We start from the raw sequence: 57,671 nt of genomic DNA on the forward strand, positions 1-57,671 counted from the left end.
CTGGTTGTACATAGCGAAAACTCCTATCGTGATTTGTCTCGTCAACGATTACGATACCAGAGTTTTCGCTTTTTTCATATCCATATATGGAAAAATATTCGTTTTTTACATAAGCAACCCCAAGTTATGGTGATGAGCCATTTTACTACTCTTTTTCTTTAATTTTCCTCGTTATTTTGATTAATTTGTTAATAGTCACTGTCAATAGATCAATTTTTTTCGAATCTCATTAATAAATAAAACGCTACTAAAACTGGAAATTCAACATTACCAATAGTGTAATCCATCACTTTATTCCCTCTAAAATCTCCGAAATTCCATATTCCTACAGATCTTACATGGCCATGTCCTCTATAGTGGCAATATTAAACAAGTCGTTCGATTGTTTCGTTATTTTCGACACCGTTTTTTTAGGCTACTGAACGATTGGGTACCTTTTTGTTCGTCAATTTCATTAAATTGTGCTGGCCTAATTCCATCGCGTGTAATAACCCCTTGTGATTCCTGTGTCACACGATTTCATTTTGTATCATTGTCAAATAACGCAATGTTTTTGCGAGCTCTTCCTAATACCAAACTTGCATTTAACCCAGCTGGGCCTCCACAGAAGTAAGCATCTTATCTCCTTTTTTGAAAAAATTATTGACTTTTTGGATTATATAGTTCTTTGTTTAAATAGGTATTCCAATATCTTACTGGGGGGAATGTAAATGTATATTTTAATATGCTCCTTTGCAGCGCTAATCATTTTTTTATTTGCTTGTATGATCTGGAAAAAGAAAATGCTACTTTTACTCATTGGTTTTAACGAAAAGTCATTTTGGGTGATAAAGAGAAGCTTGCCAAAAGAATCGACGTCTTCCGAAATAGAACCAACCGTTTCTAGGTAAAAACTACTATTCCACAGTTTTCCTTTAAATAGTTTTTGTTTAATCTCTGGGAATTTTAAGAACAGTTTTCTTCCTGAGATTCCTTTCAGCATTTTAATGATATACGAACGAGAAATCTTTGGATGAGCCGAGGCAAATACGTGAATATGGTCTTCTTCCCCCACCTCCATTATGGTAACCTCAAACCCTTTTTCTTCTGCAATTTCTTGAAATATAACTTTTAAATATTCTTCCATTTCATGCGTTAAGATTTTCCTTCAGTATTTCACTGACCAAACAATATGATAATTAACGTTATAAACACATGTTCTAGCATGTTTGCTAGCATGTTTGATAGTTTCTTTTTTCTTCTTCATACATATAGTATACCAATTTCATATCATTAATCCTATTATTAAAGTCTTTTCAAATATGTATATAGTCTTATTAAAAATAAAAAGCGTGATTCATCTCCCCAATAAAATAGGGAGGATTCTCGCGTATCATCCTAAAACATTACCCTTTAAAAAATTCTGATAGGGTGTACATTTGTTTTTGCTGAACTAATTCTGAACATTTGTCCAGTTCAAAATTCTTCCCGAAGCATACTCTATGTTAAGAAGAGCTTTGTATGACATGATCTTGACTAGAGGAGGAGTGAAAATGTCCGGAGGTTATTATCATTTATGCTGCAAATATCGAGGGAGACCTGTTGAAATACGAGATAGATTTGGTAAGACACATAGAGGAATAATAGATCGAGTTTCACCATCTCATGTATATATACGACCTGTTCAACCATCTGGCCCAAGGGGACCAAGAGGGTTTGGTTATCCTAGGTATGGAGGAGGCTTTTTTGGTCGCCCATTTGGATTTGGGTTCGGTGTAGCCGCCGCAGTTGCTATTGCTGCGATTGTAGCCATTGCTGTCATTCCATTCGCGTTTTTCTGGTAAATGAGTTGGTAGTGTGAAGGCACTACCTTTTTACATACATACAATGGCATAAAATCAATATATACGGATCAAATCATTACACACGGCTGACCCGGATATCATTATTTGAATGAGTATCTTATTAAGAAAACACAGAAGTATTTTCTTAATTGGAGTACTTCTGTGTTTATGTTTGTTATTAGCCTAAAGGAAAAAGATGGCTGATAACAGAATGAGCGAAACAATAGCGATAAATGGAATAAAAAATCCCCTTGGTTCATTTAGTGCTTGAAGGTATACGCCATGTGGAGTTGCGTATTTGATTCTTCCCCGATAAACTCTTCCTTTTCTATCTCTAATTTGTACGGCTTGCCCCCTGTACTTTTGAGCTAAATAATAATAATTTGCAGACATCATTCCCCCTCCCTTCATCTTCATTCATACTATTTTATGAATGATAGATGAATTGGACTGGGGTAAAAGTCTTTTTTCTCGTAAATGATGAAACCGCCATCATCTATTTGATAGTCGTACTATTGGTCTTCATTTACTTCTTGCTCTTCTTGAGAACCTGCTTGATCCATTACCTCATCTCTTGATCTCCCCCAAAAGAACCCCCATGGATCTCTCTTAGGAAACACATTTTCTTTTTGTTCATTGATAATTTCAACATCCTTGGCATGGATGATGAGCTTATCGACATGAATTACTTTTTCTTTTTTATTTTCAGACATCTTTTCCTCTCCTTCACTCCTTTAATCGTTTATATGGTATTCATCTTCTGTTATTTGCGTATAGGCAGATGCATACATGACTAAAAACGGATAAACCTACAGGGACCAAACAGATGAGACTTTGTCTAACAGTTCTTTTTTTGTTACTACGCTTCTTTTCAAATCCCTTTACCTCCTCACATTTTTCTTCCAGAATCCGTGAGAATAATCAATATTTACAACCGACAATCTTGATATAATAGGATTAGGGGTGATTGAATTCGGAATTTTCAATTAATAATTACATCGGTTTAGCTTTGACAGGTGTGTTAATACTGAATATTAATCTTGAAGAGTAATAAACAAGGAGGCTTTAAATAAGCTATGCTAGGACCATCTTTACACAAATTGGATGCGCACAGATCCATCCATGATGGAGCTGTAACGGAAGGAAAAGAATTAATGGAAGTATTAGAAAAAGTTTATAAAGAGAGGCATGAAAAACATTCTTTAATTGCCGCAAAGGTTCTCATAGAACATTGGGAAACGCGTACACTTGCCCATGCTGAAACAGAAGAAGAAGGTCTATACAAAAGAAAAATGGAAGAAGATCCAGAATTAACGACTACCATTACGAACCTTATTCGTGATCATGATATACTTCGGATACTTGTCAAAGATATTAAACGGTTGTTGCAGGAAAATGGTGTGAATGATGACGTCATTGATCGTTTTAAAGCATTTTCTGTTCTTGTTCAAATTCATAATCGTGAAGAAGAAAAATACTTATTCGATGAACATTCATGACAAACCGTGTCATGTATTCGATCTTGAACCACTTTGGAATATTCCAAAGTGGTTCTTTTAATGGTTAAGCATACTTTCTTTTTATATGGGCAGGAAATCGGCTATTTCACTGATTTCGATAAATTCTGACCTCTGAACAAAGTCGCATTAGCGATTTTGTTCATCGATAGATTTTACGGCTTTCTTTGGATTCATTTTTCGATAAACAATATATTTTCTTGATAAATATTCTAATGGTAGACTCCAGACATGAACGAGTCTCGTGTAAGGCCAAACGGCAAATAAGGCAAAAGCCGCTAAAATGTGAAGCTGAAATCCAATTGGTGCATTCATGACTAACTCCGGAGAAGGCTGAAAACTCAATATCCCCCTAAACCAAGGACCGATTGTTGCTCGGTAATCAAATTCTCCACCTGAAGCCGTATAGCCGACCGTGTTTGAGAATCCAATCACCGTAACGACACCAATTAAAAGCAACACATAAAGATCTTTTCTTGAACTGTTTCTTTTTACCCTTTTACTGTTTAGTCGGCGAATTGTTAACAAGGCACCTCCGATCACCATCATGACTCCTGCAGCTCCACCGAACCATATAGCGCCAAAATGATACATGTGCTCCGTTATTCCGATCACATCATAAAACCCTTTAGGAATAAGGACTCCCGCTACATGTCCGAAAAATACAAAAATGACACCATAATGAAAAAGAATGCTTCCCCACTTTAATAACGGATCTTTTTCGATAAATTCACTTGACTGGGCAGACCAGCCAAATTGATCCGTATTATAGCGATGGATATGCCCGATAACAAAGGTGGTTAACGATATATAGGGGATAATCACCCATAAGAAATAATCAAATTCTGTCATGATTACGATCCCTCCGAATTGGCTTAACCCGCATGATGATTCAGGTCATTTTCACGAGCAGACAAATAGGCTGACATTGCGATGACACAAGCTTTTAATATAAAACCATAAGGATTGTCTTGTTTTTCTAAATTTGATAGTAATTGATCGATTGCTTTTTTATTAATGAAAAACACTTTTTGCACAAAGTGTTCATCCGCAACGGATGCAAACTCTAAGATGAGCGGTAAATAGTCTGGCAGTTCATCATTTTTGATATAAAAGCCTGCTTTTGCAAACTCCATTTTTAATTTGACAAAAGCTAATCCTCGTTCTCTGTTCTCGCCAAACAATCCATGGGTTAAGTAAAGGGTGTTTTGCTCACTAAAGTCAAACCATCTCACGTAGTTTTCACTTAGTTCTTTATATGGCGTTTCTTTCACATATTTATTGAACTGGCGAAAACAATGATTGATCCCCTTGTTTTCGATGGATTGAATGAGTTGATTCACTTCATCTGATTCTGTCCATTCTTTATCGGGATATCTTAAAAATAACGAACAAAGTTTGAAAACGAGTCTAGATTCTTCCGTCCATAGCTTTTCCATTTAGATCACTCCAATATTCTTCAGTGAACGCATATAAATCATCATACTTTTCAGTACCTAAACTACACCCTGAACACCCTTCCATAAAATCGTACCCTGCTGATCCTTGGCCAGCATACATATTCCCTGCTTCTTCGCGGTGGGATTTTGGTATGACGTATCGATCGTTATATTTTGCGATTGCTGATAATTCATACAAATCGACAACCGATTCTTCCGTTAAACCCGCTTCTTTTAAAATGGTTTTATCAAACGGTTTATTTAGATTCACACTTCTCATATAGCTCCTCATTGTTACCATTTTCTTTAATACTCGTTCAATCACTTTTGTATCGCCAGCTGTCATTAAATTCGCGAGGTATTGGATTGGGATTCTAAATTGCTTAATCGTTGGGAAAATCACATTCGGGTCTAATGTATCAATTTGTCCAGCAAACGTATTCGTTATCGGACTTAAAGGTGGAATATACCATACCATTGGTAATGTTCGGTACTCAGGGTGCAAAGGTAAGGCCACCTTATGCTCTACGGCAAGCTTGTAGACCGGTGATTGTTGTGCCGCTTCGATCCAATCTTCTGGTATGCCATCTTTTTTTGCTTGTTGAATAATCTCCGGATCATTTGGATCTAAAATAATGCCGAGATGTGATTCATATAAATCTTTTGGGTCACTAGCGGAGGCCGCCTCTTGCACTTTGTCCGCATCATACAAAACAATGCCGATATAGCGCAGACGCCCTACGCATGTTTCAGAACAGACCGTTGGCTGACCATTTTCAATTCGCGGAAAACAAAACGTACATTTTTCTGCTTTATTCGTCTTCCAGTTGAAATATACTTTTTTATACGGACAACCTGACATACAAAAACGCCAGCTTCGGCATGAATCTTGATCAACTAATACGATCCCATCCTCATCTCGTTTATAGATCGCTCCAGATGGACAAGAAGAAAGGCACGATGGGTTAATGCAATGCTCACAAATTCGCGGTAAATACATCATAAACGCCTGTTCATACTCAGAAATAACTTTTTCATCGACCTGATTCATGTTTGGATCTTTTTTCCCGGTGTTATAAACACCTGCTAAATCATCTTCCCAGTTCGGCCCCCACTGTAAATCCATATACTCTCCCGTCAGTTGAGATTTTGGCCGGGCGACAGGTTGATGTTTTTTCTCTGGACTTTTAATTAAGGTTTCATAATCATAGGTCCATGGTTCATAAAAATCATCGATTTTCGTTAAATCCGGATTGTAAAAAATATTGAGTAACTTTTTCGCACGTCCTCCAGCTTTTAACTCTAATTTTCCATTTTTAACTTCCCATCCTCCTTTATGGGTATCTTGATTTTCCCATTCTTTCGGATAACCGACGCCAGGCTTTGTTTCAACATTGTTCCACCACATATACTCTGCACCTGAACGATTCGTCCATGTGTTGTTACATGTAACACTGCATGTATGACAACCGATACATTTATCAAGGTTCATAACCATTCCAAACTGTGCTTTAATCTTCAAGCCAATCCACCTCATTTCGGTCTAATTTGCGAATGATGACTTGTTCATCTCGTTGGTTTCCCGTTGGACCATAGTAATTAAATCCATAGCTAAGCTGAGCGTATCCACCAATCATTTGTGTCGGCTTTATGTGAATTTTTGTTGGACTATTAAACGTACCTCCCCGGTCTTTTGTAATCTTGGAACCTGGAACATTAATTGTCCGGTCTTGAACATGGTACATAAAAGCGACCCCTCTCGGTAATCGATGACTTACAACCGCCCGAGCCACTACGACTCCATTTCGGTTGTACATTTCAAGCCAGTCATTATCTTGAATCCCCACCGCCAGAGCATCTTCATTGTTTAACCATACGTGTGGCCCACCTCTAAACAACGTAAGCATCGGTAATGTGTCTCCATATGTACTATGGTAAGACCATTTAAAATGGGGGGTTAAATAGCGTAGTTTTATTTCATTTGTTGTCGATGCTGGTTGATTGTCCTTGTTATAAAAAGCCGCCTTCTTTAAAGGTGCTTTAAAAGTTGGTAAATCTTCGCCAAACTCTAACATTAATTCATGATCTAAGAAAAAATGCTGTCGACCTGTTAACGTCCGAAACGGTATAAGCCGCTCAATATTTGTCGTAAATGGTGAGTAACGGCGATTTCCCGTTTCTGATCCACTAAATACTGGAGAGGATAGAACTTTTTTAGGTTGAGCAGTAATCTCATCAAAGGAAATATGCTCTTCCGCTCGTTCAATCACTAAATCCTTTAATTGTTGACCTGTTTTCTTTTCCAATGCATCCCAAGCTTTCATTGCTAAAGAACCATTTGTTGTACTGGATAAGGTTAAAATGGCTTCCGCTACATTTCGATCTACCGAGATATCCGGACAGTCTTGATACTCTTTTGTCTTTTTCGCTGTACCGACGATATCTTTTAATTTGTTATATTCCTCTTCAGCATTCCAAGATAGCCCTTTTGCTCCGATTTTCCCGCGAGCATTTGGTCCAAGTGCGATAAATTTGTCGTATACTTTTGTGTACTCTCTTTCGACAATATGAATATGCGGGAAATTCTCTCCAGGAATCGGTTCCATTCCGTTCTTTTTCCAATCCGGAATAAATCCTAACGATTGCGATACTTCATCAGGTGTATCATGTAGAAGTGGTGTAGCGACAATATCCTTTACCGGGTCTGGTAGGTGCTTCTCAGCAAGCGTTTGGAATTTTTCAGCTAATTTTTTAAATGTGTCCCAGTCCGATTTACTTTCCCACGGTGGTGTGATTGCTGGGTTAAAAGGATGAATAAATGGATGCATATCCGTCGAACTAATATCATATTTTTCATACCATGTTGCTGCTGGTAAAACGATATCTGCGTATAAGCCAGTTCCTGACATCCTAAAATCCATATTAATTAATAAATCGAGTTTTCCATCTTGTACTTCGGCTTTTGAATCGACTTCTTCTGTATTTAAAGATGGTTCTGGCTCACCTAAAATCCCTGAATGGGTACCGAGTAAATGTTTAAGAAAATATTCATGACCTTTTGCAGAGCTTCCTAGTAAATTGGCCCGCCATACAAACAACGTTTTAGGAAAATTCACAGGGTTACTAGGCTCTTCTATGGCAAACTTTATTTGACCATTTTTTACTTGATCGACAACATACTTGATCACTTCTTCATTATTTGTCGCTTTTGATTCTTCATATAATGAAATCGAGTTCTTATTAAATTGCGGATAAGAAGGGAGCCAACCTAACCTTGCAGCAAGTACATTGTAATCGCCTAGATGTTTATACATTGGCTCATCAACTAAAGGAGAAATTAAATCAGAAGTATGCTGATCCTCATATCTCCATTGTTCTGTCACAAAATAAAAGAACGATGTACCATTTTGTAAACGTGGTGGTCCTCCCCAATCACGGGCCATTGCGACCGTTTGCCATCCTTCAAGTGGGCGCACTTTTTCTTGGCCCACGTAATGTGCCCATCCCCCACCGTTTACACCTTGTGAACCTGTTAATAATACGAGGTTTAAAATCGCTCGATAAATGGTGTCTGAATGATACCAATGATTAATACCTGAACCCATAATAATCATCGAACGCCCTTTACTATCAACGGCGTTTTGGGCAAACTCTCGGGCAATTTGGGCGACAAGTTTGCGGTCAACACCCGTCATTTCTTCTTGCCATGCAGGTGTGTATGGTTTTGGATCATCATAATCTTTCGGATAGTCCCCAGGTAGCCCGCGATCAACACCCGCTTGAGCTAGCATTAAATCGAATACCGTTGTTACATAAAGGGTTTCACCATTTTGATTCATTTCCTTAACAGGTACGCCCCGTTCAATAATTTGCCTTTGTTCCTGGCCGAAGTATGGAAACTGGACTAATACGGTATGATCTTCTATTCCGAGAAGAGAAAGTGCCGGTTCAATATCCCCGAGTTGATTTTCCGTATCCTTTAAGTGTAAATTCCACTCTCCCCCCTCTGACCAACGATGGCCAATCGTACCATTAGGAGCAGCATATTGATTCGATTTTTGATCAAAAAGAATCGTTTTCCATTCTGCTTTATTTACCTTCATGCCAAGGTCACTTGCCCGTAAAAATCGATTCGTTTTATAACTATTCCCTTGCTTTTTCAATGTAACTAAAAAGGGTAAATCCGTATATTTTTTTACGTAATCTTCAAAATAGGGAGTTTGTTGATCCACATAAAATTCTTTAAGAATGACATGTGTCATGCCCATCGCAAGTGCAGCATCCATCCCGGGATGAACGTTCAGCCAATTATCGGCAAACTTGACAAACTCCGCATAGTCCGGACTAACCGAAACGACTTTCGTCCCGTTATACCGTGCTTCTACGTAAAAATGGGCATCTGGTGTACGTGTTTGTGGTAAATTAGATCCCCAGACGATTAAATAACTCGAGTTATACCAATCAGAGCTTTCCGGTACGTCTGTTTGTTCACCCCATATTTGCGGTGATGCTGGCGGAAGATCGGCATACCAATCATAAAAGCTCAGTAATGGTGCTCCAATTAAATTTAAAAATCTTCCTCCTCCAGCATAACTAACCATAGACATAGCTGGGATTGGCGAAAATCCGATAATTCGATCAGGTCCATATTGTTTAATCGTATGGATTAATTGGGATGCAATCATTGTTGTTACTTCGTCCCAGTTTACTCGTACAAACCCGCCTTTTCCGCGCGCAGATTTGTATACTTTCTGCATATCTGAATTTTCTGATATGACTTTCCATGCTTCTACCGGGTCGTTTGTTTGTTGTAAAGCTTCTTTCCAAACCTTTAATAACGCGCTTCTTACATATGGATAACGAACACGTAAAGGGCTATATGTATACCATGAAAAACTAGCCCCTCTAGGACATCCTCTCGGTTCGTATTCTGGCATGTTTGGCCCTGTTGTTGGATAGTCCGTCTGTTGCGTTTCCCATGTAATAATTCCATCTTTCACATGCACTTTCCAGCTACATGAACCAGTACAGTTAACACCATGAGTTGTTCTGACTACTTTATCATGCTGCCATCTATTTCTGTAGTATTTTTCGGATTCACGATCTGCACGTGATAACGTACTGTGATTGTTTAAATCTTCCGTTCTTCCAAAAAAAGTTAACTTTTTAAGTAATGGAGCTATTTTTTTCTTCATTCTTAAACGTCCTTTCTAATTGTTTTCCTTACTTCTATGAAAAAAAATAGAAAAGTGCTTTTTAGTTAGATTCATTCTGTTTATGGCTTATTTACTTCTTTTGATAGATCGCTAAAAATGGCCACATAATACATCACTTCACCAGCATCGTTTTCAACCGTACTAATCGTTAACCATTCGCGATATTCTTCCCCATTCTTACGCTTATTCCAAATCTCGCCTTGCCAATATCCGCTTTTCTCAAGCTCTTCCCACATCGCTTTGTAAAAACTTTGGCTATGTCGTCCAGATCTCAGTAATCTAGGGGTTTTCCCGATTGCTTCTTCCTCTTTATATCCCGTGACCGTACTAAATGCTGGATTGACTTTTTTGATCACACCATTCGTATCGGTAACCATGACGCCTTGACCCGTGCTTTCAACAATGTTGTCTGCGAGTCTTAATTTGTCTGAATAAAACATCCATAACACAATAATGAGACTGGCAAGCGCAAACTCTGATAATGCCATAAAACCGATTGAAAATTGTCCAGTCAAATTATGGACAGCTGTTAAAATAAGCGGTGGGAAAAATCCGCCAATCCCTCCCATCGCGGCAACGATTCCGTTAACAATCCCCCCTTGCTTTGAAAAATAAAGAGGTACGAGTTTAAAAACGGTTCCATTTCCAATCCCTGAACAAACCGCTACGGCTAACGTTCCGACCGTATACAATGTTATTGTTGGTGAAAAAGAGAGTAATACCCCAGAAAATGTTAATCCTGTGAAGACGATCATAAGAACTTTAAATGGATTAAATTTGTCCGCCAACCAACCACCGAGGGGGCGAATGAATGTACAAATGGCGATAAAACCTGCTGTACGTAAACCTGCATCCACTTCGCTCAAATTAAATTGTGTAACGAGAAAATTAGGCAGGTACACTGTAAAGGCAACAAACGAACCAAACGTTATAAAATAGAACAAACTAAGAAACCATAACTTTTCATCCCGATAAACACTTATAATCTGTTTCTTTAAAGATGTCTTCACTTTTGGTTCGGCTCGGTCGCCAAAGAAGTAATTTAGTACAGCAAATACAAGGAGGGGGAAAAGTAGCAGTTGCACCGTCACTTTCCAACCAAATTGATTCGCTATGATGGGTGCCCCAAATGAAGTAATCGCTGTGCCGATATTTCCGACTCCATATAAACCATTAACAAACCCATGTCGCTCTTTTGCGTAATACTTTGGTAAGGAAGTAACACCAACGGAAAAGATAGCACCCCCAACACCTAAAAATAGCCCAGCAATGAATAAGTCAACAAAAGAATTTGCCAGACTTAAATAGTAGACGGGCAACATTAAAAATAATAGGTTAATGAGAAATAGCCACCTTGCCCCAAACCGATTCGTCCAATAGCCAATCGGTACGCGAAGGACAGAACCAAGAATGACTGGAATAGCCGTCACCCATGATATTTGTGCTGATGAAAGGGTGATATCTTCTCTTATAAAAGGCATTAACGAAGAAATCGCGACCCATACCATAAAGCCGACAATTAGACTTAATGTCTGAAGTGGTAACTGAATTTTTGTTAACTTCATATTGGAAACCCTTCCCTATGTTTTAGATTTCTTTCCTATCATTTCAAAAAGAATGATGGATTATTCATGGTTTGACTGAAGGGAATGATTAAAATCGTCGATATTCCAATTAATGAAGGTAATAAGGACTTTATGGCGAAATATGGTCAATAAAATGGGGGATTTCAATAGAACGAACATGATTTATTCGTATAAACTATTAATAAAGTGAATTAAGGGATGGTATCATGCCAGCAATTGTAGGCCCAATTAAAATTAATTCAGTATCTGGTGGTATCGTAAACTTTGGAGACTCATTTTATCTCTCTCCGAAAACGGAGTCGAAGTCGGTTTCTGGTTCTGGAAGCGGCAATACAGGTGATTTCCATATTGTGAATAATGGTTTTAATATTTCAAGCGGCATTGATCCAGACGTGAATGATCAAAATCAAACGGCTAATAAATAAACAGTATATAAATTAGTTGAAAATTCCGAAAGTTAATGTGGTGACAACGAGTCAGAAAGAAAAATCAACCTCCTCTCTAGTAGGAAAGTAAGATTAGAGTGATGGATAATAGACAATCTATCACTCATTTACTATTCGATTCGTTTCCTTTCCTTTTTAAAGAAATCTTGACACATCATGGTTCCTCTAAAACTTCTGTAAGGTGATGAACGATTTTGGCTGTTAGTCCCCAAATGACTCGCCCTTCGTATTCATAAAATAATTCATCAAACCCGCGAACTTGCCAAGGGTAGTTTTCACCACCTGGGATTAAGTCAAAAGGAAAATCATCGGCAGGCTTTGGGATAAATTCGACTTGATAAGTTTTCGGATTTGTCTGTTGGAAGAATGAAAACGGTACAGTAAAGATTTCGGCTACTTCATCTTGATTTGGGTGAATGGTTTCAAAAGAAGTCGTTAAAGTTCCGGCAAATAAATGAAACATTGTTTTAAAAGGAGATACGATATAATCTAATGGAAAAACGTCTTTAATTACTTCATTTGTGACATTTAGTTCTTCTCTCGTTTCTCGAATAGCAGCCGCTTTGACGGATGAATCTTCTCTGTCTACTTTTCCACCAGGAAAACAAACGTCACCAGGTTGACGTCGCATATGATGAGCACGCACTTCAAACAAAATATGGATTTCATGGTTTCTTTTTATAAGGGGCACGAAAATAGCAAAATGTTGAAATGATTTTTCTTCTAAAACCTTTGGTATTCGTTTTAATACCTTTTTTCTAAAATGGTCATCCATCATAAAAAAATCCCTTCCTTTTATCTTTTTTATTTCTTCATAATTTGATGAATGTCCTTTTTTCATTTTATATTCTCCTAATTATTTTACTTGCTGAAAAATACTTGATTATTTTCGAAAGTTAAGATCTCATACAAAAAAGAGGTTGAGACATCACGAAAATGTTTCAACCTCATACATCATTTCTAATTATCGTAAAATGTTTATAAAGTGAAACTTCATTCAGTGGGGGGTTTTTCACCCCCACTGAATGTTAGTCCCTACGGGATGACCTAAAGGCCCTTGTGGCCCACAGGATGTGGGTTTCACAAACGTTGCCACAGGACGTGGCGCTCTTAGTCTGTGTTCTTTATGTTCGGACCTATACGGGCAGTTGTCCCCCCACCTACCTTCTTTGCATTACTACAGAATCTTGAGGTGGGGTCTTACTGCCCGTTAAGAGTGGGATAAAGGATGCTTTCTTCTCTGGATGTAAATTTTAAACAGCTTTTTGTTTAGACAATTTATTGATCCAAATAACCAATCCCACCATTGCTGACCAACAGCAAAATGACAAAATGACCATTAATAAAGAACCCGAAATACCTGGAATGTCGACTTTATTATTTCCGATAATCAATTGGAAAAGGTTGTACCAATCGACGTTATAATAGACCCCTACAAATATAATGACAACAAAAACAAAAAATTGTAATAGGATGTTCCCAATCTTCCTATAAGTCATATGAATGAGTATGGATAGTTCTCGTTGTGGTAAATCATGTTTATAGACTTTCATATTATTTTGTGTAGACACCATATTGTAAACGTAGCTGCCAAGCAAAATTCCAATTGAAATCAAGACAGGTGAAATAAACCCAAACACGATAAAGAATGTACTAATGATAAAAACATTTAACGGATTCATGTTTTTAATCAGTTTGTCATTCACGAGCGTCCATAAAACAAGACCTGCTAAATAAGGCACAAGCACTATATAAATACTAATTAATATATTGTAAAACGACAAACTATAAAACATCCCGATCAAAAGTAAATAACCATTTCCTAATCCAAGTAAAAAAGATTCAGCTTGAAGTCGCTTAGGTAATGATGAAGATAGCGAATGAATAAATTTTTCTTTTAATACCGTCATAATCATGTAAACGGTAATGACTAACGATACAATTAGAAACAAAAAGATCATTTGTTCATTTTGGATCATACGACTTACACGGACCGCTATGACTAATAATGAAATAAGCAGAAACCGCCCAACTGCAGCACCTATCGGAACAATGGGTGTTTCTTTTACTTTCTCAATAGGATCCATCCTTCTTATTATGAGAAGTGTGACGATCAACGAAGCTCCATACAATATAAATAGCACTGATAAGCCTACTGATTGGATGGAGAAAAGCAAGAGATTTAACAATAAAAATAAGCTCCCAATCACGATCGCTATGTGAGTTGGAGTGAACACATCCCCTCCTCTTTCAACATGGCGATATAATAACGTTGTAGTCATAGGAATCGTAGCGCTCACTGAAAATCCAGTAATCAATGCGCTAACTTCTAACCATATTGATGACTGTTGAAAAAGAACCGTACTGATCATCGATATAATCGTCATCGCAACGGACCATTGTAAAGAGCGATAAATTCCCACTTTACTAACAATAGGAATCCAAATGAACACTCCAGTCGTAAACGTCGTATAAAATAAGATGAACGGCCAATATCCCTTCACACTTCCCATTAGTTGTAGTCCGTACAGCAAGTATAAGAGGATTGGAAAAACGGCTGTACTCATAAGTAGACTAAACGCGATCATTCCTTGAAATGGTCGTCGTTTCTTTTGATTAATCTGTTCCATATACCCCTCCACGATCACGATCTTTCTAAACCATAAGGTAATGCTTACTTATCATTACCACTCGCACATGATCATATCAAAAAAAGCAACTGAATAAAAGTACAGTTGCTTCCAAATTTAAAATAATAACATATAAGAAAGGATAGATACCCCAATATGAGGAAGACTAAAGAGTGCAAAACGATAGGCATGAAAGGTCCTTTCAGTTCTCATTTTCTTTATTTCAGTTGAAAAGTTGGCACGCATTTGATCTCCACTTACGAAAGCACTTAGAAAAAGTCCTGATAGAAAGAGCGAGACGACTCAGAAAATGGAAGTTATATAAAAAATGTATTGAACTTGTTGAAAAACAACCCCAATAACGACAATAAACAAAGTTGATAACAATCCGGCCATAAACCATTTTTTCATTTCATCACACCTTATTCCACGATAGATGTGTGCCTATTATACTCCTACTCTTAAAGATTGCAAGGCACGAAAACCGATGAGTCTTCTCCATGAGAGCGTTGATTCATGAATGACGGGATTCGGAAAAAATTCAAAAAAGCGTTGAATCGCCATTTGCGCTTCCAATCGTGCTAATTGGGAACCGAGACAAAAGTGAATGCCAGAACCAAACGATAAATGAGGATTCGGATGTCGATCGATTTGAAAACGATGCGGCTCTTTAAATATGTTCGGGTCTCGATTTGCCGCACCTAAGGCAACATAAACTTGGTATCCTCGGCGAACCGTTTCCTCTCCAATTGTCATGTCCTCTGTTGCATAACGCGCCGTAATTTGTGTCGGGCTTTCAAAACGTAAACACTCTTCGATGGCTGATGAAATGAGTTCTGGATTTCTCATTAATTTGTATCGCTCTTCTTCATATTTAATAAGATTAAGGATTGAGTTCGCAATTAAATTAACGGTCGTTTCATGACCAGCAACCATTAATAAAATAAGTTGAGAAATCATTTCGTCTTCTGTCAAATCAGTACTAGCAGCACATTTGCTAATTAAATCATGTTTCGGCTTTCCTTTTCGTTCTTGTAAAAGTTGTTGGAAATAATGGATAAGCTCATTGGCTCGCTCATTTCCTTTGTAAAGCGTCTTTTTAGTCCGTGTTAAATCAATGACAGAAAGTAACTCATTCGTCCAATTTTTTATTTTTTCACGGTCATCGTTTGGAATTCCAAGCATCTCAGCAATAATGAAACTCGGTAATGGATAAGAAAAATCTTGCATAACATCAAATTCTTTTTGATCCTTTACTTGTTCTAATAAACTATCAATCGTTTTTGAAATTAATGGTCGTAAATTCTCAACCATTTGCTGGGCAAATGGCTTTTGAAACAATCGTCTAATTCTTTTATGATTTTCTTCATTTTGATAGAGCATCATATTCTTTTGTACTTGTTTCATATGTTTATATTCATATGTATGCCGAGGAAGTGGTGTTCGAACTTGAAATTGTGGATTTGTTAGTACTAATTTTGCTTCATGATATCCAGTAATGAACCACCCTTTCTCACGGATTGTAGATACCCATTGAATAGGGTTTTCTCTTTGTATTCGTTCATAAAATGGATATGGATTTTCAATAAACTCTTTAGAATAAAAAGGTACATTCACTTCAATCTCTTGCTTTGTCGTCATAAACATCCCTCACCTTTTGTTAACTTCGATAAATACACAGTTAACATATATATTACCATGTTTTTCTTTATTCGTTTAGGGTGACGAGCATTTTCTTTGCTGAAAGTTTTGAGGAATGCTAAAATTTGAAAAATAAACGTCAAAAAAGAGGTGTTACGATGACAAAACAATTAGAGAAGGCAACCTTTGCAGGTGGTTGTTTTTGGTGTATGGTAAAGCCGTTTGACCAATGGGATGGAATACATAAGGTCGTATCAGGATACACAGGTGGGCATATTGAAAATCCTACATATGAACAAGTGAAATCTGGAAAGTCAGGACATTATGAAGCGGTTCAAATTACGTTTGATCCAGACATATTCCCATATGAAAATATTTTAGAAATCTATTGGCAGCAAATTGACCCAACAGATGTAGGCGGACAATTCCAAGACCGTGGTGAACAATACCGCACCGCCATTTTTTATCATAATGACCAGCAAAAAGAAAAAGCTGTGCAATCAAAAGAGAAGCTCGAAAATAGCGGGAAATTTACGAAACCAATTGTCACAAAAATTTTACCAGCAGCCCCCTTCTACCTTGCTGAAGATTATCACCAAGATTTTCATAAGAAAAACCCTGATAAATATAAACAAGAGCGGATTGAATCCGGCCGGGATGAATATATTCGGAAGCATTGGGAATAAAGAAAAAAGAAGTAGTTTTCGTTATTGAAACTACTTCTTTTAATCCGATACTTATTTGAACTTACTCTCCTGTAAAATGTTCATAATGAAGAGGTCTTTCCGCTGGGCCTTCGACGACTTGTCCTTTGTAGGAAAAGCGTGAACCGTGACAAGGGCAATCCCACGTACGGTCACCAGAGTTCCATGCTAGTTCACATCCTAGATGAGTACATGTTGTATCGACAATGTGAATCTCTCCTTTTGGACATTTATAGGCCCCTTTTCGTTCTCCGCCTAATTGAACAACCGCTCCTTCATCTTTTTGTAAATCAGAAGTTTTCTTTGTTGGTAAAGACATTTTCCCTGTCACAAAATACTTAGCTACATCGAAATTTTGAATAAAGAGTTGTTTGAAATCTGGGTCTGAATGGAACCTTGTTGGTGTGACGACTTCAGCATAAGGATTTTCTTTTTGTAAAATAAGATCTTTTATTAGATGAGCAGCGGCTGTTCCGTTTGTCATCCCCCATTTATGGAACCCGGTAGCAACATAAATGTTTTTTAAGTTTTTCGTTGCCCGCCCAATGTAAGGGAGTTTATCTGTTGTGATTAAATCTTGCGTTGACCATCTTGTCACATAGTTTTCTATTTGAAACGTTTTTTCAGCAAATGCTTCAAGGTTATGATAATGCTGCATCGTATCGATACCTTGACCTGTCTTATGGTTTTCACCTGTAATTAACACAACTTCCTCGCCATTATAAGTAGTTTTCCTGAGCGAACGTTTCGGTTCTTCGGCACTAATATACATCCCACCTGGATACGGCTCTTTCATTTTCGCTGCAACGACATAAGCTCGTTCTGCATACATTCGTGCAAAATATAACCCTTTCCAATACATCGGAAAATGCGATGCAATGACAACATGGTCAGATACAATTGTTTGATTGTCTTTCGTTTTGACTTTTACCTTCTGGCCCTCTTCGATGTTTACTGCCACTGTATTTTCGTTAATATGCGCTCCGCTTTGTCTTAATTCGTGAATCATCGCAAGCAAATACTTTAATGGATGAAATTGTCCTTGATTTCGTATGACAAGTGCACCGAGATGATCGATTTGTAGAGGCATCGTTGTTAAGAATCCCCCGTTGATTTGCAGCTTCTCATAAGCCTTTAATTCTTTTTTTAAAGCATCAAGTTTTGCATGCTCATTTGTGTAGACGAAAGCATCCTCGTTCGTCCACCCGCAATCAACTTGCTTTTCAGAAATCCATTGTTCCATCCACTTCATTGCATGCTCATTTGCTTTTACATATTCTTTCGTTTTTTCTAATCCGACATGTTGAATTAGTTCATCGTAAATTAATCCATGTTGAATCGTTACTTTAGCGGTGGTGTGACTCGTTGTGCCATTTAAAACAGTTCCAGCATCCAGTAAGGCGACATTTAGCCCTTCTTGACTTAATAAATAAGCGGTTGTAACACCTGTAATTCCAGCCCCGATAATTGTAACATCAACATTTACATCCCCATCTAATGTTGGAAAGGTAGGGAGGGTGACATCTTCTTTCCAAATTGGTTCAGGGTATTCTAGTCGATTGTTGTGTCCCATCATATTCCTCCTTGTATCTATATTCCATAATTTGTATAATTTGGGGTAAGAATATGTACAGTACATCAAAAAATATCGAAAAAGGAAAAGAAGGCTAGACAATCTAACCTTCTTTTGAAGTGTGAAGACGTATTGGGGTCTTGTAGGATAAGATCATAACTATTTCGAGAAGAAGCCTCTGAATGCGAAGGCAACGTTTTGAGGTCTTTCAGCTAAGCGGCGCATGAAATAACCGAACCAATCATCACCGAACGGTATATAAACCCGAACTTTGTATCCTTCTTTCACAAGGTTTTGCTGCATGTCTGTTCTGAATCCATAAAGCATTTGAAATTCAAATTGAGAAGTTGGGATGTTTTGTTCTTTGACAAACTTTTTCACTTCTGCAATGATATTATGATCATGTGATGCAATAGCGGTATAGCTACCACTTAGTAAATGTTCTTTAATGATTCTCATGTAGTTTTCGTCTACATCTTTTTTATCTTGGTAAGCGACTTCAGGTGATTCTTTATAGGCACCTTTTACAAGACGTAACGAAACACCTTTTAAATCTTTCACATCATCATGTGAACGGAATAAATACGCTTGAATAACCGTTCCAACATTGTCATATGTTTGACGTAATTCGTTTAAGATATCTAACGTTACTTGGCAGTGAGAATAATCTTCCATATCAATCCGAACGAAAATGTCGTGCATTTTCGCTGTATCTAATATCTTTCTCATATTGTTTAAACAATATTGTTTATCAATATCTAGTCCAAGTTGTGTCATTTTTACAGATAATCCGCTTTTTACACCAGATTTTGCAATCGCTTCCAATGTTCTGACACAATAATCTGTTGCTTCATCTGCTTCTTCACGGCTGTAAACGAATTCACCTAAATGGTCCAGTGTCGCAACAAGTCCTTTTTGATTTAATTTTTTCACAGCTTCAATGGCTGATTCAATCGTTTCCCCTGCTACTACTTGAGAAGCGCCAAATTTTAAGCCCCATTTTCGTGCAGCTTTGTTTAACATTTTGCTTTGAGATAAAGACATAAAAAAGTTTTTGGAAATTGCTTCTAACATGTAAAACCCCCCGATGTTTTTCCAATTTTTATAAAGGGGCAACAATTCGTTGCCCCATCCTTTTGATTAAAGCATTTCTGAAGTTGTTTTCGCTTGCATATGAAGTAATAAGTAGTCAGGGCCACCAGCTTTTGAATCCGTACCAGACATATTGAAGCCACCGAATGGTTGGTAACCAACAATCGCACCTGTACAACCGCGGTTGAAGTAAAGGTTTCCAACATGGAAGTCTTCACGTGCTTTTTCAATATGCTCACGGTTGTTAGAAATGACGGCACCTGTTAAACCATAGTCTGTGTTGTTCGCAATTTCGATTGCTTCATCGAAGTCTTTTGCTTTTGAGAACGCTACGACTGGCCCGAAAATTTCTTCTTGCATAATCCGTGCGTTTGGATCTAAATCTGCAAAAACGGTTGGTTTGATGAAGAAGCCTTTTGAATTATCGCCTTCTCCCCCGATCATTAACTTACCTTCTTGTTTACCAATTTCAACGTATTCCATAATTTTGTTAAATGCATTTTGGTCAATAACTGGACCCATGAATGTATCTTGAGAAGTTGGATCACCAACTGTTAGTTCTTTTGTTAGTTCAACAACGCGATCTAATACTTGATCATACACATCTTCTAATACGACAGCGCGTGAACATGCAGAACATTTTTGACCAGAGAACCCGAAAGCAGATGCGACAATCGATTGTGCTGCTAATTCAAGATCCGCTTCTTTATCAACAACGATTGTATCTTTACCACCCATTTCAGCAATTACACGTTTTAACCATTTTTGGCCTTCATGTACTTTCGCTGCACGCTCGTAAATACGTACGCCCACTTCACGAGAACCAGTAAAGGAGATAAAGCGAGTACGTGGATGATCGACTAAATAATCTCCAACTTCCGCTCCGCTTCCAGGAATATAGTTAACAACACCTTTTGGAAGTCCTGCTTCTTCAAGTACTTCAACGAATTTTGCTGCTACAACAGGAGTTACAGAAGCTGGTTTTAATAATACTGTATTCCCTGTAACGACTGCTGCTACTGCTGTACCTGCCATGATTGCAAACGCAAAGTTCCATGGTGGAATCACAACACCTACACCTAAAGGAATGTATCCATATCGGTTATACTCACCAGGACGGCTGTTTACTTTTACGCCATCTTTAATTTCTAACATTTGACGTGCGTAATATTCCATAAAGTCGATTGCTTCTGCTGTATCTGCATCTGCTTCCTTCCATGGTTTTCCTGCTTCTTTTACGAGTAAAGCAGAGAATTCATGCTTGCGACGACGAACAATGGCAGCTGCACGGAATAAAATGTCTGCGCGCACTTCAGGCTTTACTTTACTCCATGTTTTAAATGTTTCATCTGCTACTTGCATCGCTTTTTCAGCAAGTTCTTTATTTGCTTTCGATACGCGACCAACGATTTCTTCTTTGTTTGCAGGGTTTACAGACACGATTTTTTCGTCTGTTGTAATACGTTCGCCACCAATGACAAGTGGATAATCTTGTCCTAAGTATGATTCAACGGTTTTTAATCCTTCTTCAAAGGCTTTTTTGTTTTCTTCAATTGAAAAATCAGTAAATGGTTCATGTTTGTATGGAATCATCAAAATCCCTCCTATAAAGTACGAGTTAATTTCCTCACTTTCTTAATATGCAATATTTGTGCCAAAAATAAAAAGCAGAAATATGGAGAGTTTTCCGGAAAATATGTATAATGAAAATATACAAAAGTGTAAATAAAAGTTTACATTTTTACAAATATGTAAATAAAATTGTAAAGGTGATGACCGTGTTAAATGATAATATTTCCTTGAAAGCACTATCTTATCCGTGGAATGACTCCCTTCAAATGGACGAAATGATCGTTGTTCCAAGACAAACAACTCTTGCGGATCTTGATCAACTAGTAGATGGAAAAGATTTTGCTCTAATAGATGAAAACAATATGATTGTTGGATGGGTACCTTATGAAAGATTAGCGGATGCACTATTTCATCATTGGAAAATGTTATCTTCCTTTTATGAAACGTTATTAAAAGCCGTCGATGATGCCATAACGATTGTTGATGCAAATGGAACGATTATTTCGTGGAATCCAAAAGCTGAAGAGCTTTATGAATGCAGCCGTGAAAACAGTATCGGAAAGCATATTACCAAATTATTCAAAGAAGAATCGGTCGTCTTAATGTCTACATTAAAAGAAGGAAAAACAGTTGTTCGAAAGTACAATCAACCTCAATCAGATGTCCACGTATTGATTAATACACAACCGGTTTATTTAAAAGATGAAATGGTTGGAGGGATTTCAGTTGAGCGCAATATTAGTGATATCGTCAAATTAAACGAAGAATTATCATCGACAACAGCCTATATTCAGCATTTAGAAAGTCAAATGGATACAGAAGATGACCAGCTTGATCCGTTTCGAAAAATTAAAGGAAGAAGCCCTGCCCTAATGAGCGCCATCCAATTAGCGAAAAAAGTGGCAATGACAGATGCCTCTGTATTAATAACAGGAGAAAGTGGTGTTGGGAAGGAATTATTTTCACAAGCTATCCATCAAGCAAGTGAACGAAAAGAAGCACCTTTTATTGCGATCAATTGCGGAGCCATTCCTGCCGCCTTGTTTGAAAGCGAATTATTTGGCTATGAAAAAGGTGCATTTACCGGCGCTGTAAAAGAAGGAAAAAAAGGAAAAATCGATGCGGCAAAAGGAGGGACATTATTTTTAGATGAGATTGGCGAAATGCCACTTGATTTACAAGTAAAGCTGTTACGCGTTCTTCAAGAAAAACAATTTTATCGAATTGGCGGGACAAAACCAATACCAGTTGATGTGCGAATTATCGCCGCGACCAACCGTGATTTAGAAAAAATGGTTTCAGAAGGAACGTTTCGCCAAGACCTTTATTACCGATTAAATGTCGTTTCAATCCATATTCCTCCATTGAGAGAGCGAATGGAAGACATTCCAGAGCTTGTACAATTATATTTAAATGAATTTTCGATAAAATATAAAAAACCAATCCCGACAATTGACCCTGAAGTCATGTATCGATTTATGGAAGATCCATGGAAAGGAAACATTCGCCAATTAAGAAATACAATTGAACGGATTATGATTTTAGCTGATGAAGAAACGATTACTCCTAGTCACCTTCCTCAATCCTTTCAACAGCAAGCGAATAAAGAAGTTCAACCACCGAAAAAAGAGGAACAATTTATGGTATCACATCCGTCAGAAAAGGAAAAAATTCAGTATGTCCTGCAAAAAACATATGGAAACAAATCTGCTGCTGCCAAGCTCTTGGGGGTGTCTAGGGTGACGTTATATAATAAAATGAAGAAATATGGAATTACTGAATGAAGTCCGGGAGTTTCCCGGGTTTTTTATACATGAATAGCTTTTGGAAAAGGTATGTTACTACTCTTTTGATCGTTTAGAGGTATTAGTACGATGGGATTTTTTGAAGTGATTTTGTTTTCTTGAAGATTCAATTACATGACCATCCAAAATAAAGCGAATAATATTTTTTCTTTGATTACAAAAACAGACAATTTTCATTGGAGGAAGATTCTTTCTTATTATGTAATCCTTTAAGTCAAAACAACGAGAAAGGATTCAACTAGAGTAAAGACATATACACAGTGTTCGTTGGATCATTTAAATATGTTATTTTATGAAAACAAAGAGAGTTATGATAATTTCGGCCATGGTAATCGCTTTTTCGCTTCCAATTTAGCTATTAATATTGAAAGCCAGTATCATAATAATCTCTAAATTGTCTACTTTTATACACATATTTTCTATCTTTAATCTCGTAGATTTTACCATTTTTCATAGGTTTATGTGCCAGTCATCATGATTACACTACAATTTTCGCATCGCAGCAATCGCTCAATTCCCAATCATTCGCTTTCGATCCGAAACCTGCCTTTTACTATCTATTCAAAAACAATATAAAAATCTCCTTCCAACATGAATTGGAAGGAGATTTTCAACTAAATCTTCATTATTCCACCAGTGCTAGCAGATGTAACAAGTTTTGAGTAGCGAGCGAGATAGCCCGTTTTTACTTTTGGCTCGAAGCCTTTCCAAGTTGCTTTACGCTTTTCCCATTCTGCTTCATCAACGTGAACGTCCATCGTGCGTTTTTCAATGTCAATCACGATATGATCCCCGTTTTGAACAAAGGCTAGCGGTCCTCCTTCTGCTGCTTCTGGGGATGCGTGACCGATCGATAATCCACGGGATGCTCCAGAAAAACGGCCGTCTGTGATAAGAGCAACTTTTGGTCCAAGCCCCATGCCGACGATTTGGGAAGTTGGTGCAAGCATTTCCGGCATTCCAGGTCCGCCTTTTGGACCTTCATAGCGAATAATGACGACATGACCTTCTTTTACTTCACCGCTAGCAATCCCTTTTACTGCTTCATCTTGGGATTCATAAACGATGGCAGGTCCTTCATGGCGGGTAATGCCATTTTGGACACCGCCTGTTTTAATGATCGCCCCGTCTGGTGCAAGGTTTCCAAAAAGGACGGCAAGTCCGCCTTTTTCAGAGAAAGGCTTGTCAATGGGATGAATAACATTGTAGTCTTTCACGTCATGGCCAGCAATATTTTCTCCAAGAGTTTTACCCGTTACCGTTAGCACATCTAAATGAAGAGTACCTTCTTTTTTCGTTAATTCATTAAGGACGGCTGAAACGCCTCCTGCTTCATGTAAATCTTCTATAAAGACATCAGAAGCTGGTGCTAGCTTCGATAAGTGTGGTACACGATTTGCTACTTCATTAATCCGCTCAAGTGGATAATCAATCCCCGCTTCATTGGCGATGGCGAGCGTATGAAGTACTGTGTTCGTTGATCCACCAAGCGCCATGTCTAATGCAAACGCATTGTCGATAGCTTTTTCAGTTACAATATCACGTGGCTTAATGTCTTTTTCAATTAAGCCCATTAATTTTTTTGCGGATTTTTTCACAAATTCCTTTCGTTCAGGTGCAATGGCTAAAATGGTTCCATTCCCAGGAAGTGCTAAACCAAGTGCTTCTGCTAAGCAATTCATCGAGTTTGCGGTAAACATTCCGGAACAAGATCCACACGTCGGGCAGCCAAATTGTTCTAATTCTTGTAATCCTTTTTCATCAATTTTTCCGGATTGGAAAGCACCTACTCCTTCAAATACCGATGATAAAGAAATTTTACGTCCATCACTCGTTTTTCCAGCAGCCATAGGTCCGCCACTAACAAATACTGTCGGGATATTAATGCGCATCGCAGCCATCATCATACCCGGCGTAATTTTATCACAGTTTGGGATACAAACCATCCCATCGAACCAATGGGCGGATACGACGGTTTCAACGGAATCTGCAATAATTTCTCGACTCGGTAAGGAATAACGCATTCCGATATGTCCCATAGCAATGCCATCATCTACTCCAATGGTATTGAATTCAAATGGAACACCACCAGCTTCACGAATCGCTTCCTTCACAATTTTTCCGAATTCTTGTAAATGAACATGACCTGGAATAATGTCAACATAGGAGTTGACAACAGCGATAAACGGTTTGTCGAAATCTTCCTCTTTTACACCCGTTGCCCGTAAAAGACTTCGATGAGGTGCACGGTCAAATCCTTTCTTAATCATATTGCTTCGCAGTTCGGCCACAATAAACCCTCCAATGCTTTTGATAATTCAAATATTCAGCAAATTTAATATTTTTATATTATACTATCATTTTCGTTAATTCACAAAACAATTTTCGTCGGAATTTATAAATTTTTCTATTTTAATAAAATAATTGCTTCATAGAAAAGAAAATAACTGGCACTCGCACCAGTTATTTTTGAAAAAATTGATTAGGAAGTCCTTGTTTCATATGATAGTAATGATCTGTTTTCCTATTACACCTATTCCTTATGAGGTTACATTAATGAACCTTTTTTGTTTGATTGTGCCAATGTTGATCCCGTAAGTGACGTTTTAATATTTTTCCCGCCCCGCTTTTTGGAAGCTCGTTTGTGAATTCGATGATTTTCGGGACTTTAAAGTCCGCTAATTTTTCCTTTGTAAACGCTTTTAACTCTTGTTCTGAAAGGGTCATTCCTTCCTTTAAGACAATGACGGCCGTCACGACTTCTCCCCACTTTTCATTCGGCGTTCCAATTACAGCACATTCTAAAATAGATGGATGTTCGTATAGGACGTTTTCTACTTCAGTGGAGTATACATTTTCTCCACCTGTTATAATCATATCTTTCGCTCGATCTACGATATAATAATAGTCATCATCATCTTTATAACCTAGATCACCTGTATAATACCAGCCATTACGTAAGGCATGAGCGGTCTCTTCTTTTAAATTCCAGTATCCTTTCATAATATTTGGTGCCTTTGCAACGATTTCTCCAACTTGCCCATTTGGTGCTTCCTCACCATTCGGATCAACGACCTTCATTTCAACCCCTTGAACCGGCTGTCCACAAGACATTAACCGTTTTAGTTGTTGATCAGACCCTTCTACAACGTGGTCCTCCCCTCTTAAAACCGTTAAAATTGGTGCGGCTTCTGTCATGCCATATGCTTGCATAAATGTCGCATTAGGAATACATTTCATTGCTTTTTTTAATAATTCAACAGACATCGGAGAGGCACCGTATAAAATTTTTCGAAGGGAATTTACATCATATTGATCAAATTGTGGAGCGTTAATAAACATATTGATCATTGTTGGAACAAGTAGGACAGCCGTGATGTTATTTTTTTGGATAGCTTCAAGTACACGAACAGGTGTAAAAGATCGGACATGTGCATGCGTTCCCCCAACTAACGTAATGGCTAATGTAGAGGCTTGGTCTGCTAAATGGAACATAGGTGCTGCGTGAAGGTATATTTCTTTTTCGTCATATTTTAAATTTAATGCCGCATGATAAGCGTTGTTCACAACGTTTTTATGTGTTAACATGACCCCTTTGGAACGTCCTGTCGTCCCTCCTGTATAAAAAAGGCCGGCGATATCCTCTTCTTCTACTTGCTCAATTGTTAATGTTTCTTCTTTTTCATTGTTGATAACGCTTTCATAAAGAAGAACCGAATGATTATTTAGCTCCTCTTCATCTAGGCTGTTTTCAGCTAAAATAATATGTTGCAATGAAGGTACTTTTTCCTTTAGTTCATTTACCATTGGTAAAAATTCTTTATGGATAAATAACGTCTTCACTTCAGCATCTTTTAAAATAAATGCCACTTCATTTGCGTTTAATCGGACATTCATAGGTACAACGATGGCTCCAAACGATGTTGCTGCGTACATAATTTCTAAATATCGATAGTTATTTAACAACAAAATTCCGACACGGTCACCCTTTTTCACTTGAAGTTTATGTAAAGCTGCCTTTAGCTTGGCTGTTCGAATCATGAATTCCTTATACGTATAAGTTTCATCTCCATCGATGATAGCGATTTTCTCCGGATAAGTACGAGCAGCATACAGTAACCCTTTTGTCATAATCATAAAAATACCCCCTTATTATTTTGATTTTTCAGATATTTATAATTAAAAAAATTAGAACCGGCCTAAGACTTTTACGTATACCAACCGCCATTTACATTAAGAACTTGTCCATTTACATAATTTGATAACGGTGATGCTAAATAGAAAATACTGTGTGCTGCTTCTTCTACGGTACCGGCTCTTTTTTGTGGAATGGATTTTTCAAACATCGTACGAACCTTTTCTGGAATCCCGACTTCAATGCCGTCAATTGATTCACCTTTTTCTTTCGCTTGCGTTAGTCTTGTATCGATCATTCCGAACGCAACGGCGTTACAATTAATTTGATATGGTGCCCATTCTCTCGCAACTGTTTTTGTTAAACCGATCAGTCCAGCTTTTGCAGAAGCATAATTAGCCTGCCCGACATTCCCCATGACCCCTGCAACAGATGAAACATTCACAATTTTCCGGTAATTGTCTATTCCCTTTTCTTTGTCTAATTTTCCAGCATCGCGAAAGTAAGGAGTAGCTTCTCGTATAAGGCGAAACGGGGCGATCAAATGAATATCGAGCATCGCTTGGAACTGTTCGTCACTCATTTTGTGAACCATTCCATCCCACGTATATCCCGCGTTGTTGATTAAAATATCGAGTTGACCAAACGCTTCAATCGTTTTATCAAGAATATATTTCGGAAAATCTTTTGATGTTACATCCCCGACAACGGCAATCGCTTCCCCGCCATTTTCACAAATAGCTTCTACTACCTCGTGTGCTGGTTTTTCATCACGATCTGATACAACGACTTTTGCACCTTGTTCAGCACAGATTTCTGCTACTTTTCTCCCAACCCCTCTACCAGATCCTGTAATAATAGCCACTTGATTTTCTAATAGTTTCATAAACATGACCTCCTATCAAACTTCTTCATTTTTTAACACTTCAAACGCACCTTTTAATTTGATTTCTCCTTCTTCGTTTTTCACAATCACTTCACCTACTAAACGGATTTCTTCATCTTGATGGATTTCATCTTTTATTTCGCCATATACAGTTAGCTTTTCTCCTGGATAAGTCATTTTTGAAAAGCGAACGTGAAATGTGCGTAAATGTTTTCGTGGAAACCAAGTTGAAAGTGCTTCGCCTGCAAATCCCATAACGAGCATTCCATGAGCAATAACATCTTTTAACCCCGCTTTTTTTGCTACTGGGACGACCGTATGAATCGGATTAAAGTCCCCCGAAGCACCGGCATATTTTACTAATTGCGTATGAGTAATAGCCGTTTTTTCAATAGGCTGTAATTTCTTCACGGTGGTTCACCTCCTTTACTACCTTTCAATCACGGTAGATGTCGCGATTAGGACTTTTTTTCCGTGTTGATTAAAATAATCCGTTTGTAATGTAACGAGTTTTAAGTTTCTTTTCGTTTCTACTTTTACAACAGACGTTTTTCCTTGAATAACATCACCAGCATACATACAATCGAGATATTCATATGTTTGCTCACCATGGAGAACTTTTAATGGGTTTAACTCAAGTGCTTTTATTAATGTGTCAAAATCGGCACCTTCCCACATTTCAATACATGTTGCAAATGTAGGGGGAACTGGAATGTCTCGATATCCCTCTTCTTTTGCATTTTTTATATCGTAATAAATGGGGTTAGGATCTCCAATTGCCAACGCAAATTCTTTTATTTTCCCTCGTTCTATTGAAAAAGTGAACGGTTCAAATGTGAAGCCAACTTTTTGATTCAGTGTAGTCATGTTCCCACCTCTATAACCCGATATTTTTAGCAATAATCGTTTTCATGATTTCGTTTGTTCCGGCATAAATAGCAGCTACAGGTGTGTCACGATATCTTCTCGCAATGGCGTATTCTTCCATATATCCATAGCCACCATGTAATTGCATACATTGGGAAGCTATTCGTTTTGCCATGTCTGTTAGCCACCATTTCCCCATTGAAACTTGTGTGACGATTTCCTTTCCTTCCATATGATCCATAATTAAATTATCTAAGAAGGTGCGACCAATTTTAACTTTTGTCGCCATTTCAGCTATTTTAAATTTAGTTGCTTGAAAGTCACTAATTCTTTTCCCAAATGCTTTTCGTTCTTTTACAAAGTCTATTGTACTTTTTAACATTTCTTCAGCGGCTACAACAGCAGATATAGCAACAACCAATCTTTCTTGCTGTAATTTATCCATTAAATAATAAAAACCTTTTCCTTCTTCCCCAATTAAATTGCGGGCTGGAACCTTCGCGTCTTCGAAAATTAATTCGGCAGTGTCTTGGGCATGTAGTCCAACTTTATTTAATTTTTTCCCTCTCTTAAAACCAGGTGTATCTCGTTCAACAGCTACTAAACTAATGCCTTTATGTGGAGGATTTGCGTTTACATCCGTTTTACAAGCAACGATGACAAGATCCGCGTGGATTCCATTCGTAATGAACGTTTTTTCTCCATTTAAAATATAATAGTCGCCTTCTTTTTGAGCCTTCGTTTTAATATTGGCTAAATCAGAACCTGTACCTGGTTCTGTCATCGCGATAGCTGTAATGATTTTTCCATTGATACAATCTGGTAGCCATCTTTTCTTTTGCTCCTCAGACCCAAAAGAATTTAGATAGGGAACGACGATATCATTATGAAGTCCAATTCCAATTAAGCTCGAGCCTACCCGTTCTAGTTCTTCATTTAATATGACAGAATACGCAAAATCGACACCTAATCCACCATATTTTTCCTCTACCCAAGGACATAAAAAACCTTGCTCTCCCAATTTGCTCCAAAAGGAACGTGGAATGATTCGTTCTTCTTCCCACTGATCATAAAAAGGAACAGCCTCTTTTTGCAAAAATTTTCTTAGTGAAGAACGGAAAATGTCATGGTCTTCACTTATATAATTAGATGGCATTACGTTACACTCCTTTATTTGTGAAAAAATTGCGTTTTTTTAGATATTTTTCGTAATGAATCCTTTTGCAAGTTTGATATTATCTTTGAACCATTAATTTAAAAATACAGGACATAATCGTTGTTTCTTTCTGATTTTTCCCAATGAATTTCAGATGAAGAATGCCACGTTTCCCGTCATGAAGTGGGGTCATTTTATGAACGTACACTTCTGCATAAATTTCATCGCCAGGATAAACAGGCCTTTTAAATTCGACTTCGTCTAAGCCGACGCCCGCGATACAATCGTTGCCTAGAATAGTTAAATGAACCCACTCTCGCCATAAAATACTGATAATATGAGCTCCGCCAGCAATAATATCTCCAAAATGGGATTTTTTCGCTCTTTCTTCATCGATATGAAAATATTGTGGATCATATTTTGTTGCAAAATCTAGTATTTCTTCTCTTGATAGTACGGCTGGCTTCGTCACATACATTTGCCCTTCTGAAAATTGATCAAATTTCACTTCGCTCCCTCCTTGCTATTCGTTTTTATTATTGCAAATTTTATGCCAATAATTAAATGTGCTATTAAAAAGAATTTTGAGTAGCCTTTTAATCGAAATGTATTAATGTGAGACATGTTACGGTCAAAAGTGTATGAAATAAAGACAATATAAAGTGAAACTTCATTCAGTGGGGGGGTTCCCCCCACTGAATGTTAGTCCCTACGGGATGACCTAAAGGCCCTTGTGACCTACAGGATGTGGGTTTCACAGACGTTGCCACAGGACGTGGCGCTCTTAGTCTGTGTTCTTTATGTTCGGACCTTTACAGGCGGTTGTCCCCACCTATCTTCTTGGCTTTACTACAGAATCTTGAGGTGGGGGTCTTACTGCCCGTTAAGAGTGGAATAAAAAGAGGACTGTTAGTGTTGAATGCTAACAATCCTCAAATGAAATTTCACATGTTTAATTGGTATGGCTCATGATCTTTTGTAATATCAATACGTGCGGATTATCAATCATCTCCATCAAAGAAGTCACCAATTCCTCCTAATATGCTCCCTTCACCGACTTTTCCACCGCGATTAGGTGCAGCAGCGAAAATTCGGTCCGCTAAACGGCTAAACGGTAATGACTGCACCCAGACGGTACCTGGTCCGCGAACGGTTGCGAAGAAAAGGCCTTCCCCGCCGAAAAAGGCAGTTTTCACTTTTCCGACAAATTCAATGTTGTAGTTGACATCTTTTGTCATGCCCACTAAACATCCTGTATCTATTTTCAATGTTTCACCAGGTGAAAGATCCCGTTTATAAATGGTTCCCCCAGCATGCATGAATGCTAACCCATCACCTTCAAGTTTCTGCATAATGAACCCTTCGCCACCGAAGAAACCCGTCCCGAGCTTCTTTTGAAAATCAACACCGACAGATACTCCTTTCGCTGCACATAAAAAGGCATCTTTTTGACAAATGACTTTTCCGCCAAGTTCACTTAGGTCGACTGGGATAATTTTTCCCGGATAAGGAGCTGCAAACGACACGCGCTTTTTTCCCATTCCTTGATTTGTAAACACGGTCATAAATAGGCTTTCACCTGTAATTAATCGTTTTCCAGCACCGACTAATTTGCCAAAGAATCCTTTCGATTCAGAACCATCGCCAAATACTGTTTCAAAATCGATCCCTTCATCCATCATCATGAGGGCTCCAGCTTCAGCTATTGTGCTTTCTCCTGGATCTAACTCAATTTCAACAAATTGCATATCATCTCCGTATAACTGATATTCAATTTCATGCGCATTCATTATCATCACCTCATCGATTCATCGTTTATGTAGAACTCATATCCATCTTACTATATGTTAAATGGATGCGATAGTATGCTTCATTCGAATTTTTAGATATTTTTAATCAACATAAAAAGAGATGACGACTCATTGTCATCATCTCTTGAATGGCCATAAATTAGGAAATTTTTTGAACGTTAGCAGCTTGAGGTCCACGGTTTCCTTCAACGATTTCGAAAGATACGGATTGACCTTCTTCTAAAGTTTTGAAACCTTCTGTTTGAATAGCAGAGTAATGTACGAATACGTCGTCTCCACCTTCAACTTCGATGAATCCAAAACCTTTTTCTGAGTTAAACCATTTTACTTTACCAGTTTGCATGATATTGCCTCCTAAAACATTAAAAAAATATCCATTATGTATGAAATGATAGTTAGAACAAAACAGTCGTGACATAAAAAGAAGTGTAGGATAAATGTTCGCCTACACTTTCTAAAATGTCACGACTTACATGAATCCTTTAAATATCACGTACATAACGGTTACCATTATAATATCAGAATAAACGAGGAAAGTCAAATAAATTTTGGAATGTTTTCCAAAAAGTTAGTTTACATAATGTTATTATCGTTAAATTAATGAAGAGTAAAACAATGGCTTATTCGTTGGACAGCTTCAGCTAGAAGTTCCTTCCGTTCGACAAGCGCAATTCGAACATATCCTTCCCCATGCGTACCAAATGCACTTCCTGGTGTGACAACAACCCCTGTTTGTTCTAATAAGTCAAAGGTAAATTGAACAGAATTCATAGTTGCTGGAATTTTAGCCCAAACAAACATAGTAGCATCTGGAGTGGCTACATTCCAACCAATTTTTTGTAAACCGTTTACGAGTACATTTCGTCTTTCTTCATAAAGCCGGTTGTTTTCGACTAAGAAATCGTCCCCATGTAAAAGAGCGGTTGTTGCAGCATGTTGAATCGGTTCAAAGACTCCGTAATCTAAATGCGATTTAAGCTTCGAAAATTGCGTGAGGATTGTTTCATTTCCGATAATATAACCAACTCGACATCCCGCCATATTAAAACTTTTTGATAACGAATTACACTCAATACCGACATCTTTAGCATCAGGTATCGAAAGGAAGCTAACGGCCTCTTTTCCTTCAAAAATAAGCTCTGAATAAGCGAAATCGTGGACAACAAGGATTTCGTGTTCTTTTGCAAAATGCACGACTTGTTCATAAAATGATTTAGGCGCAAGAACGGGCACTGGGTTTCCAGGAAAATTTAATACCATCATTTTTGCTTTTTTCGCAACGCTTTCTGGAATCGCTGATAAGTCTGGTAAAAAATGATTTTCCTCTAAGAGAGGCATCGGATAAATCGTTGCACCTGCTATTTTAAAAGCAGCTTCATAAGCTGTGTAGCCGGGATCTGGTAGAAGAACGACATCTCCTTCATTCATAAAAGCTAGTGGTAAATGAACGAGTGCATCTTGTGATCCCATCGTTTGCATCACTTCTGTTGAGGGATCAATGGAAACCCCATATTTCCGCTTATAAAACGAGGCAACAGCCTCATTGAACGAAGGTAGGCCAGTAAGTGTATATTGAAAAGCCGATGGTTTTTCAATCGCTTCTATTAATGCTTTCTTAATAAATGAAGGCGCAGGTTGATCAGGACTCCCAATACTTAAATCGATGACCGTTTCACCTTTTGCGATCTTTTCCTTTTTCCGTTTGGCTAACTCTTGAAAAATAAGTGTTTCAAATCGTTGTAATCTCGTTGATTCTATCAACATCATTCTCCCCCGTTTCTATATCACATTGCGATGAATATTATTTCGATATATTTCAAATTATAGCATCATTAAACAATTTTCTGAATAAAAAAACACAGCAATCATTGCTGTGTAAAAAAATTCGTTTCATCAGGGTGATGTTACGTGTTTAATTCGCTTTCAATTTTGTCAAAATGTTCATACCGAACAGTAAAATACTTAAAGTTGTGACAAGACCACCTGTCGTGATGACAGGTATGAACGCTTCTTCACCGCTACGAATGAAAAATATTAAACCAATCAGCATCACGGGCAAACCTAAATTATGAAGCCAAAAGTGAGCTTTTGCTAATCCTGTATCAGATGTTTCAGGAAAAAAATGATATATAAGGCCTGCTAATGTCAATGCTGTCCACCCCAAAAAACTGATGTGGGCATGAACAGAAGTGAATGAATAATGATGGGTCATCAACATATATAAACCAAGACATCCCCCCATCATAAAATACACAACCGAAATTTTAATCAACTTTATTCCCACGCTTCTCCCCCTTTCCCCCACAAATATATGCAAAATTGGTTTTCGATAGACCAAAATTTTCACTGACATCTGTGGTAAAAAAAATCATTCCTTCATATAGATAAAAAGACTATTTCCTAGGAGTGTGGCAAATGGCACGTGAAATATGGGGAGTGGATTCCGCAGCGAAAGTGACGGAATCGCTATATCAATGTGTTGTCGAAAATTATGGTGCTCCAAAATATTGGGGACGTTATTTATCTACCGTTCCGAACGTATCTGATGGATTAACAGACAAAGAGATTCGTTTTTTGAGGCAAAAAGGGATTAAAATTTTACCGATTTACAATGAAAATAAAGAAGCGGTTGGGTATGATAAGGGAAAAGTGGCTGCACGGAATGCTACCTTTCATGCGAGGAGAATGAAAGTGCCGAAGGGAACGTTTTTATTTGCCAATACCGAAAAATTTTTCACGATTGATGAAGGGTGGATTCGTGGTTGGGTTGATGCGTTATACACAAGTCTGTATCGTCCAGGTATTTATGCTGACCCTAGTACCGATACTTTCAATAACGCTTATTGTACTGCATCTGAAAAAAACGAAAAAGTACCCGATCAACTTGTAATTTGGTCACAAGAACCGACGCCTGGGGCGACGTCAAAAGGCAATGCTCCATCTTATAACCCGAGAGTTCCACCATGTAAAGCAAATGTTTGGGCTTGGCAATACGGTGAAAATGCTGCAAAATGCCCAATTGATACAAATTTATTGGACAGAAGATTGTTTGAACACTTATGGTGATTGTTTTAGATACTTTTACTTGTCTATAAGCAAAGGATACCATATTTCAGATACTTGAAGTTTCAAAAGCTACTCTGTATTTGACCTTGCTCTCAGCCCATGTCTAAAGACGGGCTACATCCTGCATGGGCTTTCCTGTTAGGGAAATCTGTAAAATACAGATCGAAAAATATCAATGGTAAAATTATTTTACACTCAATTCGATTTATTCGCAGTAAAAAAAGCTTGTGATGGAACCGATTCCATACAAGCTTTTTTTACAATTATTTATGCTTAAACATTCCCGGTGTCGCATTTAGACCGTTGGACCTCCTGCTACGTAAAGTACTTGCCCATTTACATAGGAAGACTCTTCTAAACTAAAAAACAGTACAGCATTTGCAATATCCTCTGGTTGACCAAGTCTTCCAGCGGGAATGGACGCAGCCAAATTTTTCGCAAATTCATCAAAAGGTACCCCGATTCGTTTAGCCGTCTGTTTCGTCATGTCTGTTTCAATAAAGCCTGGTGCCACAGCGTTTGCCGTAATGCCAAACTTTCCAAGCTCTATCGCTAATGTTTTCGTAAATCCTTGTAATCCGGCTTTAGCGGTTGCATAATTAACTTGTCCTCGATTTCCAAGAGCTGATGTTGATGAAATCGTAATAATCCGGCCAAATTTATTTTCCACCATATACTTTTGAACAGCGCGTGTACAATAAAAAGCTCCTGTTAAATGGACGTTCATCACAAGATCCCAATCTTCATCTGACATTTTAAATAGTAAATTGTCTCGTAAAATACCGGCATTGTTCACTAAAATATCGATATGACCATATGTTTCAATCGCAGTTTTTACGGCTATTTCTACTTTCTCCTTATCGGAGACATCTGCATGCAAAGGAATGGCTTCTAACCCTTTTTCTAGAAATTCTTTCGAGGTCTCATGAACACTTTGTTCGTCAATATCTAATAAACAAAGTTTAGCACCTTCTTCACCTAACGAAAAGGCAATTCGTTTTCCAAGACCTTTACTAGCCCCTGTAATTAAAGCGACCCTTCCTTGTAATCGGTTCATTTCCTTTACTCCCTTCAAAATATACTTCCACCAATCAAACACGTCATCTACTTCTCCACAAAAAAGGAGATGAGAGTTTAGACAAAGAATGAAATTTCATTCTCTATTAAATTTCTCACCTCCAACATTCCTATAAGGAATATGGGTTAAGTGTAGGAGAAAGATCTCACACTTGATTAATATTCAATTTTCAGTGTAATCTTTCCAAAATTTTTTCCTTCTTCCATGTAATGTAATGCTTCCTTCGCTTCTTCTAATGTGTAACAGCGGTCGATTATTGGATGGAGCTCGTGCTGTTCATAAAAAGATAGCATTTGCTGAAAGTCTCGAGGACTACCCATAGTTGTCCCTCTAATGTCCATATTTTTAAAGAATATTTTTGGCATTACACATTCTGGTACAGGTCCATTTGTCGCGCCAAATGACACAATTCTTCCCCCAGGTGCTGTTACATTAATTAAATCATTAAACCCGGGACCGCCAACACCATCGACAATAAGATCAGCTAGTCCCATTGTTTTCTTTAATTCTTTTGCCCATCGTTCATTTCGATAATTAATCCCACCCTTTGCTCCAAGATTTTTCGCTTGTTCAATTTTTTCCTCACTACTAGACGTAACAAAAACGTTTGCCCCTGCAGCAACAGCCATTTGTAATAAGTACAAGGCGACACCGCTACCGATTCCCGGTATCAAAACCGTTTCACCTTCTTTTAGTTCTCCTCTTGTAAATAAGGCGCGGTATGCCGTAACGCCTGCTAAAGGAAGTGCAGCTGCTTCTTCAAAACGTAAATGTTTTGGTTTTGGAAAAACATTTTCTCCTCTTACGACAACATATTGTGCATACGTTCCATTTGTTGGCATTCCGAGAATTCGAAAATCAGCATTTGCAAATCGATCATTCTCTCCCCAATTTAAGCCTGGATTGATGACGACTTCTTGGCCATTTTGAACGGAAGTGACGCCACTACCAACCTCCACAACAACACCTGCTCCATCTGATCCTAAAATCGATGGAAGATTCATGCTCGGGTATAGCCCATATGTAATAAATAAATCGCGACGGTTTAATGCAGCATACTGAAGTTTAATGACTACTTCACCCGCACTAGGCTTAGGAATAGCCCTATTTTCCATTTTTAGCATCTTAGGTCCACCTGTTTCGTTTAAAACAATTGCTTTCATTTTTCTCATCTCCCTTTATTACTTTTCGTACTCTACAACCATTCTCTATCTTTCAAATAATTCCTGCATAAATAAACATATCAGATTAATAATCATGCTGATGGGGAAACAACCAAGTACTAAATTTATAAATAGCATCCTGTGGATTTGGAACATCAATTTCTAAAAAAATAAGGAGTGCTAACACGAAATTGATCAACGTAAACAAGAAAAAAACGGTGATTTCTTTCCAACGATGTTTTTGGAATAATGGTGGTAGTTCTTTAAAGCTAACAAATGTTAATAACAATACAGCAATCCAAATCATACTAAATCCCTCTATTTCTTTCGTTGAATAAGTGCATTTCCAGTAATCGTACTTTCGATTTCAATATTTACCGTAATGTTTGAAAAGATTTCATCCCATTCTTTTTCGATATGTTTCCATTCTTTCGGATAAGTACGATGAACGAGCTCTCCAAAACCAAATACGTCTACTTTCATTTTTTGCGCTTTCTCAAGTGCTGTTAAGATCTCTGATTTAATTTTCTCTTTTTTAATTTTTTCCAAATCCTTAATGACTTTTGGATTTGTTTCTCCAGACACACAAGGTGCTTCTGCTAAGTTTCCCTTTTCTATCACTTTTATATGAAATTCGAAATTGTCATTCTTTTTCACGACTGTTACATCTGATTTATTTTGGAATGTCTCAAAAGAAATTCGCTCCAATTCATTTGTTTTCTTTGGACAATCTGTTACAACAATTGCACTTTTCACGTCTTCTTTAACCCATAATACCCCTCTAATTTCATTAGGACTAAAATAACCGACGAGTTTGTCTTTCTTAAAAATAGCTGTATCTCCCATTTTGAAAGATACCCCATTTACTTCGCCTTGATTTGTTACAATCGTAACTGTAGGGATCATCGCACTTTCCGTTGTATGATATTTCCGGAAAAATTCATTCAAATTAATTGTGACGCGTTTTGATGTTGCTTTTTCCAACTCTAACTGATCAAATAAAGAAATTGCAGGTAGCTTTTTCGTTTTTACATTTGCTTCTATAATTTTCTCAGCACGTAAGGGTGTTATAACGATTAAAAAATTCCTGCGTTCCTCCGCATCACGTGTAAAAAACTCTAAAGCAGGCTTAATTCCTTTTTTCGCAACGTCTTCACTTATGACAAGTACCTTTGTATGCGACCAAAATAAACGATTAGGCCCCACATTCGTTACATTTCGAATAGCATCAAATTCTGACTGTCCAATACTCTTATACGTAAAATATGATTTTTCCCCTCCAGCAACGTCCTTAGCTAAGACTTCAGTATTGGCTACTTGAGTACTTACGACATATTTATCTTCCATTTGGTCAATACCAGCCGCTAATACGAAGCCTAATGTTTCGATTTCTTTCCGATTCCAACAGCCTGTCAACACAATCAAAACGATTATCACGCCAAAAAACTTATTCATCTACATTCTTCCTCTTTTTAAAGATTGAAATGAAATATAAAAGCATAGGAATAAATATTTCAATAGAAAAAGCATAAACGCTATAATGTTCAGGTGTTAAGAAATGTTTAATTTCAGCAATATTTTCAAACGATTCTTCTGATAAAATGAGCATTAAAACCCCCAACGGAATAATTAATGCCTTATAGGATTTTAAAGCTAACCACTGTCCAAAACTAATGACACCAGCATATAAATAGATGGCAGCTTTCATAAATAAAAGGCTAATCCACGCAGCCACCATCACAGCTTCAATTCTCTCTAAAAAGTGTGCTACGGATACCATTCTAGCTAATGAAAAAACAGGCAATGTTAAGTTATTCGCTTCATTTGCACCAAAAATTCCTACAACAAAGATTGATAATAAAATAAGGACAATTGAACTTATGACGTTGGCTAAAAGACTGTAGGACATGATTTTTGGTTGATCTTTAACATATGGAGACAATACAAGAATTAAGATTGTCTCTCCGTACAAGACAATCGGTATGATTGTCCCTACAATTACTGGTTTCATTCCCTCTTCTAACACAGGCAATAACGATTCAAATTGAACATCTTTAAGAAGTAAGATCAAAATGATAATAATGGAGGCAAGAGAAATGGGTAAAACGATCGTATTCACATTAGCAATAGATTCCAGCCCTCTATAAACAGCAAAAATAACAGAAACAGTGAGCGTAATGTTTAGGAAGGGAATAGGGGTTTCAGGCATTAACGCATTATTTATAATTTCGGAAAATTGTCTAACAGTTAAGTAAGAAACTTGTAAATAAAACCCTATATAAATTAAACTAATCAGTCTCCCACCCCATGATCCTAATAAATAGATACATATTTCTATAAGACTCAAGTTAGGATGTCTTTTTGCTAATAAGACGATCATCACCGTTATCAATAGGGCGATAATACTTGAAAAAGCAGCTGAAATCCAGGCGTCTTTTGCATTACTGTGATTTCCAACGATGGGTAAAAAGACAGTCATTATTGCTAATCGTGAAGCAATGATTAAAAGACATAATTGCATAGCACTGATTTTTGGTTGATGAACAATTGCATACATAGCCATTACTCCTTTTCCTTTACTTCAAACTCACTTCCATTTTGGTGATTAATCATCATTATTTTTCGTTTTTTCTCTAAATTTTTCCAAGGGAAACGAATGATGGTATCTTTTAAATCTTGTACAGTTAAAGGAGCAATGGGAGATAAATAAGGAACGCCAAATGATTTAATGGAAGCCATATAAGTTAATAACATTAAAAGGGCAATTGTAATGCCTGGCATTCCTAAAATAGATGCGACAATCATTAAAGGGAAACGTAAAATTCTTGTAACCATTGCTAGGCTATAATTTGCGTTCGTAAAAGAGGAAATACCGGTGAGTGCTACCGCAATAACCATGATAGGAGAAACAAGTCCGGCATCAACAGCAGCTTGTCCAATAATTAAGGCACCTACAATACTGACGGCTTGTCCTGCCACTCGCGGTAATCGAACTCCTGCTTCTCGCAATATTTCAAATGATATCTCCATTATCAGTGCTTCAAAAATGGCCGGAAAAGGAACCCCAGATCGAGCTCCAGCAATTCGCAGTGCTAAAGTTGTTGGAAACATTTCTTGATGCATCGTCGATAAAGCTATGTATAAAGAAGGTACCGTAAGTGAAAATAAAAAAGACATTATTCGAATCCACCTAAGAAAAGTTGAAAAAATATAGTTGCTATAATAATCACCACTTGTTGTAAAAAATTGTATAAAAACAGTTGGAGCAATTAAAGACCAAGGTGTCCCATCTACAAATATAGCGACATGACCTTCTAATAGCATTGCAACAACTTTGTCCGGCCTTTCTGTGCTATTCATTTGTGGAAAAATCGATTTTGGATAATCAACAATCCATTCTTCAATATAAAAGCTTTCTAAAACACCATCAATCTCAATCTGTGAAATTCGTCGCTTCACTTCTTGGACCAGCTCAATATTTGCCAAACCATCTATATAAACAATGTTCACTTCAGTATTTGTGATTTCCCCAATTTTCAATTTTAAGATTCGTAATCCTTCATTCTTACATTTTCTCCGAATTAGACGAACGTTCGCTTGTATATCTTCAATAAACGATTCTTTTGTCCCTCGAACTTCTGTTTCAACTGAAGGCTCTTCTATACTACGAAATTCCGCATTACTTGTACTAATAGATAGTGCTATAAAAGACCGATCCATTAGTAAAATACTATTACCAACAAGGAGTGCTTCAATCATTTCACTTATCATTGTTAATGTAGAAATAGAACTGAACGGTAATTGTTTTTTGATCATATCGTCTGCGAATTGTTCTGGTGTCTTTAGTTCTTCAACGTTACTCATTGTTAATAACGACTCAAGCAGTTTGGATAATTGCTTTTGATCAACCATTGTTTCTAAGTACACGACTGCCACTCGTTGTTTTTCAGCAAGTACTTGTAAATACCGAATTTTTATATCTTTGCTATGCCCTAATTTTGTTTGAATACATTCATAAGTTTCTTCTATAGATATCGGGATTTTTTTATCAGATGAAGTACTTTTTCCTTTTAATTGAACTTTCTTTCTACCTAATAAATGAAGCATAGTCTAAACACCCTTTCTAGGTTAAAAGAGAAAACATTTCAAACAAAATCATCGATTATGTTCATTTCTTTCTTAATATTTTCGTTCCTCATTCAGACTATGCATTTAATTCCATTAATCGCTTATGAATCCAAATCGCGCTTTGTGAACCTTCTCCCATTGCAATGGTTACTTGTTCAGAGTGAGCAACAACATCACCTGCTGCCCATACGTTTCGTATATTTGTTTCTTTCGTCCGTTCATCGACGATAATATGGTTGTTTTTTTGGACATGTACACCTAAAGAAACAGCTAATTGGGATGAAACATGATTTCCTCCAAAAGCTATGAATCCTTTTGAACCTTCGATTGACGTCTCATCCTCTAACAGGACACCTCGAAACGCAGTAGATGGGCTTGAAATTATTTTTTGTACACCTTTTGAAATAATTGGAATGTTATGTTGGTGAAGCGATTTTTGAAGGGAAGCGTTCACTTCTTTTTTTTCATGATTGACGAACAAAAGGTTGTCTGTCCAATATGTTAACGTTAGAGCCATATTGGCACCTGAATCTCCTGATCCAATCACAATGGTTTTTTGACCTCTAACCTCATAGCCATCACAATCCGGACAAACATAGATTGATTTTCCTAAAAAAGGCTTGAATTGATTATGTAAAAAGGACGGAATTCGGTCCATTACACCTGTTGCGAATAAAACGGTTTTACAAAAATAAGTGTAATTTCGTTCTGTTTGTACAGTAAAACCATGGCCTTCTTTATAAAGATTGACCACTCGGTCTGTGTGAAAAGTAACTCCGTATTTTTCAGCATGCTCCCTACCTAACTGGCGTAATGCTTGCCCATCAATACCATTTGGCCAACCTAATATATTATGGTACATCCTGCATAATGTTGACCGACCGAATCCCGTATCAATCACAACGATATTGTGGCAGTATCGTCCAAGTTGAATCGCAGCTTGTAACCCTGCGATGCCTCCGCCAATGATAATGCAATCAAAGGTCATATTAAAGACTCCTTTTTAACTTTCTAAATAGGGTGTTAATCGATGAATAAGGTCATTGAGTCGTCCTTGATTTTCGATATACATTTGCTTTGCGTTTTTCTGTTCTGTTTGCAACGCATATAGCTCAAAGTCCGCCTCTACCTTTTTTAATGAGGCTAATAATAATTGTTTTTCGGAAGGAGCTGGCACATTTATTTTATCGTCATATAAATCAACGGTTAGCTGACCGTATGAATCAACTTGTCCTAAAAACACATTTTCAACTGCAACCCCTAGTTTATCTAAATTTTCTTTGAGCCAGCCTCTGCCTAATCCAAGCGTAGCTAATGCTTCATCGTAAATTTTTCCATCCAAAATGACATTTTGCGGTTCTTTTATTGAAATAGGATATTTCTCGATATCCCCTATCGTTACAGGCTGCTTTTCTTTTTTTAAGAGGACACTTAAGTCGCCTGTTGATTCTAACGTAGCAAATTCTACATCGGCTACATGAAATATATCTTTTTTCCGAAGCTGTTCGAGTAAATTAGTAACAGGATACTTTTCCTTTTTTAAATTATCTTCCATGATTTTTCCATTCTTAATAAATACTGTTGGTTTCCCTTCGATAAACTGTTGAAACGTAGGGCTTTTTAATGAAATAAAAGAAATGATAATCGGAATGGAAGCCCACACGAGAATGCTAATAATCCCATTTGCTAAGTTTAATTCAGCATCCATCGATAATGTTCCAGCAATATCTCCAATCGTAATCCCAACGATATATTCAAAAAACGATAGCTTGGAAAGCTGTTTTTTCCCTAACAATTTAGCAATGATGAATAGTCCGACAATCAGTGAAATCGAGCGAATAATGACTTCTACCCATTCTGGCATCGTGATGACTCCTTTTGATTAAAATCCTTTAAATTGAGGTTCTTCATACTCAAGCTGGCCAATTCGTTCTTTTAAATCATCGATGATGGTTTCAGTCTCAAGCATCGTTTCATGAAATACTCGTTGCGCTTCTTCATCAGAAGATTGTAAAGCATATTTTTGTAATGTTGCATGGATACTTTTTAACGTTGCTAAGCTTTGTTTCACTTGTGATGCGACCGTCATTTGTTACCTCACCCCTTTGGTTTAAATAAAAGAGCACCGATAAATCCAAAAATAATGGCGGCAGAAATACCGGCGCTCGTTACTTCAAACATACCGGTTAGTACACCAATGATGCCATGCTCCTCTGCTTCTCTTAATGCACCATGGACGAGCGAATTGCCGAAGCTTGTAATCGGAACCGTCGCTCCGGCTCCAGCAAAATCGACAAATGGCTCATATAGTCCGACACCGTCTAAAATCGCACCAATGACAACAAAAATACTTAATGTATGAGCTGGCGTAAGCTGGAACACGTCAAATAATATTTGTCCAATGACACAAATGAATCCACCTATGACAAAAGCCCAGAAAAAACTTGCAAGCATGTTAACACCCCCTCATCTCAATCGATACAGCGTGGGCAATACAAGGAATCGTTTCCCCTTGTTGATAAGAAAGGGGCGATAATAAAGCACCTGTTGCGACGACTAATAAACGTTTTAGTTCCCCTTTTTTCATTCGATTTAATAAATGTCCGTAGGTGACAACAGCGGAACATCCTGCACCACTGGCACCTGCAAGGACGGGTTGTCCGTCTCGATAAATCAGCATCCCGCAATCTTGGTATAGCTCTTCATTAACAGATACTCCATGCTTGACTAATAAATCGAGTGCTGTTGAATGACCGATTTTTCCTAAGTCTCCTGTAACAATTAAATCATAATAAGTCGCTTCAATATTTAAGTCTCTTAAATGGGCTTCAATCGTATCAACCGCTGCTGGGGCCATCGCTCCACCCATATTCATCGGATCATCCATCCCTAAATCAACAACTCTTCCTATCGTAGCGGAAGTGATAACGGGGCCATCCCCATCTGAACAAACAAGTGCAGCTCCTGCCCCGGTGACCGTCCACTGTGCAGTAGGTGGTTTTTGTCCACCATATTCTGTCGGATAGCGGAATTGCTTTTCAATGGCGGTATTATGACTTGCGGCTCCTGTTAATATATATTTTGCGCCTCCATGATTGACGATAAAGGCACTTAACGCAAGCCCTTCCATCGATGTAGAACAAGCTCCAAAAACGCCAAAATAAGGAAGACTCATCGTTTTCGCAGCAAAACTTGACGGTGTCATTTGATTGACGAGATCTCCTGCTATTAAAAAATGAACCCGATCTTTTTGAATTCCAGCTTTCTTTAAAGCCGTAAAATAAGCTTCCTCAAATAATACTCGATGGGCCTTCTCGTAAGAGTCTTCTCCAAGCCATAAATCTTCATGTAATAAATCAAAATCTTCAGCTATTTTTCCGTTTGCTTCAAACGGTCCACCTACTGTACCTGTTGAACGAATAACTGGCTTATTTTGAAACACCCATGTTCGATGTCCAACGAGCATATTAAAAACCTCCCCATTGGATTAAAATGGTTTTAATAAGTGCCACGACAAACGCCGAAAACGTCCCAAATAAAATAACCGATCCAGCAAGTTTAAACATATTCCCGCCAACACCGAGAACAAATCCTTCTGTCCGGTGCTCAATACAAGCCGAAATGACCGCATTACCGAATCCAGTAACTGGTACAGCTGACCCAGCACCGCCAAATTGAGCGATACGATCATAAACACCAAATCCCGTTAAAAGCATCGAAATAAAAATCATCGTTGCAACTGTTGGGTTCCCTGCTGTTTGTTCATTAAAGTTAAAATTATAAATATAAAACAGTTGAATCGCTTGGCCAACTGTACAAATAATGCCTCCAACTAAGAAAGCTTTCAAACAATTTTTGAACAAAGGTCTTTTCGTTTCATGCTTTTTTTCTAATTGATAATATTCTTGCATCGTAGGAGTATTTTCTTTCCGTTTTTCATTTGCCATGTTTACACCTTCTTATGCTTCTTCTTTGCTTAATTCAATAATTTTTTTAACTTTTTTGTTTAATTTTTTCTTATCTAAATTGGGCAGGTCATTTACTAACTTTTCCGTTTCAAGTATCACTTTTATATCGTGGGAAACGGTAATTTTATACTCCTTATCTTTAAATGTTTTTTTCAATTTCTTTTTAATCTTTTTATCCGTTTCTTTTAAAGTAAATCGACTTAGGTGATTGATCCGATAAGCAATTAATAAGTCTTTCTCAGTATTTACTGCAATAACCTCGGGGATGGTATCCATCTTTTCCACGATCTTTTCAGCTTTTTTCGCATCCGATTGATCGATTTGGTGATGTGAGACCTGACTTATGTTTGGTGAATTTGTTGCTTTGTTGTCGTTTGAATTTTGAGAACAACTGCATAAAATCGCTAATATAACCAAAAGGAAACTACATAATCTTTTCATTCGTAACGACCATCCTATAGGTAAATTTGTTCTTGTTAATCATTATCATGTGAACAATAATGAATATTTATTACATTTGAGAACATCTAGTTAATGAAAAAGTCCGTTAGCTCTCATATGCACATAAGAACTAACGGACGATCGTTTCTTATTTACTTTTTCTGTTACTTCTTTAATGTTATATCTCCTAGTTCGGTAGTAATTACTAGGCTCGGGCTATTTTTACGAACTTCGCCATATTGACCTTTTAATGTTTGGCTCGTAATGTCCTTTAACGCTTCGCCTCCAGAAACCGTTGTCGTGACAGATAAATTTGTATTGATATCACCTAATTCAGTTGAGAGATCCATGTTTAGAGGTTGCGGATCTTGACTTAGGGTTACGTTTGCATCTCCCATTTCTGTTCGAATAGTATTCGTATCTGTTAGTTTTTTAACCGAATAAATGTCTATATCACCGGTTTCAGCTTGAAAATGAAATGTAGCATTTAGTTCATTTATTATGATGTCACCTAGAGATGTGTCAGCAGTAATTTTTTCTCCTTCAAATCCTGTTAGTTCGATGTTGCCTAAATCTGTTTTGAATATTGCATTTTTAGCCATGAACTTATGATCGGACGAGATGTTTCCAAGCTCAGTCTCCATATTTAAAGTATTATACATTTTTTCCGGTAAAGAGACATGTAAATCTAATGAATCACTATTAAAGCCGAAACTAGCATTAAACAACCATGGTCTCTTCTGCTCCATTGATATTTCTAGCGTTCGGTGATCAGTTGATGTACTAAATACCGTATTTAGTTCTCTTGTTGTCTTTCCAATTATTTCAACATATATTTGTTCAGCTTTAACTGGCTTTAAATAAATATTTGCTAAATCTGTTTTTATTGAAATGTTCTGAATTTCTCTTCCGTCAATTTCCTTCTGTTCCATCACTTCTTCCTGTTTAAAGCCTACTCCACTTATAAGAAGACTAACGGTGCCAATTAATCCAATGACTACGAGCAGTATGCCAATTTTCACAACTTTTTTCATATTGATTCCCCCGATTTATAGTTCTCACCTTTAATCATATTTAAGTTTGATCTTACATATTTGATAAACCACGTGATGAATATTCTAGAAACTTTAATGGCAAGAACACCAGTTAAGAGTCCTAACCCTAAACATCCGATCGATATAAATAAATTCAGAAAAAATTCAGATGTTTGATCAACAAAAAAATAGGAGCTAATAACCGCTACGGGCGTTAATACTAAGGATAAAGAAACGACATATAACGAAAAAATGATACCGAGTGCAGCGATGAATGGACCGAGTAAAAAGACAAGATTAAAAAACCCTAAACCAATCGATGTATAAATCGCTCGAAAAAGACTTGTTACGGACTTATTCTTTGTGGCATTTTCTAAGTGGTAATTCGTTTTACATTCTTTTGCGATAATTTCTGGTTTACCGAGTGATTTTGTTATTTCTTCCTCTGTCTTGCCACTTTCCATTTCCATCCGAAAATGTTCTTCGTAGTCATAGAGAAGCTCTTGTTTTTCTTCCTCAGGTATTCCGTTTAATAACTTTTCTAACCTGTTCATAAATTCAAGTTTTGTCATGCTTCATCCCCTCCTCAATAATTTCGTTAACCCCCGTTGAAAAAGCCTTCCATTCATCTACCAGCTCCTGCATATAAGCGCATCCTGCTTCTGTTAATTTGTAATATTTTCGCGGTGGACCTTCTTGTGATTCAACTAGATAGGTTGAGAAATAACCTTCCTTTGTTAACCTTCTTAGAAGAGGATAGATGGTACCTTCTGCAATTGAAAACTTTTCTGATATGCTTTTTACGAGTTCATATCCATAGTGATCTTTCTTTTTTGATAAAACTAATACACATAATGTTAACACACCTTTTTTAAATTGTACGTTCATTCGTACACCTCCTTTAAAAAGGTACTGTTTAATACAAGGTACTATGTGTAACATTATTATATGCTTTACTATTGAATATTACAAGGTACTAACGGGGAAAGTTCCATTTATTTCTTATAATGGCCTTCTCTACGTCTTGCTTTTTAAAATGGATCTTCCTTTTTGAGCAGTTTTTCTAATAGTGGATTGGGAAAATATAAAAAAGGCAAGTAATATTCATGTGCTTTATTACCTGCCTTTTAGGAAATTTATTTTTTCTGATTTTTTTGTTGGTTTTGGGTTGGTTGCTGATTTTGACTAAATTGTGGTTCTTCTTGTTGGATTTGTTGAAAACGTTGATTTAACTGATCAACTACTTGTTGTGTTTGTTGTGCAGCCTGCTCGTACATTTGTTTCGCTTGCTCATTTTCCGTTTGTAAGGCAAATGATTCTAAACTTGCTTGAGCACTTTTTAGACCTGCTAATGTTTGATGAACTTGAGTTGCAACTGTCATTGGACTTTCCTCCTGAAAAATTTATTAAATACAATATTAAATTCTCCTGAACAAATAGCCACATACAGGTAATAATTTCAACATGCAAATAACAATTTCTCCTCATATTTAAGGGAATCCCACAAACACTATAGTTGTTGGAAGAACAACTTCCAATACTTCCGCAAAGTGAGGTGTGAGAAATTGAACAATATGCGTTGGTTAACTACTTTATTCAATTTCGGAAGAGGAAATAGATGGATGTTTGGTAAACGAAATCATCGCGGGATGATGTGGTTATCGTTATTAGGAATAGGACTCGGTGGAGCTTGGGCATACGGAATGGCCAGAGATCGAAGAAACGGAATGCAAGCTGTTGTACAACCACTCCAACGACAGTGGAAAAATTTAATGCCAAACCAATAATTGTGAAAAATTAGCTTCATGTAATAAAGCGAAAATTCATTTAGTGGGGCATTTTTCATCCCCCACTCCCATGAAAATAGAAGCCATTTTCATCACTATTGGTGAAGCTTTGCTTCATGGCGTTAATAAATTTAGAGCCTATTTTGATTATTTTTTCAAAATAGGCTCTTTTATTTTTTTATTGTTGTTCTAACACTATTTACAAATGAATTAGGTTTGTATTCTGCTTCATTTTAAAATATCATCCAAGACGATTCCCTAGGAGAAGTGCGGAGCATACGATAAAGTAAAAATTCGGAAAGGAATTTTGACATGTATTATTATTATCACTACCCTTATTACAATCGTCAGTATCCTCAATACCCTCAGTCTGAAATGATAGTAGCTCCGTTTATACAAGAGCTGCTATACCCTCACTTAAAAGGGGAAACTCCAGCTCCAGGTGCCCTCTCGCTTTTATAAATAAATACCACTTCATTGACGAAAGCCTCAATTATTATATAAACTTAGTTGTACTAAAAATTAGAACAAGGTGAGTTAAATGGATTTTGTCATAAATTTATTATCGTTTTTCGTCGTCCATGTTGAAGGAAAAGGTGAGCAAACGTTGAAACATCATAAACATTTTCAAACATTGGATGCTAAAAGTTATGAAAGCAGTCCGCTAAAAAACTTCTTAGATGGTGAGCTTGCGAAAATCTCGAAACGTAAAGTGGAGCGTTACCCGAAAAATGAACAAGTTCCGACAAAGATTGGACGATTTATTGTTGAGCCAGGACATGATTTGGACTCAAATCCGAATTACAACCTTTTTCATCGCCTCCGTTTTGCCGAAACGTTGGAAGACTTTAAGATTGCTAGTGAACAAGTCGTCACCGCTTATGTTGATGCCAGTGCGATACGTGGCGGGGCCTTTCTTGTCGCCCAAGCAAAGCTTAGAAAATATTTTGATGACCCGTTCGTTTTTATTATGAAATGTGATTTTGAACCGAAAGTGGCTTCGATCGCAGATGAAACGTCACTCATTCAAAATGTTGAGATGGCTATTACGACAAAAGGCATGAAGTCCATTCAATACCCGTATATGCCAGAAGAAGGGATGATCGAAGAAAGCGAGCTAAAAATCCATCAGGCCTCCCATGCTAGGTATTTTGAAGATTTTTTAAAGTTTGTTGAATATGAAAAATCTATGCCGGAAATCGTAAGAACACAAGTGAAAACGATGGTTCAGGAACACGTTTATGAAACGTATGAAGAAGATAGCGAGGAGCGCCAACAATTTGAACATGAATTAGAGGTTTGGGAAGCAAGTCCAAAACGCGAGATTCAAGAGAGACTTACAACAGAGCAGGTTGTGGAAGCGACAGCCCATATAGTAGAGCATACACCAGAGGTTGAGCTGAAAATGAAGCTTGGAAATACACAAATTAAAGGCCTGCTAGCTGATTTTGGCGAAACGATTCATTTAGGAAAGATTAATGGTCGATATGTGCTACTTGTTGAAGCGGATACGATTCAGTTTGAGAAAGGTGTTTCACCTATTGAGTTTCATAAGCCGGATGATTTGCACACTGTTTTAGACAAAATGAGCAGAAAGCAAAGTAAAAATGACATTAATTTAACGTGAAGCTGACCTTAAAAATCGGGTCAGCTTTTTATAGGCTTGACCCAAGGTCTGTTTCTTATTTTTCATTATCTTTGGGGGTCATGGTGATAGTTTACGAATCTTTGCTGTTATGAATAAAACTAACGGCATAAAAACTCCATATGTAAATGAGTACGCTATCCATTCTGTCGAAGCGAATTCATTTAAATAGACTGAATTAGGAGAAGTGATAATTCCAAGTATCGTGATGCTAGTACCTAGAGGAATGGTAACGACTCGATAGTCCTTCATGTTTAACGTTTGGGCAATACCTAAAGATAACGCATAGAAAATAGTTGTCAGCTTAAAATATATCGTCAACATCCAAACAATGGCAATAATAGCTTCCATCCGTTCAAAAAATTTCCAAACACTTATTTTCTTACTTAAAATATAACTTGGATATGCTTGAAGGGATGTAATTTGTGCACCAAGGACTGTTATTGAGATTGTTGTAATTATAATTAAAAAAAGCCCAGCAATAACTGTTCCTAACAAATATGCCTTACTTGCTTGCTTCAATCGGTTCACATAAGGAAAAATCATTAAAAATACGACAAGTTGAACAAAGGGAGTCGCTGAAAAAATGATGGCGCTGTGTACTACTGGTTTAGATCCGTTTTCTAAAACCGGTTGGATTTTTGTAAAGTCAATTTGCGGAACAATCAGGATAAGTAAAACAAAAAGGAGGATAAAAATCCACGGAATAAATATTTCTGCTGTTCTTACAATCGTTTCAATTCCTAAACGCGTCCCCATGATTACAATACTGATAACAACGAAATGAAAAGCTTCTATAGGTGTTTCAACAAAAATTTGAGTAACCATGAAATTTCCGATATCCCATAGGACAGTTCCTCCTAAAACGGATAAAAAAATGTAAAATGAAATGGATACAAATTTCCCAATCCATTTGCCAAAAACGATTTCATTCATTTCTGCAATCGTCTTATTAGGAAATTGTTTTCCTAAAGCAATATATAAAATGACACATATAAGTCCAATACCTAAACCAATGATTCCTGCAAGCCAGCCATCCTGTTTGGCTTCTGCAACAAGGAGGCCCGGTGCTAACAAGACAGAACTACCAATTGTAAAAGATATGACAAGGTACATAAATTGGGAGGAACTTATTTTTTCATTTTCAAACAAAAATCTCACCTGCCTGCCCCTATTGTTAACAACTAAGTCTCATTTTATGAGATACTACACTCAATTTAGAAAACTTACACATTTTTACTTGATTTAATATCGAGAACATTAGAGATAACATTCCAATGAAACGAATTTTTTACAGAAAGAGTTATTCGTCAAACTCATAACCAACATAAGATGTTATACAAATCGTTAGCAACAAAAATAAAGAGGAACTACGTTTTTTAATCAACATAGAATCCTCTTTCCTGTTTGCAGTATTGGGATGTTACTTAAGGTGGTTCGTTATGGTCACTCTCCTTTAAATTGCGGCTTTCTCTTTTCACTAAATGCTTCTAATGCTTCAATTCGGTCTTTTGTCGGGATTGTTTGCTCGTATGCTTTAAATTCTATCTCAAGTCCTGTTTGAAGATCGACATTCATTCCTTTTGAGATGGCAAATTTCGCCTGTTGGATGGCAATTGGGCCTTGCGCGAGCATTTTATTTGCAAATTGAACGCATTCCTCTATTAATTGCTCACGTTCTACAACATTCGTGAAAATTCCAAAGTCGATTCCTTCTTTTGCATTCAGCTTTTGAGCAGTAAAAATAAGTTCTTTTGCTTTTGCCTCACCAATTAATCGTGGTAACCTTTGCGTTCCCCCTGCTCCTGGGATGATGGCCCAGCTTACTTCTGTTAACCCAATGACCGCTTCTTCTGCACCAATACGAAAATCACATGCCAACATTAACTCAAACCCGCCTCCAAAGGCATATCCATTTACAGCTGCGATGGTTGGTTGTGGTAAATTCGCGACTTTATTGAAGACATGGCGAATTTTTTTAACGTTTCGACGCACTTGGTCTTCTGTTAATGTTTTTCGTTCTTTTAAATCTGCCCCTGTACTAAACGCTTTCTCACCGGCACCTGTTATAATCACAGCTCGAACATCTCGGTCGTGTTCAATTTCCTCGATAACATTTTCAAGCTGTAATAACGTCTCATAATTAAAACAGTTTAACGAATCCGGCCGATTAATCGTGACAAAGCCAATATGATTTTCCTTTTGAAATAAAATATTACTCATGTTTTTATGTACCCCTTTCTTTAAACAGTTTTCCAAATCCAACTCCCCCATCCACATTTTCAATTGGTTTGGAATATACAATCACTAATTGTTTTCGATACTTTTCTTGTGAATTCCTTCTCATGAAACGAAAAAGAACCCACTTTTCAGTGAGTTCGTCTGAAACCTTATTTCATTTTTTCTACTTTTGATAATCCATTTACACTGGCGGTAATATCAAAATAAGCCTTAACAGCATCACCAATCTGTAAGGAATCCTTTAATGGCTCATCTAAGTTTTCTTCTTTAAAGGAAAATTTAAATCCATCCTTTGACCGTGCAAAATAGGTATCATCTTGAATGTCGACAATTTCACTATAATACACTTTATAATCTTTATCATCCTTTAACGTAACCGTTTCATGCTCTGGTAGTTTCTCTAGCTTTTCACCAGCACTTTCATTAAAAAAGCTAAACGTTTGAACTCCTTGACCTAATAGTTTAATAGCTACTAGTACAGCAAAAATAATGAGTAATAAAAATAACAGCCGCTTCTTTCCTTCTACTGATAACATGACGTATACCTCCTTCACTACAAAGAAGAGCAGCACTCGCTACTCTTCACAAATCACAATATATGATGGAAATTGTCTTTTCATTCTAAGTTTAAAGAAATTCCTAACCTCTATATTAGATTGAACCTATACTTTAAGTATAGTCAATCCATACGAACAAGCAAGGAAAAAGTTCCCACAATGTGAAAAGAAGTGACGAAATGATAGTTGCCGTTTTTAAAACATAGGAATACGTCTCATTTTGTTGAAAATTTGTTTAAAATTTATGATCTATACGAATACTGCTAACAAGGGAGGTATATGCATGCTATTATCATTCCATGAAATTGAAGAACGTTTTGACGACTTTTTATCGAGTCATCTTTATAACGAATGGAAAGATCACTTGATCCGATCTGGCCTTTTTTTAGAAATCGAGTCAAATATATTCGAGGTATGTATGGAACGATTCGAATTTCAAAAAAATTCTTACGACGAATTCTCCTATTTATATACCATTCTTTCTGAATCAGAATATCGAAAAAGATGGGTGTTTCCTCATTGGTTTTAAGAGAAATTATCACGAATTGCTTTTTCAATTAAGCCCTTACAGCGATCTAGTTCAACTTTTAATTGACGCTTATATTTCTTTGCTTTTTCATAATCAACAAATTCATAATAAACGACTTCTTGGAATTCCGTCCCCTCTTTTTTCTTTTTTACTTGTCTTAAAATTCCGTCATGAATGAGATCATGCAATGCCTTATACAATTCCGAATGATTTGGTTTAAATCCATATGGTTTAAATTCACTACGTAAAACATCTAATAATTTTAAACCATAAAGCCGTTCCTCTTCTGTCATCGTTATTAAATATAGCTTTAAAAAAGCACGTTGTTTTAATAAAAAACCACTCGGATTACGCTTTTCACTCAAAATGACCACCTCTAGTTTACGATAATTTTATTATGTACATTTAACGTCTTGTTGACTTAAATCGATCATTATATTGTTATTTTACCGTATAATAGGTAGGATGAAAACTTTCTTTTACCTATTTTTCATTTAGAACATAGTTTTGTTAGAAGTGATATGGGGTGTGGTGGTCAAATTGGAGTCCTCGCCAATTCACTCACCTATTTCTTTTTATTTCTAATTCATTATCCTATTGTCAAAATAAGCCCTATTTTTTTTTCGATATTGTGATATTTTATTTGTGGATACCCTCTTTCTCTTCATTTTTTCGATTCTTTTATCATGTGTTTAAAGGGAGAAAAGCGAAAGGATGACTGCATAAAATCCGCCTTTTTATGCAAGATCCAAGGCTTCACGAAAGGAGAAACCCCTGATCCATTAACGATGTATTAATTTTTGCATAAAGGAGTAAAAACTGAACCCCGCCAATCCCCTGTGTCTCAGGGGTTGGCGGGGTTGTTACTTCCCATCATCGGTCTTATATGAACTAGGTTTGTATGAATTTCCCGTGTTTCTGAATTAGCCAATATCACAATGGAATACGTTGACTTTCAGAAGAAACAGATTGACGTCATTCACAAAGGAGATAAAGCCGATACGGTTTTAGTAACATCATGGGCTTTAAAAGACCTAGAAAACTATTTAGCCATACGCCAGGAGCGGTATAAACCTTCAGAGGACCAACGATATATCTTTCTAACAAAGTATCAAGAGAAAGCGAATCCAATTTCTACTCGTACCATTGAAGAAAATGTCCATAAGTATACAAAAGCATTTAACTCTGGTAAAACCATAAGCCCTCATAAATTGCGTCATTCCTTCGCGAGTGAATGGCTGCGTTCAGGTGGAAATCTTGTATTACTACGAGATCAGCTTGGTCATAATTCAATAGAAACAACCTCTTTATATACAAACTTATCAAATGAAGATGCACGAAAAGTAATCGACAGAATGGAGTAATAGCATTGTATTTGTCAATGATAAATTCCAGAAAGGTGCTCACTTCAAAAGTGAGCACCTCTTGGAATGAAAACTCCCATAAATAGGAGTATGTGGGTGTTTGAGTTTCTCGCCCCTCCCCGGGGCGAGAAACTCAAACACCTCGCGCTGCAGTTTACTACCCTTCTCCATTTTCTTTTTACATAATACTTTAGCGGAAGCGATAAGATTCCCCGTTTAATAAAAGAATGTGCGAACGATGAGTAAGTCTATCAAGTAATGCAGTGTTATCTTCTTATTTCCGAATACGCTGGTCCATTCGGTAAATTCAAGGTTTGTCGTAATGATGGCGCTTACTTGTTGATAGCGACATGAAAATAACTGAAAAAATAGCTCAGCGCCTGTTTTCGAAAAGGGGACATATCCCAGTTCATCTACGATAATCACATTATATTTGATACACTTCTTTTCAAACGTTCCTAGTTTTTATTGGCTATGTTTATTTCTTCTACTAACTCAGAAGTCGTAATAAACTTCATTTTATAGCCATTTTCATTAATGGCGATTTCTAGATCAGTAGCCAGACGCGTTTTTTTTGTCCCACTGTTTCCAAGAAATATAATATTCTCTTTCCTCTCTACGAACTCCCTTGTGCAAGTGGAAGAAATCGGTTGTCATTTAAACTTGGCATTAATGTAAAGTTATAGGTATCTAACACTGGAAGAGTAACTTGTTTGAGCCTTCTCTGCTTTTAATTTTTCTCTTGTCTGAATTTCTAATTCTAGTAATGCCAATAAAAATTCGTCGTATCAATGAATTCTTTCTTCTAATTTACCGGTCAAAGAGCGATATTGTTTGGCAATGGTGGGCATTCTTAGTTGTTTGGTTACATGCCCCTATGAGTAATTCTGTTGTTATTTCATCTGACCTCCCCGTTAGTTGACCTTATTTTGCTTTTTGCACTTTTACTCCTGTAATTTCACCGGTGTTTTGTCTTTTGATAAGTCATGGAATTGAAAGTCATGATTCGTAAGCTTCTGAATCATATCGTGGACGATTTCATACCAGTATACCTGCTTTTCTACTTCATTCAAGGATTGTGTTAACTTTTCCATTTCGATTTCACGGTGAAGGAGTAGAAGGCGGATAAATTTACGAGCTCCTATGCTTCCTTCTTGTTCCGTCATCTTGCGATGAGAACGCTTGGACACATCAGGAATGTCAGATGATTGGAATGTATAGGCATCCCGAATAGATCAAGGTTTTATTAATAACACCTCTAGGTAATAGTCTAAGTTCATGATTATTTGATTCAGTTCATAAGAAAGCAGATGTTCAGTGATCAATTGGTTTTGAGTCACAACGATTATTCAATCGACAAAAAATTTTGTCCATACCATTTTGACCTACATAACTACAAGGAACAGAATATTGATTGGTATTAACGGTAATCAAAGATGTATTGTTGACCTGGCAAGAAACGACCCGACAAGCTTCGAATTTCGTTTTCGGACGTTTAATAGTCTGCCTCTTAGCTCTTCCTTGTGAATGATTTTCATTTATAACTGTTACACAATAATAAAATTTGACGGAGTAATTTCAAAAAACATTTGTTTGATTTCCCGTCATAAAGAAAAGACGAAGAAACCTCTTCCGACTACTATATTTATTCTTAGGGAGTTATCTTAAGCAAAATCCTCTACTTTCAACAAAACTCTTTATATACATTCTACTTTGTTTACTAAGTAAGTTTGACATTTGTTTAGTCCATGTGTCATCTCGTTTTCCGTTTGTGCGCTTCTTATAGTAAAAAGAAACAATTTCATTATAATGTTTCAATTCTTTTTCTATTTCGGAACGATCTTGCTGGTATGTTTCCTCATGGTAAATATGATGAAATGGTAAGCGTGGCTTTTTATCAGGATCCTGTGCTGGGTATCCTATTGCAAGACCAAACAACGGAATAACTTGTTGAGGGATTTTTAGGAGTTTGCAAACTTCGTGTAAATTGTTCCGTAAACCGCCAATATAACACACTCCCAATCCAATAGATTCCGCTGCTATTGCAGCATTTTGTGCAGCCAAGGCCGTATCAATAAGCGCAACCATAAACTTTTCGGTACTTTCTAAAGTAGTGGAAAAATCGACATTTTCCATTTCACCTACAATTTTATGACGATATAAATCTGCACAAAATACAAAGAAATGACCATTATTCTCCACGTAAGGTTGGTTTCCTGATAACTCGGCGAGCTTTTGTTTCGTATCTTTATCTTTCACTCCAATAATTGAGTAGGGTTGAATAAAACTAGATGTTGATGCTGCTTGGGCGCATTCGACAATAGTGCGAATTTGCTCATCAGATAATGACCGATCTTCAAAATTACGAATGGAACGATGCTGCAAAATTGTTTCAATAACCCAATTCATAATTTATCTTGCCTCCTACATAAATGATCCAAAGTCGTACATTACTGTTTATTTATTAAAATGAAAAAACAAATATTTGTTCTTTTATCTATAGTTTATAACGGTGTTTGTCAAGATAATTGTCGCATTTTCTTATTTACTAGTGTATTTAATTAATAGAGCATCTACCGCGCTTCGCTTGGTGGCCTTCTCAAAAAAGCACAGAATACATTCTGTTCTTTTTTGAGAAGGGCAAAGGGGCATTTTAGCTCGACTGAGGAAAATTTATTTTTTTCAATTTTTACTTTCTTCTTTCATTGGATTTAATTCTACCGATTCATGCGCAATCCAATTTCTTGTTGAGCGAGACCAACGCGCTGGAT

Annotated in this window: 61 protein-coding genes and 4 pseudogenes (1 of these 65 running past the window's edge); 10 read left to right on the forward strand and 55 right to left on the reverse strand. The window is 37.1% G+C overall.

Going from position 1 to position 57,671, the window contains the following annotated elements; translation table 11 throughout:
- Positions 1-209 precede the first annotated feature (209 nt).
- The 3 genes and pseudogenes from MLD65_RS18460 to tnpA form a co-directional block, all read right to left on the reverse strand.
- Entirely contained in the window at positions 210-287 is a 78-nt protein-coding gene (locus tag MLD65_RS18460) for a YvrJ family protein (protein WP_481748529.1), read from the reverse strand.
- A 68-nt stretch (positions 288-355) separates the two neighbouring features.
- Positions 356-576: pseudogene (locus tag MLD65_RS13670) on the reverse strand (NAD(P)/FAD-dependent oxidoreductase); the annotation flags it as partial.
- 79 nt (positions 577-655) lie between these two features.
- Complete coding sequence (gene tnpA / locus MLD65_RS13675) at positions 656-1,141, reverse strand: IS200/IS605 family transposase (protein WP_347709307.1); 486 nt, start codon at positions 1,139-1,141, stop codon at positions 656-658.
- A 391-nt stretch (positions 1,142-1,532) separates the two neighbouring features.
- On the opposite strand from tnpA, the gene MLD65_RS13680 reads away from it, so the two are divergent.
- Positions 1,533-1,823 (forward strand): hypothetical protein, encoded by a 291-nt coding sequence (locus MLD65_RS13680; RefSeq protein ID WP_243292431.1) that lies wholly within the window; start codon positions 1,533-1,535, stop codon positions 1,821-1,823.
- Positions 1,824-2,006: 183 nt separating this feature from the next.
- On the opposite strand, the gene MLD65_RS13685 is transcribed toward MLD65_RS13680, so the two are convergent.
- Together MLD65_RS13685 and MLD65_RS13690 are read right to left on the reverse strand one after the other, a co-directional pair.
- Positions 2,007-2,219 carry a hypothetical protein gene (locus tag MLD65_RS13685; protein WP_243292432.1) on the reverse strand — a complete coding sequence of 71 codons (213 nt, stop codon included), beginning with the start codon at positions 2,217-2,219 and terminating at the stop codon, positions 2,007-2,009.
- Between the two features lie 116 nt (positions 2,220-2,335).
- Positions 2,336-2,536, reverse strand: a complete 201-nt coding sequence (locus MLD65_RS13690; RefSeq protein WP_243292433.1) for a hypothetical protein — start codon at positions 2,534-2,536, stop codon at positions 2,336-2,338.
- Between the two features lie 363 nt (positions 2,537-2,899).
- On the opposite strand from MLD65_RS13690, the gene MLD65_RS13695 reads away from it, so the two are divergent.
- Positions 2,900-3,322, forward strand: coding sequence for a hemerythrin domain-containing protein (locus MLD65_RS13695; RefSeq protein WP_243292434.1), 423 nt, complete (start codon positions 2,900-2,902; stop codon positions 3,320-3,322).
- Positions 3,323-3,469: 147 nt separating this feature from the next.
- Here MLD65_RS13695 and narI read toward each other — a convergent pair whose 3' ends face one another.
- The 5 genes from narI to MLD65_RS13720 form a co-directional block, all read right to left on the reverse strand.
- Positions 3,470-4,192: a respiratory nitrate reductase subunit gamma gene (gene narI, locus MLD65_RS13700; protein WP_243292435.1), complete on the reverse strand. Its 723-nt coding sequence runs from the start codon at positions 4,190-4,192 to the stop codon at positions 3,470-3,472.
- A 23-nt stretch (positions 4,193-4,215) separates the two neighbouring features.
- Positions 4,216-4,779, reverse strand: a complete 564-nt coding sequence (gene narJ / locus MLD65_RS13705) for a nitrate reductase molybdenum cofactor assembly chaperone (protein ID WP_243292436.1) — start codon at positions 4,777-4,779, stop codon at positions 4,216-4,218.
- Entirely contained in the window at positions 4,751-6,301 is a 1,551-nt protein-coding gene (narH, locus tag MLD65_RS13710; protein WP_243292437.1) for a nitrate reductase subunit beta, read from the reverse strand. The genes narJ and narH overlap by 29 nt, the downstream gene beginning before the upstream one ends.
- Entirely contained in the window at positions 6,291-9,974 is a 3,684-nt protein-coding gene (locus tag MLD65_RS13715; RefSeq protein WP_243292438.1) for a nitrate reductase subunit alpha, read from the reverse strand. The genes narH and MLD65_RS13715 overlap by 11 nt, the downstream gene beginning before the upstream one ends.
- 80 nt (positions 9,975-10,054) lie before the next feature.
- Positions 10,055-11,560 (reverse strand): nitrate/nitrite transporter, encoded by a 1,506-nt coding sequence (locus MLD65_RS13720; RefSeq protein WP_243292439.1) that lies wholly within the window; start codon positions 11,558-11,560, stop codon positions 10,055-10,057.
- A gap of 227 nt (positions 11,561-11,787) precedes the next feature.
- Here MLD65_RS13720 and MLD65_RS13725 point away from each other — a divergent pair, with 227 nt between their 5' ends.
- On the forward strand, positions 11,788-12,006 hold the full coding sequence (locus MLD65_RS13725) for a spore germination protein (protein WP_243292440.1): 219 nt from the start codon (positions 11,788-11,790) through the stop codon (positions 12,004-12,006).
- Positions 12,007-12,181: 175 nt separating this feature from the next.
- Here the strand turns inward: MLD65_RS13725 and MLD65_RS13730 are convergent, their stop codons facing one another.
- The 4 genes and pseudogenes from MLD65_RS13730 to MLD65_RS13740 form a co-directional block, all read right to left on the reverse strand.
- Entirely contained in the window at positions 12,182-12,868 is a 687-nt protein-coding gene (locus MLD65_RS13730; protein ID WP_243292441.1) for an NUDIX hydrolase, read from the reverse strand.
- A 412-nt stretch (positions 12,869-13,280) separates the two neighbouring features.
- Positions 13,281-14,657 (reverse strand): hypothetical protein, encoded by a 1,377-nt coding sequence (locus MLD65_RS13735; RefSeq protein ID WP_243292442.1) that lies wholly within the window; start codon positions 14,655-14,657, stop codon positions 13,281-13,283.
- A gap of 117 nt (positions 14,658-14,774) precedes the next feature.
- Positions 14,775-14,945, reverse strand: a pseudogene (locus tag MLD65_RS18465) (DUF5316 family protein); the annotation flags it as partial.
- Between the two features lie 159 nt (positions 14,946-15,104).
- Positions 15,105-16,298: a cytochrome P450 gene (locus MLD65_RS13740; protein WP_243292443.1), complete on the reverse strand. Its 1,194-nt coding sequence runs from the start codon at positions 16,296-16,298 to the stop codon at positions 15,105-15,107.
- Between the two features lie 158 nt (positions 16,299-16,456).
- Between MLD65_RS13740 and msrA the strand changes: the two genes are divergently transcribed.
- A complete protein-coding gene (gene msrA / locus MLD65_RS13745) occupies positions 16,457-16,984 on the forward strand; it encodes a peptide-methionine (S)-S-oxide reductase MsrA (protein WP_243292444.1) in 528 nt (175 codons plus the stop codon).
- 61 nt (positions 16,985-17,045) lie between these two features.
- Here the strand turns inward: msrA and MLD65_RS13750 are convergent, their stop codons facing one another.
- The 3 genes from MLD65_RS13750 to pruA form a co-directional block, all read right to left on the reverse strand.
- A complete protein-coding gene (locus MLD65_RS13750; RefSeq protein ID WP_243292487.1) occupies positions 17,046-18,575 on the reverse strand; it encodes an FAD-dependent oxidoreductase in 1,530 nt (509 codons plus the stop codon).
- A 159-nt stretch (positions 18,576-18,734) separates the two neighbouring features.
- A complete protein-coding gene (locus tag MLD65_RS13755; RefSeq protein WP_243292445.1) occupies positions 18,735-19,649 on the reverse strand; it encodes a proline dehydrogenase family protein in 915 nt (304 codons plus the stop codon).
- Positions 19,650-19,715: 66 nt separating this feature from the next.
- Positions 19,716-21,263: an L-glutamate gamma-semialdehyde dehydrogenase gene (gene pruA, locus MLD65_RS13760; RefSeq protein WP_243292446.1), complete on the reverse strand. Its 1,548-nt coding sequence runs from the start codon at positions 21,261-21,263 to the stop codon at positions 19,716-19,718.
- 107 nt (positions 21,264-21,370) lie between these two features.
- Between pruA and MLD65_RS13765 the strand changes: the two genes are divergently transcribed.
- Complete coding sequence (locus tag MLD65_RS13765; RefSeq protein ID WP_243292447.1) at positions 21,371-23,023, forward strand: sigma-54 interaction domain-containing protein; 1,653 nt, start codon at positions 21,371-21,373, stop codon at positions 23,021-23,023.
- Between the two features lie 635 nt (positions 23,024-23,658).
- On the opposite strand, the gene ilvD is transcribed toward MLD65_RS13765, so the two are convergent.
- From ilvD to MLD65_RS13820, 11 genes are all read right to left on the reverse strand, one after another.
- Complete coding sequence (gene ilvD / locus MLD65_RS13770) at positions 23,659-25,335, reverse strand: dihydroxy-acid dehydratase (RefSeq protein WP_243292448.1); 1,677 nt, start codon at positions 25,333-25,335, stop codon at positions 23,659-23,661.
- A 262-nt stretch (positions 25,336-25,597) separates the two neighbouring features.
- Complete coding sequence (locus MLD65_RS13775) at positions 25,598-27,181, reverse strand: long-chain-fatty-acid--CoA ligase (RefSeq protein WP_243292449.1); 1,584 nt, start codon at positions 27,179-27,181, stop codon at positions 25,598-25,600.
- 71 nt (positions 27,182-27,252) lie between these two features.
- Positions 27,253-28,065: an SDR family NAD(P)-dependent oxidoreductase gene (locus MLD65_RS13780; RefSeq protein ID WP_243292450.1), complete on the reverse strand. Its 813-nt coding sequence runs from the start codon at positions 28,063-28,065 to the stop codon at positions 27,253-27,255.
- 15 nt (positions 28,066-28,080) lie between these two features.
- A complete protein-coding gene (locus MLD65_RS13785; protein WP_347709305.1) occupies positions 28,081-28,476 on the reverse strand; it encodes a MaoC/PaaZ C-terminal domain-containing protein in 396 nt (131 codons plus the stop codon).
- Positions 28,477-28,494: 18 nt separating this feature from the next.
- Positions 28,495-28,932: a MaoC family dehydratase N-terminal domain-containing protein gene (locus MLD65_RS13790; RefSeq protein ID WP_243292451.1), complete on the reverse strand. Its 438-nt coding sequence runs from the start codon at positions 28,930-28,932 to the stop codon at positions 28,495-28,497.
- Positions 28,933-28,942: 10 nt separating this feature from the next.
- Positions 28,943-30,088: an acyl-CoA dehydrogenase family protein gene (locus MLD65_RS13795; protein ID WP_243292452.1), complete on the reverse strand. Its 1,146-nt coding sequence runs from the start codon at positions 30,086-30,088 to the stop codon at positions 28,943-28,945.
- Between the two features lie 79 nt (positions 30,089-30,167).
- Positions 30,168-30,596 carry a MaoC/PaaZ C-terminal domain-containing protein gene (locus tag MLD65_RS13800; protein WP_243292453.1) on the reverse strand — a complete coding sequence of 143 codons (429 nt, stop codon included), beginning with the start codon at positions 30,594-30,596 and terminating at the stop codon, positions 30,168-30,170.
- Positions 30,597-31,089: 493 nt separating this feature from the next.
- Complete coding sequence (locus MLD65_RS13805) at positions 31,090-31,878, reverse strand: TIGR00266 family protein (protein WP_243292454.1); 789 nt, start codon at positions 31,876-31,878, stop codon at positions 31,090-31,092.
- Positions 31,879-32,038: 160 nt separating this feature from the next.
- Entirely contained in the window at positions 32,039-32,242 is a 204-nt protein-coding gene (gene cspD / locus MLD65_RS13810; RefSeq protein WP_243292455.1) for a cold-shock protein CspD, read from the reverse strand.
- A gap of 254 nt (positions 32,243-32,496) precedes the next feature.
- A complete protein-coding gene (locus tag MLD65_RS13815) occupies positions 32,497-33,663 on the reverse strand; it encodes an LL-diaminopimelate aminotransferase (RefSeq protein ID WP_243292488.1) in 1,167 nt (388 codons plus the stop codon).
- Between the two features lie 148 nt (positions 33,664-33,811).
- On the reverse strand, positions 33,812-34,183 hold the full coding sequence (locus MLD65_RS13820) for a cbb3-type cytochrome c oxidase subunit I (protein WP_243292456.1): 372 nt from the start codon (positions 34,181-34,183) through the stop codon (positions 33,812-33,814).
- 131 nt (positions 34,184-34,314) lie between these two features.
- Between MLD65_RS13820 and MLD65_RS13825 the strand changes: the two genes are divergently transcribed.
- Positions 34,315-34,965, forward strand: coding sequence for a glycoside hydrolase domain-containing protein (locus MLD65_RS13825; protein WP_243292457.1), 651 nt, complete (start codon positions 34,315-34,317; stop codon positions 34,963-34,965).
- Between the two features lie 295 nt (positions 34,966-35,260).
- Here the strand turns inward: MLD65_RS13825 and fabG are convergent, their stop codons facing one another.
- The 17 genes from fabG to MLD65_RS13910 form a co-directional block, all read right to left on the reverse strand.
- Positions 35,261-36,022 carry a 3-oxoacyl-ACP reductase FabG gene (gene fabG / locus MLD65_RS13830; RefSeq protein ID WP_243292458.1) on the reverse strand — a complete coding sequence of 254 codons (762 nt, stop codon included), beginning with the start codon at positions 36,020-36,022 and terminating at the stop codon, positions 35,261-35,263.
- A gap of 176 nt (positions 36,023-36,198) precedes the next feature.
- Positions 36,199-37,206 (reverse strand): quinone oxidoreductase family protein, encoded by a 1,008-nt coding sequence (locus MLD65_RS13835; RefSeq protein WP_243292459.1) that lies wholly within the window; start codon positions 37,204-37,206, stop codon positions 36,199-36,201.
- 85 nt (positions 37,207-37,291) lie between these two features.
- Positions 37,292-37,513 (reverse strand): hypothetical protein, encoded by a 222-nt coding sequence (locus MLD65_RS13840; RefSeq protein WP_243292460.1) that lies wholly within the window; start codon positions 37,511-37,513, stop codon positions 37,292-37,294.
- Between the two features lie 11 nt (positions 37,514-37,524).
- Positions 37,525-38,661: a Ger(x)C family spore germination protein gene (locus MLD65_RS13845; protein WP_243292461.1), complete on the reverse strand. Its 1,137-nt coding sequence runs from the start codon at positions 38,659-38,661 to the stop codon at positions 37,525-37,527.
- Positions 38,654-39,763, reverse strand: coding sequence for a GerAB/ArcD/ProY family transporter (locus tag MLD65_RS13850; RefSeq protein WP_243292462.1), 1,110 nt, complete (start codon positions 39,761-39,763; stop codon positions 38,654-38,656). Before MLD65_RS13850 ends, MLD65_RS13845 begins: the two co-directional genes overlap by 8 nt.
- Before the next feature lie 5 nt (positions 39,764-39,768).
- On the reverse strand, positions 39,769-41,313 hold the full coding sequence (locus tag MLD65_RS13855; protein ID WP_243292463.1) for a spore germination protein: 1,545 nt from the start codon (positions 41,311-41,313) through the stop codon (positions 39,769-39,771).
- A 97-nt stretch (positions 41,314-41,410) separates the two neighbouring features.
- Positions 41,411-42,322 (reverse strand): NAD(P)/FAD-dependent oxidoreductase, encoded by a 912-nt coding sequence (locus MLD65_RS13860; protein ID WP_243292464.1) that lies wholly within the window; start codon positions 42,320-42,322, stop codon positions 41,411-41,413.
- 15 nt (positions 42,323-42,337) lie between these two features.
- Positions 42,338-43,198, reverse strand: coding sequence for a DUF421 domain-containing protein (locus MLD65_RS13865; RefSeq protein WP_243292465.1), 861 nt, complete (start codon positions 43,196-43,198; stop codon positions 42,338-42,340).
- Between the two features lie 18 nt (positions 43,199-43,216).
- On the reverse strand, positions 43,217-43,423 hold the full coding sequence (locus MLD65_RS13870) for a DUF1657 domain-containing protein (RefSeq protein WP_243292466.1): 207 nt from the start codon (positions 43,421-43,423) through the stop codon (positions 43,217-43,219).
- An 8-nt stretch (positions 43,424-43,431) separates the two neighbouring features.
- Positions 43,432-43,788: a stage V sporulation protein AE gene (spoVAE, locus tag MLD65_RS13875; protein WP_243292467.1), complete on the reverse strand. Its 357-nt coding sequence runs from the start codon at positions 43,786-43,788 to the stop codon at positions 43,432-43,434.
- Position 43,789: 1 nt separating this feature from the next.
- A complete protein-coding gene (gene spoVAD / locus MLD65_RS13880; RefSeq protein WP_243292468.1) occupies positions 43,790-44,800 on the reverse strand; it encodes a stage V sporulation protein AD in 1,011 nt (336 codons plus the stop codon).
- Between the two features lies 1 nt (position 44,801).
- A complete protein-coding gene (gene spoVAC / locus MLD65_RS13885) occupies positions 44,802-45,281 on the reverse strand; it encodes a stage V sporulation protein AC (RefSeq protein ID WP_243292469.1) in 480 nt (159 codons plus the stop codon).
- A 12-nt stretch (positions 45,282-45,293) separates the two neighbouring features.
- Entirely contained in the window at positions 45,294-45,743 is a 450-nt protein-coding gene (locus tag MLD65_RS13890) for a YhcN/YlaJ family sporulation lipoprotein (RefSeq protein ID WP_243292470.1), read from the reverse strand.
- A gap of 164 nt (positions 45,744-45,907) precedes the next feature.
- Entirely contained in the window at positions 45,908-46,777 is an 870-nt protein-coding gene (locus MLD65_RS13895; RefSeq protein ID WP_243292471.1) for a DUF4097 family beta strand repeat-containing protein, read from the reverse strand.
- Entirely contained in the window at positions 46,774-47,349 is a 576-nt protein-coding gene (locus MLD65_RS13900; RefSeq protein ID WP_243292472.1) for an HAAS signaling domain-containing protein, read from the reverse strand. Before MLD65_RS13900 ends, MLD65_RS13895 begins: the two co-directional genes overlap by 4 nt.
- On the reverse strand, positions 47,336-47,665 hold the full coding sequence (locus tag MLD65_RS13905; RefSeq protein ID WP_243292473.1) for a PadR family transcriptional regulator: 330 nt from the start codon (positions 47,663-47,665) through the stop codon (positions 47,336-47,338). The genes MLD65_RS13900 and MLD65_RS13905 overlap by 14 nt, the downstream gene beginning before the upstream one ends.
- Before the next feature lie 248 nt (positions 47,666-47,913).
- Positions 47,914-48,159: a DUF1657 domain-containing protein gene (locus tag MLD65_RS13910; RefSeq protein WP_243292474.1), complete on the reverse strand. Its 246-nt coding sequence runs from the start codon at positions 48,157-48,159 to the stop codon at positions 47,914-47,916.
- Between the two features lie 183 nt (positions 48,160-48,342).
- Between MLD65_RS13910 and MLD65_RS13915 the strand changes: the two genes are divergently transcribed.
- Positions 48,343-48,564 (forward strand): hypothetical protein, encoded by a 222-nt coding sequence (locus MLD65_RS13915; RefSeq protein ID WP_243292475.1) that lies wholly within the window; start codon positions 48,343-48,345, stop codon positions 48,562-48,564.
- Between the two features lie 541 nt (positions 48,565-49,105).
- Positions 49,106-50,191 (forward strand): DUF3900 domain-containing protein, encoded by a 1,086-nt coding sequence (locus tag MLD65_RS13920; RefSeq protein WP_243292476.1) that lies wholly within the window; start codon positions 49,106-49,108, stop codon positions 50,189-50,191.
- Between the two features lie 78 nt (positions 50,192-50,269).
- Here the strand turns inward: MLD65_RS13920 and MLD65_RS13925 are convergent, their stop codons facing one another.
- From MLD65_RS13925 to MLD65_RS13935, 3 genes are all read right to left on the reverse strand, one after another.
- A complete protein-coding gene (locus MLD65_RS13925) occupies positions 50,270-51,370 on the reverse strand; it encodes a GerAB/ArcD/ProY family transporter (protein WP_243292477.1) in 1,101 nt (366 codons plus the stop codon).
- A 285-nt stretch (positions 51,371-51,655) separates the two neighbouring features.
- Positions 51,656-52,432: an enoyl-CoA hydratase-related protein gene (locus MLD65_RS13930; protein WP_243292478.1), complete on the reverse strand. Its 777-nt coding sequence runs from the start codon at positions 52,430-52,432 to the stop codon at positions 51,656-51,658.
- Between the two features lie 167 nt (positions 52,433-52,599).
- Positions 52,600-52,986, reverse strand: coding sequence for a hypothetical protein (locus MLD65_RS13935; protein WP_243292479.1), 387 nt, complete (start codon positions 52,984-52,986; stop codon positions 52,600-52,602).
- 304 nt (positions 52,987-53,290) lie between these two features.
- On the opposite strand from MLD65_RS13935, the gene MLD65_RS13940 reads away from it, so the two are divergent.
- Positions 53,291-53,536, forward strand: coding sequence for a hypothetical protein (locus MLD65_RS13940; RefSeq protein ID WP_243292480.1), 246 nt, complete (start codon positions 53,291-53,293; stop codon positions 53,534-53,536).
- Here MLD65_RS13940 and MLD65_RS13945 read toward each other — a convergent pair.
- Positions 53,533-53,901, reverse strand: coding sequence for a replication termination protein (locus tag MLD65_RS13945; protein ID WP_279326086.1), 369 nt, complete (start codon positions 53,899-53,901; stop codon positions 53,533-53,535). The genes MLD65_RS13940 and MLD65_RS13945 overlap by 4 nt on opposite strands.
- 540 nt (positions 53,902-54,441) lie before the next feature.
- Here MLD65_RS13945 and MLD65_RS13950 point away from each other — a divergent pair.
- Positions 54,442-54,900 carry a tyrosine-type recombinase/integrase gene (locus MLD65_RS13950; RefSeq protein ID WP_347709308.1) on the forward strand — a complete coding sequence of 153 codons (459 nt, stop codon included), beginning with the start codon at positions 54,442-54,444 and terminating at the stop codon, positions 54,898-54,900.
- A 190-nt stretch (positions 54,901-55,090) separates the two neighbouring features.
- Here MLD65_RS13950 and MLD65_RS18155 read toward each other — a convergent pair.
- From MLD65_RS18155 to MLD65_RS13970, 6 genes and pseudogenes are all read right to left on the reverse strand, one after another.
- Positions 55,091-55,326 (reverse strand): annotated as a pseudogene (locus MLD65_RS18155) (ATP-binding protein).
- 32 nt (positions 55,327-55,358) lie between these two features.
- Positions 55,359-55,547 carry an ATP-binding protein gene (locus tag MLD65_RS18160; RefSeq protein WP_347709309.1) on the reverse strand — a complete coding sequence of 63 codons (189 nt, stop codon included), beginning with the start codon at positions 55,545-55,547 and terminating at the stop codon, positions 55,359-55,361.
- Between the two features lie 297 nt (positions 55,548-55,844).
- Positions 55,845-56,066 (reverse strand): hypothetical protein, encoded by a 222-nt coding sequence (locus MLD65_RS13960; protein WP_243292482.1) that lies wholly within the window; start codon positions 56,064-56,066, stop codon positions 55,845-55,847.
- A 148-nt stretch (positions 56,067-56,214) separates the two neighbouring features.
- The gene (locus tag MLD65_RS18470; protein WP_481748530.1) at positions 56,215-56,442 is read right to left on the reverse strand and encodes a Mu transposase domain-containing protein; all 228 of its coding nucleotides are present in this window, start codon (positions 56,440-56,442) and stop codon (positions 56,215-56,217) included.
- Positions 56,443-56,559: 117 nt separating this feature from the next.
- Positions 56,560-57,309, reverse strand: coding sequence for an oxygen-insensitive NADPH nitroreductase (nfsA, locus tag MLD65_RS13965; protein ID WP_243292483.1), 750 nt, complete (start codon positions 57,307-57,309; stop codon positions 56,560-56,562).
- A gap of 273 nt (positions 57,310-57,582) precedes the next feature.
- Positions 57,583-57,671, reverse strand: a pseudogene (locus tag MLD65_RS13970) (IS3 family transposase) (it continues 1,472 nt past the right edge of the window).

The organism is Bacillus sp. FJAT-47783 (assembly GCF_022808615.1).
Classification (GTDB): domain Bacteria; phylum Bacillota; class Bacilli; order Bacillales; family Aeribacillaceae; genus Bacillus_BZ.

Excerpts from the sequence above, each read along its gene's own strand:
- MLD65_RS13735 (WP_243292442.1), bottom strand. The coding sequence starts at position 14,657 with ATGGAACAGATTAATCAAAAGAAACGACGACCATTTCAAGGAATGATC.
- MLD65_RS13890 (WP_243292470.1), bottom strand. The coding sequence starts at position 45,743 with ATGAAAAGATTATGTAGTTTCCTTTTGGTTATATTAGCGATTTTATGC.
- spoVAE (WP_243292467.1), bottom strand. The coding sequence starts at position 43,788 with ATGCTTGCAAGTTTTTTCTGGGCTTTTGTCATAGGTGGATTCATTTGT.
- MLD65_RS13750 (WP_243292487.1), bottom strand. The coding sequence starts at position 18,575 with ATGGGACACAACAATCGACTAGAATACCCTGAACCAATTTGGAAAGAA.
- MLD65_RS13845 (WP_243292461.1), bottom strand. The coding sequence starts at position 38,661 with ATGAATAAGTTTTTTGGCGTGATAATCGTTTTGATTGTGTTGACAGGC.
- fabG (WP_243292458.1), bottom strand. The coding sequence starts at position 36,022 with ATGAACCGATTACAAGGAAGGGTCGCTTTAATTACAGGGGCTAGTAAA.
- MLD65_RS13930 (WP_243292478.1), bottom strand. The coding sequence starts at position 52,432 with ATGAGTAATATTTTATTTCAAAAGGAAAATCATATTGGCTTTGTCACG.
- MLD65_RS13860 (WP_243292464.1), bottom strand. The coding sequence starts at position 42,322 with ATGACCTTTGATTGCATTATCATTGGCGGAGGCATCGCAGGGTTACAA.
- MLD65_RS13755 (WP_243292445.1), bottom strand. The coding sequence starts at position 19,649 with ATGTTAGAAGCAATTTCCAAAAACTTTTTTATGTCTTTATCTCAAAGC.
- nfsA (WP_243292483.1), bottom strand. The coding sequence starts at position 57,309 with ATGAATTGGGTTATTGAAACAATTTTGCAGCATCGTTCCATTCGTAAT.
- MLD65_RS13795 (WP_243292452.1), bottom strand. The coding sequence starts at position 30,088 with ATGCCATCTAATTATATAAGTGAAGACCATGACATTTTCCGTTCTTCA.
- MLD65_RS13815 (WP_243292488.1), bottom strand. The coding sequence starts at position 33,663 with ATGTTGATAGAATCAACGAGATTACAACGATTTGAAACACTTATTTTT.
- MLD65_RS13725 (WP_243292440.1), top strand. The coding sequence starts at position 11,788 with ATGCCAGCAATTGTAGGCCCAATTAAAATTAATTCAGTATCTGGTGGT.
- MLD65_RS13850 (WP_243292462.1), bottom strand. The coding sequence starts at position 39,763 with ATGTATGCAATTGTTCATCAACCAAAAATCAGTGCTATGCAATTATGT.
- MLD65_RS13905 (WP_243292473.1), bottom strand. The coding sequence starts at position 47,665 with ATGAACGTACAATTTAAAAAAGGTGTGTTAACATTATGTGTATTAGTT.
- MLD65_RS13865 (WP_243292465.1), bottom strand. The coding sequence starts at position 43,198 with ATGCCAGAATGGGTAGAAGTCATTATTCGCTCGATTTCACTGATTGTC.
- MLD65_RS13805 (WP_243292454.1), bottom strand. The coding sequence starts at position 31,878 with ATGAATGCGCATGAAATTGAATATCAGTTATACGGAGATGATATGCAA.
- MLD65_RS18460 (WP_481748529.1), bottom strand. The coding sequence starts at position 287 with ATGGATTACACTATTGGTAATGTTGAATTTCCAGTTTTAGTAGCGTTT.
- MLD65_RS13900 (WP_243292472.1), bottom strand. The coding sequence starts at position 47,349 with ATGACAAAACTTGAATTTATGAACAGGTTAGAAAAGTTATTAAACGGA.
- MLD65_RS13730 (WP_243292441.1), bottom strand. The coding sequence starts at position 12,868 with ATGAAAAAAGGACATTCATCAAATTATGAAGAAATAAAAAAGATAAAA.
- MLD65_RS13780 (WP_243292450.1), bottom strand. The coding sequence starts at position 28,065 with ATGAAACTATTAGAAAATCAAGTGGCTATTATTACAGGATCTGGTAGA.
- narJ (WP_243292436.1), bottom strand. The coding sequence starts at position 4,779 with ATGGAAAAGCTATGGACGGAAGAATCTAGACTCGTTTTCAAACTTTGT.
- MLD65_RS13740 (WP_243292443.1), bottom strand. The coding sequence starts at position 16,298 with ATGACGACAAAGCAAGAGATTGAAGTGAATGTACCTTTTTATTCTAAA.
- narI (WP_243292435.1), bottom strand. The coding sequence starts at position 4,192 with ATGACAGAATTTGATTATTTCTTATGGGTGATTATCCCCTATATATCG.
- MLD65_RS13680 (WP_243292431.1), top strand. The coding sequence starts at position 1,533 with ATGTCCGGAGGTTATTATCATTTATGCTGCAAATATCGAGGGAGACCT.
- MLD65_RS13790 (WP_243292451.1), bottom strand. The coding sequence starts at position 28,932 with ATGACTACACTGAATCAAAAAGTTGGCTTCACATTTGAACCGTTCACT.
- MLD65_RS13920 (WP_243292476.1), top strand. The coding sequence starts at position 49,106 with ATGGATTTTGTCATAAATTTATTATCGTTTTTCGTCGTCCATGTTGAA.
- MLD65_RS13870 (WP_243292466.1), bottom strand. The coding sequence starts at position 43,423 with ATGACGGTCGCATCACAAGTGAAACAAAGCTTAGCAACGTTAAAAAGT.
- MLD65_RS13685 (WP_243292432.1), bottom strand. The coding sequence starts at position 2,219 with ATGATGTCTGCAAATTATTATTATTTAGCTCAAAAGTACAGGGGGCAA.
- MLD65_RS13715 (WP_243292438.1), bottom strand. The coding sequence starts at position 9,974 with ATGAAGAAAAAAATAGCTCCATTACTTAAAAAGTTAACTTTTTTTGGA.
- MLD65_RS13775 (WP_243292449.1), bottom strand. The coding sequence starts at position 27,181 with ATGATTATGACAAAAGGGTTACTGTATGCTGCTCGTACTTATCCGGAG.
- spoVAC (WP_243292469.1), bottom strand. The coding sequence starts at position 45,281 with ATGGCAAATGAAAAACGGAAAGAAAATACTCCTACGATGCAAGAATAT.
- MLD65_RS13855 (WP_243292463.1), bottom strand. The coding sequence starts at position 41,313 with ATGCTTCATTTATTAGGTAGAAAGAAAGTTCAATTAAAAGGAAAAAGT.
- msrA (WP_243292444.1), top strand. The coding sequence starts at position 16,457 with ATGACAAAACAATTAGAGAAGGCAACCTTTGCAGGTGGTTGTTTTTGG.
- MLD65_RS13960 (WP_243292482.1), bottom strand. The coding sequence starts at position 56,066 with ATGACGGAACAAGAAGGAAGCATAGGAGCTCGTAAATTTATCCGCCTT.
- MLD65_RS13825 (WP_243292457.1), top strand. The coding sequence starts at position 34,315 with ATGGCACGTGAAATATGGGGAGTGGATTCCGCAGCGAAAGTGACGGAA.
- cspD (WP_243292455.1), bottom strand. The coding sequence starts at position 32,242 with ATGCAAACTGGTAAAGTAAAATGGTTTAACTCAGAAAAAGGTTTTGGA.
- MLD65_RS13695 (WP_243292434.1), top strand. The coding sequence starts at position 2,900 with ATGCTAGGACCATCTTTACACAAATTGGATGCGCACAGATCCATCCAT.
- MLD65_RS13935 (WP_243292479.1), bottom strand. The coding sequence starts at position 52,986 with ATGTTATCAGTAGAAGGAAAGAAGCGGCTGTTATTTTTATTACTCATT.
- MLD65_RS13940 (WP_243292480.1), top strand. The coding sequence starts at position 53,291 with ATGCTATTATCATTCCATGAAATTGAAGAACGTTTTGACGACTTTTTA.
- MLD65_RS13720 (WP_243292439.1), bottom strand. The coding sequence starts at position 11,560 with ATGAAGTTAACAAAAATTCAGTTACCACTTCAGACATTAAGTCTAATT.
- MLD65_RS13835 (WP_243292459.1), bottom strand. The coding sequence starts at position 37,206 with ATGAAAGCAATTGTTTTAAACGAAACAGGTGGACCTAAGATGCTAAAA.
- MLD65_RS13840 (WP_243292460.1), bottom strand. The coding sequence starts at position 37,513 with ATGATTTGGATTGCTGTATTGTTATTAACATTTGTTAGCTTTAAAGAA.
- MLD65_RS13690 (WP_243292433.1), bottom strand. The coding sequence starts at position 2,536 with ATGTCTGAAAATAAAAAAGAAAAAGTAATTCATGTCGATAAGCTCATC.
- MLD65_RS13910 (WP_243292474.1), bottom strand. The coding sequence starts at position 48,159 with ATGACAGTTGCAACTCAAGTTCATCAAACATTAGCAGGTCTAAAAAGT.
- MLD65_RS13765 (WP_243292447.1), top strand. The coding sequence starts at position 21,371 with ATGAAAATATACAAAAGTGTAAATAAAAGTTTACATTTTTACAAATAT.
- MLD65_RS13895 (WP_243292471.1), bottom strand. The coding sequence starts at position 46,777 with ATGAAAAAAGTTGTGAAAATTGGCATACTGCTCGTAGTCATTGGATTA.
- spoVAD (WP_243292468.1), bottom strand. The coding sequence starts at position 44,800 with ATGCTCGTTGGACATCGAACATGGGTGTTTCAAAATAAGCCAGTTATT.